We start from the raw sequence: 54,570 nt of genomic DNA on the forward strand, positions 1-54,570 counted from the left end.
GGGTGCTGATGTCCTCCGCGTCGACGGCGCCCCGCAGGACGGCCAGGTCGAAGGCGCCCGACCGCAGCCCCTCCACCAGCTGCGGCGTGAGCGTCTCGCCCCGCAGCTCCAGGGTGATCCGGGGCAGCCTCGCCCGGACCGTACGGGCGACCCGGGGCAGCACGTCGTAGGTGGCGGTGCCGATGAACCCGACCGAGACCCGCCCGGCGTGGCCGGTGGCCAGCTCCCGCATGTGGGCCAGCGCCCGTTCCTCCTCGGCCACCAGGGCGCGGGCGTGACCGACCAGGTGGTGGCCCGCCTCCGTGAGCTCCACGTGCCGGGTGGAGCGGTTGAAGAGGGACACACCCAGCTCCCGCTCCAGCTGCTTGACCAGCTGGGACAGCGCGGGCTGCGCCACGTGCAGGCGGGCCGCCGCCCGCCCGAAGTGGCACTCCTCGGCCAGGGCGAGGAAGTGGCGGAGCTGGCGCAGTTCCATGCGCCCAGTCTAACGACACTGATAAACACGGCTTATCAATCCATGCGCACTGGGTCTTGGACGCGAACAAGTGCCGGCTCGTACGGTGAGCAGGTGACCGAGAGCTATCTGTACGCAGCAGCCCGCACGCCCTTCGGCAAGTTCTCCGGGGCCCTCGCCGACGTCCGGCCCGACGACCTCGCCGCCGCGGCCGTCAAGGGCGTCCTCGCCAAGGCGCCCGAACTCGACCCCGCCGAGATCGGCGACGTCGTGTGGGGCAACGCCAACGGCGCGGGCGAGGACAACCGCAACGTCGGCAGGATGGCCGTCCTGCTGGCCGGCCTGCCCACCTCGGTGCCGGCCACCACGGTCAACCGGCTCTGCGGCTCCTCGCTGGACGCCGCGATCATCGGCTCCCGCGCCATCGAGACGGGCGACGCGGACATCGTGCTCACCGGCGGCGTGGAGTCCATGACCCGCGCGCCCTGGGTCATGCCCAAGCCCGGCCGCGCCTTCCCGGCCGGCAACGTCACCGCGGTGTCCACCACCCTCGGCTGGCGGCTGGTCAACGAGCGCATGCCGAAGGAGTGGACCATCTCCCTGGGCGAGGCCAACGAGCAGCTGGCCGACCGCTTCTCGATCTCCCGCGAGCGGCAGGACGAGTTCGCCGCCCGCTCCCACCTCCTCGCCGACGCGGCATGGAACGAGGGCTTCTACGACGACCAGGTGATCCCCGTCGTCGTCGACCGCAAGGGAACCGAGTTCACCCGGGACGAGGGCATCCGCCCCGGTTCCTCCGCCGAGAAGCTCGCCGGCCTCAAGCCTTCCTTCCGCCCCGACGGCGCCATCACGGCCGGCAACGCCTCGCCGCTCAGCGACGGCGCCTCCGCGGTCCTGCTCGGTTCCGGCGAGGCCGCCGACCGCATCGGGTCCGCCCCGCTCGCCCGCGTCGCCGGACGGGGCGTGTTCGCCCTGGATCCGCAGGAGTTCGGCTTCGCGCCCGTCGAGGCCGCGAACCGCGCGCTGAGGCGCGCGGGCATCTCCTGGGCGGACGTCACCGCCGTCGAGCTCAACGAGGCCTTCGCCGTGCAGTCGCTGGCCTGTGTGGACGCCTGGGGGATCGACCCGGACATCGTCAACACCAAGGGCGGCGCGATCGCCCTCGGCCACCCGCTCGGCGCGTCCGGCGGCCGCATCCTCGCCACGCTGGCCCGCCGGCTCGAGGTGTCCGGCGAGCGCTGGGGCGTCGCGGCCATCTGCATCGGCGTCGGGCAGGCCCTCGCCGTGGTCCTCGAGAACGTCACCGGGGGCACCCGATGACCGTCCGGCTGTGCGCACACGCCGACGAGGCGGTGGCCGGGATCGAGGACGGCTCCACCGTGCTCGTCGGAGGCTTCGGCATGGCCGGCATGCCGGTCGAGCTGATCGACGCCCTGATACGCCAGGGCGCCAAGGACCTCACCGTGGTCTCCAACAACGCCGGCAACGGCGACACCGGACTCGCGGCGCTGCTCGCCGAGGGCCGCGTCCGCAAGGTGATCTGCTCCTTCCCGCGCCAGACCGACTCGTGGGTCTTCGACGAGCTCTACCGGTCCGGGCGGATCGAGCTCGAGGTCGTCCCGCAGGGCAACCTCGCCGAGCGGATACGGGCCGCGGGAGCGGGCATCGGCGCCTTCTACTGCCCCACCGGCGCCGGCACCCTCCTCGCCGAGGGCAAGGAGACCCGGGAGATCGACGGCCGCACCTACGTCCTGGAGTACCCGATCAAGGGCGACGTGGCGCTGATCGGCGCCCACCGCGCCGACCGGATGGGCAACCTCGTCTACCGCAGGACCGCCCGCAACTTCGGACCGGTGATGGCCACGGCCGCCACCACGGTGATCGCCCAGGTCCGCGAGATCGTCGAGACCGGCAGCCTCGACCCCGAGGCCGTCGTCACCCCGAGCATCTACGTCGACCGCGTGGTGCAGGAGGCTCAGCGCGCATGAACGCCAACACCGTGAACGCCACGAGCACTGCGAACGCCACGAGCACTGCGAACGCCGCGATCGGGGCCGGCGCCCCGCTCGGCAAGCACGAGATGGCGGCCCTGGTGGCCCGCGACATCCCGCGGGGCGCCTTCGTCAACCTGGGCATCGGCCAGCCGACCCTGGTCGCCGACCACCTGCCCGCCGACTCCGGGGTGGTCCTCCACACCGAGAACGGCATGCTCAACATGGGGCCGGCCGCCAAGGAGGGCGAGATCGACCCCGACCTCACCAACGCCGGCAAGGTACCGGTCACCGAGCTGCCCGGCGCCGCCTACTTCCACCACGCGGACTCCTTCGCCATGATGCGCGGCGGGCACCTGGACATCTGCGTCCTCGGCGCCTTCCAGGTCTCCGGCCGGGGCGACCTGGCCAACTGGCACACCGGTGCGCCCGACGCCATCCCGGCCGTCGGCGGGGCGATGGACCTCGCCATCGGCGCCAAGAAGGTGTTCGTCATGATGACGCTCTTCGCCAAGGACGGCTCGCCGAAGCTGGTGCCCGAGTGCACCTACCCGCTCACCGGGCTGGGCTGCGTCGACCGCGTCTACACCGACCTCGCGGTCTTCGACGTCACCCCCGAGGGCGTGAAGGCCACCGCGACCTTCGGCGTCACCGTCGAGGAGCTCGCCGAGCGCCTCGAAGTGCCGCTGCTCACCGCCTGAGAGCGGGAGAAGGGCCGGAGCCGTCCCCCGGGGTGACCCCTCGCGGAACGGCTCCGTCCGGATAGCGGGCAGGCGACCGTAACAGCCCCCTTTCGTGTGACACTCCGGTCATGTTCTCGTCGTTCGGTGTCGTCAATCTCCCGACCTACCTGGCGGGCGTCCTGCTGATCGTCCTGCTCCCTGGTCCCAACTCCCTCTACGTGCTCTCCGTGGCCGCGCGGCGCGGCGTCCGCGCCGGCTACGCCGGGGCGGCCGGCGTGTTCTGCGGCGACACGGTGCTGATGACGCTGTCGGCGGCCGGCGTGGCCTCGCTGTTCCGGACCAACGCCATGCTCTTCGGGATCGTGAAGTACGTGGGCGCCGCCTACCTGGCGTGGGTGGCGATCGGCATGCTGCGGGCGGGCTGGGAGATGTGGCGCACCCGGCACGAGGCGGGCGGCACCGCCGAGACGGTCGCGGCCGCCGCGGCGGGGGAGTCGGGCGGCAAGGTGGAGCGTCCCTTCCGCCGCGCCTTCGTGGTCAGCCTGCTCAACCCCAAGGCGATCCTCTTCTTCATCTCCTTCTTCGTGCAGTTCGTCGACCCGACCTACGCCTACCCGGCGCTCTCGTTCCTGGTGCTGGGCGCCTTCGCCCAGATCGGCAGCGTCCTGTACCTGAGCGCGCTGATCTTCGGCGGGACCCGGCTCGCCGCCGCGTTCCGGCGCCGCAGGCGGCTGTCGGCCGGCGCCTCGTCCGCGGCGGGCGCGCTGTTCCTCGGCTTCGCGGCGAAGCTCTCCCTCGCCAGTGCCTGACCCGTTACGCCCCACCCTCACGCGAAGGCCCCGGCCGTGGAACGGCCGGGGCCTTCGCGCGGGCCCGACGCGGCCCGCGATCAGACGTCGGCCAGTCCGTCCCGGATCGCCCTGGCGGTCGCCGTCGGGTCGTACCCCTCGGGCACGCCCTCGACCAGGATGATGTCGCCGTCGATGTGGCGGGAGCGCAGCGGGACGATCTCCCGGTAGGCGGGGGAGTCCCACCAGGCCCTCGCCTCCTCGATCCCCGGGAAGCCGATCACCACCACACCGCCGGGCCAGCTCCCCTCCTTCACCTCGTGCGGGGTGGCGTGCACGAGGAAGCGGCCGCCGAAGGGCTCGAAGGTGGCCGTGACGCGCTCGATGTACTCGGCGATCTCCGGGTGGGGAGCCGCGTCCTGCAGGTGGGCGATGGCGTAGGCGGGCATGGGTTCTCCTGTCCTCGGGATCCGAACAGCCCGATCCTGGCACCCCGCGCGGGCCGCGGGCCACGGCATGTCCGTCGCACCGGGTGCGCTCCCGTCCCGCGTGGCCCCTCCGCTCGTCTCACCCCTCGGCCGGAGCGGGAGACAGGGTCTCCACGTCCCGCGGCGCGAGGTCCCGGGACTCCTCCGGCAGGGCCCTGGGCGCGGGGAAGGCGGGCCCGGCCGGTGCCTCCTGTCCGCCCCGCCGCTCCGGCAGCGGGTCCGTGAACCCCCAGCCGCCGGCGAGCAGGTCCTCCACCGCCGCCACCGCTTCCCTCAGACGGTGGGCCGGGGAGCCGCGCAGGACGCGGAAGGGCCGTCCCGTGCGCGTCAGTTCGGCCTCGAAGCGGGAGGTCATCCACGGGCGCAGGTGCTCGCCGTCGCGCAGGCCGTCGTCCTCGAAGGGGACGTCGGCGTGGTCGGTGAGCAGCCACAGGTGCTGGCGACGGCCCTCCTCCGCGATGCGGGCCACCTCCGGGTTCGCGGACCCCAAGTACCGCTCGTGCCAGATCGTCGTCGCGAACGCGTCCGTGTCGCAGAACAGCACGGGCGAGCCCTCCCGCGCCGCCCGATCCTCACGCGCCAGCTGCTCGGCGGCGATCAGCGGGAACTCCCGCGAGGCGAACGAGACGTCGGACCAGTGCCCGCCGGGGCCCAGCGCCTCCAGCTTCCGCTCGCTGAACTCCCGCCCGTACTCCGGAACCCAGCGGGTGTCCGCCCACACCCCGCCGCGCTCGCGGAAGTGCGCGGCGAGCGCCCGCGCCAGCGTCGTGGTGCCCGTCGACTCCGCGCCCAGGACGACGACACGCCGGGCGAGCGCGCCGCGCACCGGCGGCGCCAGGTACGGCCAGCACTCCACCGGATCCCTGCGGACGGCGGTGCCGGAGACGGGGTGCACCGTGCGGTCCGGGTCCACCAGGACGGAGACGGCGCCCAGCCGGCGGCCCAGTTCCTCGCCGTAGGCCTCGGAGGTGAAGACGGCGTCGATCCGCCCGGGGACGGCGGCGCGGAATATCTCCACGTGCGCCGCCCAGACGTCCGGATCCGTGTAGTCGACCGGGACCTCGTCCATCGTGCCCACGACCTCGCAGGCCGGATGCTCCTCCCGCATCCACGCCACGCGGTCCGCGAGGGACACCGACTCCACCGAGGAGGCGCACACCAGCACCGTCAGCCGGTCGCACTGCTCGGCGGCGGTGCGCACCAGGTGATGGTGCCCCGCGTGCGGGGGATAGAACTTGCCCAGCACCAGGCCGTGTCCGTACCTCATGCCGCCGCCACCACCTCGTGGCGCAGCGCGCGACGCCAGGAGCGCAGGCCCTGCACGCACAGGACCAGGAAACCGGCGTACAGCAGCGAGGTCAGGTAGAGGTCCTTGTGCGCGTACAGCGGGATGTAGACGAGGTCCGCCGCGATCCAGATCCACCACGACTCCACGCGCTTGCGGCACTGCCCGTAGGTCGCCATCAGCGACAGGGCGGTGGTCAGCGCGTCCCACTGCGGCACCGTCGAGTCTGTGCCGCGGTCCAGCAGCAGCCAGAGCCCGGCGAAGCCGACCGCGCCGGCCGCCAGCAGCCAGGCCCACTCACGGCGGCCGGTGCGCCGCACCCGCAGCCTCTCGCCGCCGCCACCGTTGAGCCAGGCCCACCAGCCGTAGCAGGCCAGCGCGATGAAGACCACCTGCAGCGCGGCGTCGGCGTACAGGCCGGAGTCGGTGAACAGCAGGATGAACAACAGGTTGTTGGCGATGCCGATGGGCCAGTTGGCGATGTGCTGCCGGGCGACGAGCCAGACGCACAGGGCGCCGCTGCCGAAGCCGAGCAGCTCCGTCCAGCTGACGGGGGTCCCCAGCCAGGTGAAGAGTGGTTCGCGTAGCGCGTTCAGCAGGTCCATGAAGCCTCTTTTCGTCTCAGCGACGATAAGCGGGGAGCTGCTGTGTGCGCAAAGGAAATGCGCGTGACGCGCACGACATCTGCGGCGGATCGAGCGGGGCCGGCACCGGGACCGAGGCCGCAGCCCCGGTCCCGGTCAGGGTTCCGTTCCGGTGACGGAACTACCGGTAGCGGATGTGCAGGTGGTTGTCGTGGTTGGCGTAGCTCGTCGTCAGGCCCTCCGCGATGAGCTGGGGGTCGTTGAAGAAGATGAGCTCCACCCGGCCAGGAGCCTTGGCGCGGATCTCCTGGACCAGGCGGCGGGTGGCCGCGCGGTCGTAGGCGGAGGACTGCCAGGTGATGCGGCCCGCGGTGCACTGGGCCGAGTCGGTACGGGCGGGCCACACGTCGATGTCCATGCCGACCTCGTGGCTGGCGTGGCCCGGGATGTCGCCGCCGTGCTCGAAGCCCGCGTCGCCGACCGGCAGCCTGCCGTTGCCGGTGGCGGCGAACGCGGCGGCGGCCGCCTCCAGTTGGGCGACGGCGCCGGCGGTGGCCCAGTGCGCGCCTGCGTTGCCGTCCGGGCTCTGGGCGCACATCGTGCCGGGGCCGAAGTCGATCCTCTCGTAGTGCCAGAGCAGGTTCTTCCAGGTGGCCGGGCCGACGACGCCGTCCACGCCCAGCCCGGCGTGCGACTGGAACGTGCGCACCGCGGAGGTGGTGGCCGGGCCGAAGTCCCCGTCCACCGTGAGCCCGGCGCCCCGCTTGGCGTTCAGTACGGACTGCAGGGCCTTCACCGCGGGGCCGTTGTCACCCTCTCGGACGGTGAGGACCAGCGCGCCCCAGGTGGCGGCGCCGACCACGCCGTCCGCGGCCAGGCCCTCGGACTGCTGGAAGGCGACGACGGCACTCCGGGTGCCCGAGCCGAAGACGCCGTCGGTGGCCACCGAACGCCCGTGCGCTGTCAGCAGGTGCTGCAGGGCGAGGACGTCGGTGCCCCGGCTCCCGCTCGCGGCCAGCGGGAAGGCGGCCTGGGCGAACGCCTGGGCGGGAACGCCCGCACCGAGCAGCAGCCCGGTGAGGGCGGCGAACAGGACGGCGAGGTGACGCAGTCGCCTCATGACTTCCCCTCTCCTGCGGCCCACGGACCCCGTGGACCTCGTCGACCTCGTCGACCTGGTTGACCTGGTTGACCTCGTTGATTTCGTGGGTCTGTCGTGTGCGGGGTGTCCCGCGTGTCCGGCGGAGGTGGTCACGGGGTCACGTCACCGCCCCGCCTGGAGGGCGCCCCAGGTGCCGGAGCCGACGACGCCGTCGACGGCCAGCCCGCGCGAGGACTGGTAGTCGCGCACCGCCTGGTCGGTGGCCGGGCCGAAGCTGCCGTCGATCCCCACCGTCCGGCCCAGCGCCGCGGTCAGCGCGCGCTGCAGCCGGGTCACCGGCTCACCCGTCGAACCGCTCCGCACGACGGTGGTCGCGCCGCGGGCGAGCAGTGCCGTCCAGGTCCTGGGGCCGACCACGCCGTCGGCGGTGAGGCCCTTGGCGCTCTGGAAGGTGCGGGCCGCGGTCGTCGTGGCCGGTCCGAAGACGCCGTCCGGGGTCCCCGCGTCGTAGCCGGCGGCGGTCAGCAGGCACTGGGCGGCCTTGACCAGTTCGCCGCTCGAGCCGCTCTGCACCGTGGCGTAGGCGGAGAAGTTCAGGTTGGCCCCGGAGCAGGTGGGCGTCGGCGGGGTGGAGCCGGTGCCCACGTCGAGGTAGTCGCGGTCGATGTTGATCGAGTAGCCGCCGTAGGACTCGGTGACCTCGCCGGCGTACTGGTGGATCCGCTGGTGGTTCGCCCAGTACGTGGACGGCACGTAGGTGCCCGTGTTGGTGTCGGCCGCGCCGTTCCACCAGGCGTAGAACAGATGGTCGACGCGGGTGTACGCGGAGTTGTTGTACTCCGCGGCGGCGTCCCTGATGCCGGACGCGGCGCTCGAGTAGAAGCCCGAGAGGTAGCCGCCGCTGTGCAGGCGCTCGGTCCAGCCGGAGAGGTAGGACAGCACCGCCGCCTTGCAGGAGGCCGTCGAGGTGTAGGCCTCGATGTCGCTGTAGATCGTGCTGCCCGCCGGGATGCCCAGGTTGGAGGCCGCGGTGATCGCGGTGGCCGCCGCGCTGACGCCCTGCGACCTGGCGGTGGCCGGGTCGGCGGACATGCGTAGGGAGAAGCTGGTGCACGGGGCCTGGCGGCCGACGTCGATGGGGAAGAGGCGCCAGCCGTTGGAGGTCTGGGAGGTCACCCAGCTCGCGGTCAGGTTGGGCTGCGAACAGCCGCGGAAGGAGCCGCTGATGTACACGCCGACGGCGCTGTACGGGGAGCTGGTCTGCCAGGCGTTCATGGCGGCCGTCGAGGGGGCGGCGCAGGCGTCGAAGCCCTTGCCGAGGTACGAGCCGGGCTGCGGTCCGACCGCCGCGAGCGGCGCCACCGTGGCCGGCTGCCCGGCGGCGCGCGGGAGTTCGGTGCGGCGGGCGGCGGAGGTGAGCTCCGCCGTCGCGAGGACGTCGCGCACCAGGTCCTCGGTGTCCGGGGTGTGGGCCGCGGTCACCAGGACGCCCGCGTCCTCCACGGCGATCCGGACGGTGTCGTCGCTGGAGACCGCCGACGGCACGGTGGCCCTGCCGCGCTGGGCGCGGGCCGTCGCGGCGGTGACCTGCCCCGCCGAGCGGGCGGTGATCGGCTCCACCACGATGCCGGCGGTGCGGCCGACCAGGTGGGCCGGGCAGTCGTTCTGCTCGCCGGGGGCGCCCAGGTAGACGGCGGGACGGTCGAAGCGGACGCAGGCGCGCGGGTTCTCGGTCAGGTCGACGACCTGCCAGTCGGCGGGGACGTCGATCCGGTACCCGTGGTAGGCGACGGTGCGGGAGCCGGCCGCGGTGTCCCGGACCTCGGAGGCCTGTGCCGGTCCGGTCAGGAAGGAGGCGCCGAGACCGGCGAGGGCCGCCAGCAGCGCGGTGGCCGAGCGGAGTCTTCGGCGGGGGGAACGGTGGTGGGGGGAGGGCTGGGGGGACATCGGGCACTCCTTGTCGGGTGGGGGTCGCGGCGGCCCGCCTATATGGCGAGCGCATGACAAGAGGTGGAGCGGGGTGCCGGGCGCGCCGAACGACGAGCGGCGGTCGGTGGGCGTCGTGCTATGCGCGTTGAACGGCCGGGCAGGGAGAGACTGGCGGCCGGATGAGGGCATGTCAACACCTCGCAGCCCCGGCCGGAGGACGGCACGGCCCGGCCCCGGAAACCGACAGAGGTCCAGGCCGCTGAAGGGGGGTGACGACGGACGCCCGCCGTCACCACTGCCCGTCACCGGGGCCGGCGCTCCGGGGGAGCGGACCGGGCCGGCCGACGTGGAACGCGGCGTCAGCCGGCGAAGGGGGCGCGGGGGCCGAACGCCAGGCGGGCGAAGTTCTCGGCGATGCGGCGGTGGCCCGCGGTGGAGGGGTGGATCCCGTCCGGCAGCGGGAGCTCGGCCTCGTCCTCCTCGCCGAACAGCGCGAGGCCGTCGAGCAGGTGCAGGTTCCCGTCCTCGGCCGCGCGCTCCTCGACGATCCGTGCCAGGACCTCACGGATCACGGTCAGCGTCAGCCGGCCGGCGGGCACCTCGGCCGGGTCGCCGGTGGCCTTGAAGCGCACCGAGCCGTCGGCGAAGTCCGGCATCAGCGGACCGGGCGTGTCCTCCTGCACCGGGCACAGGATCGGCGACACCACCAGCAGCGGGGTGTCGGGGTGTCCCTCGCGGACGGTGTCCAGGAAGCCGTGCAGCGCGGGTGCGAAGGCCCGCAGCCGCATGGCGTCGGCGTTGACGATGTTGATGCCGACCTTCACGCTGATCAGGTCCGCCGGGGTGTCCCGCACGGCGCGGGCGGTGAAGGGGTCGAGCATGGCGCTGCCGCCGAAGCCGAGGTTGACCAGTTCCACGCCGCCGGCCGCGGCGGCCAGGGCCGGCCAGATCTCCGTCGGGTGGGTGGCGTTGGACCCGTGGCTGATGGAGCTGCCGTGGTGCAGCCACACACGGCGGCCGCGCTCGCGGGCCGGCTCCACCGGGGCGTCGGTGCGCAGGGCGATCAGCTCGGTGATCTCGTTGTGCGGCAGCCAGATCTCGACGTCCTTCTCCCGCGCGGGCAGGCCGTCGAAGACCGCGGTGCCCGTGGCGCCCTCGCGCACCTCGACGGACCCGTCGGCCAGGTCCACGGTGCGCACCCGGCCGCCCGGGACCACGCTCCGGCCGGCGAGGACGCCGTCGACCAGCAGGTCGTAGGAGCCGTCCTGCGGGGCCGGCGCGCCCCGGTAGGCCCACCGGGTGGGCAGCGCGTCCAGCTCCACCCGGGTCGCCCGGGTGCGGAAGGCCAGCCGCACGCCCGAGGGCTGGGCCTCGGCCTGGGCCAGGTTGTCGTCGGGTATCTGCCGCCGTGCGCGGGCCGGCAACCGGTGCGGCAGCAGTCCGTGCGCGGTGCGCTCCACGTCCAGGGCTCCGCGCAGGAGCCCGGCGGTGACGGGCGTGGTGACCGTGGCGATGGCCGACGGGGTGACGGAGGCGGTGGTGGGGGCGTCGTCGGGCGTGGGGCTGTTCATCGGGTGCGACCTGGTTCCGTTGCGGTGGGGGGTGGCTGGTCATTCCTCGGAGGCCGGGGATGCCCGGTGGGCGCGCAACTGGGCGTCGAGGGAGTCGACGATCCAGTTCCACGACTCCTCGGGGTCGACGGGGGTGTGCGCGAAGCCGCCGCTCAGCTCCAGTTCCACGTAGCCGTGGAAGATCCCGCCGAGCATCCGCACGGCGTGCGTCCGGTCCGGCTCGGCCAGGTGGTAGCCGCGCAGGACGGCCCGCATCATGCGGGCGTGGCGCACCCCGGCACTGGCCGCCGCGGTGTCCGGGTCCAGCCGGTACCGGGCGGCGGCGTAGCGGCCGGGGTGGGCGCGGGCGTACGCGCGGTAGGCGTCCGCGAAGGCGGCCAGGGCCTCCTTGCCGGAACGGCCGGCGAGCGCGTCGGACACCCGGTCGGCCATCTCCTCCAGGGCGAGCAGGGCGATGCGGGTCTTCAGGTCGTGCGAGCTCCGCACGTGCGAGTAGAGGCTGGCGACCTTCACGCCGAAGCGGCGGGCCAGCTCCGAGACGGTGACCTGGTCGAACCCCACCTCGTCGGCGAGCTCGGCCCCGGCCTCGGTCAGGCGCTGCGGGGTCACTCCGGCACGTGCCATCCCCTGCTCCTCCCGCTCGTCGGCTGTATCCGGCGACATCCATTATGCAGCAACCTAAAGGCTTTAGGTAGCGGCGAGTTTCCGGGGATCCAGGCCATCTGGACGGTGCGCCGACATGTCTGCCACCCTGACGGACGGGCCGGCCGGACGACCACGCCGGCCGGCTGCCGCCGCGGCGGCAGCCGGAACCCCGTCGTTCGCCACGGCCGTCACGGCCGACGGCTCCTGGATCTTCTGCGGAGGGCACGTGGGCAAGGTCTGGTTCATCACCGGGGCGTCACGCGGATTCGGACGCTGCTGGGCGCAGGCCGCGGTGGCCCGCGGCGACCGGGTCGCCGTGGCCGCCCGCAGCGAAGCGGCCCTGCGGGCCTTCGCGGACGAGCACGGCGACGCCGTGCTCCCCCTCCCGCTGGACATCACCGACCGGGCCGCCGTCTTCGCCGCCGTACAGCGCGCCCACGCCCACTTCGGACGCCTGGACGTCGTCGTGAACAACGCGGGCGTCGGCCTCATCGGCTGCGTGGAGGAGGTCACGGAGGACGAGGTCCGAGCCGTCGTCGACGCCAACATCCTCGGCACCCTGGCCGTCACCCAGGCCGCGCTCCCGCTGATGCGCGGTCAGGGAGGCGGCCACCTGATCCAGGTGTCGAGCAGCGGCGGGATCGAGGCGTACCCCGGCATGGGCCTGTACTGCGCCACGAAGTGGGCCGTGGAGGGCATGTCGGAGGCGCTGGCCGACGAGGTGGCGCCGTTCGGCATCAAGGTCACCGTGCTCGAACCGGGCGGATACGCGACCGACTGGTTCTCCGCCGCGCCGCGTTCCGCCCCGCACCCCGCGTACGGCCCCCTGCACGACCTGCTCGACCCGACCCTGACACCCGAGACCCTGCCGCCTCCCGAAGCGACCGTGCCCGCCGTGCTCGCCCTCGTGGACAGTGCCGACCCGCCCCGACGGCTCCCGCTGGGGAGCTACGCGCTCCGCGCGGCCGCGGAGGCCGGGCAGCGGCGGCTCGACGGCCTGGCCGCATGGGACGCCGTCATCCGGGCCGCCGACGGCGTCCCCGCCACGGACGCGACCCCGCCGTCGCAGGAGGAGTCCCTGGCGTAGAGGAGAAGTGGAGGGGCGGAGAGGCCGAAGCCGGGCGGGCGGCCAGGCGTCGCCGCGGACGCCGGGGCCGCCGGCCGTGGCGGGACCGGGCACGGGGGTCAGCGGAGCGCGCTGCTGGCCTTCCACCGGGCCCACGGCACGTTCCACGCGCCGAAGCCGTTGCCCGGTGCGACGACACCCTTGGTGTCCCTGCCCTTGATCTCGAACGGGTCGCCCGGGCGGACCTGGTCGTAGAACCAGGCGGCGTTCGCGTCGCTCATGCCGATGCAGCCGGAGCTCATGTTCGCCTTGCCGAAAAACCTGTCGTTCCACGGCGCGGCATGGGCGTACATCCCGGACCAGGTCAGCCGCATCGACTTGTCGACCATCTTGTCGTAGGCGTCGGCGAGCCCGACCGTCTCGGAGTTCATGTTGATCGTGCCCTCCTTCGCCATCAGCACCGCCGTGCCGCGCCAGGAGCGCTTGTCGCCGCCCGGGGTACCGCCGGAGACCGGGATCGTGCGGACCGCCTTCCCGTCCCGCTCCAGGGTGAGCTGCTTCCTGTCGAGGTCGACCTTGACGACCTGGCCCGCCCCGACGGTGAAGCGGGTGGTGTAGTCGCGGACGAACCAGCCGCCGTCCCCGGAGTCCGTGCCGTTCAGCTCGGCCTCGAGGGTGACCTCGGTGCCGGGCTTCCAGTAGCGCCTGGGGCGCCAGTCGATCCGGTCGCGGCCGGAGTGGTCCTCCAGCCAGGCCCAGGAGCCCTCGGTGCCGTTCGAGGTGCGCACCTTCAACTGCCGCTCGACGGCGGCCTTGTCGGTGACCGGATGGTCGAAGACGAGGGAGACCGGCTGGGCGATGCCGACGGTGGTGTCCGCGCCGGGCCGCCAGTCCACCTTGTTGACCTTGTCGGCCGCGGCCGTGGTGAACACGGACGTGGCGGTGGCCCTCGTGCCGGCCTTCGTCGTGGTCACGGCGGTCACCGTGTACGAGGCGCCGGGGACCGCCCTGCGCCGCGAGGCCCACTTGGTGCCGTCGGCGGCGACCTCGCCGACGAGTTCGCGGCCCTCGCCGTCGGTCACCCTGACCGAGGTGAGCGTGCCGCCCGCCACAGTGACCCGCACCGCGCCACCGGCCCGTACACCGTCGCCCTTCGGCGTCACCGTCACCCTCGCGGGGCGGTCCTCCGCCGCCCGGGAGCCGCCCTTGGCGTCCCCCGCCGCGTCGCTCGGGCCCGCTCCGGCGGAACAGGCGGTGAGCGGCGCCAACAGCACCGCCACCGCCGCGATGTGCACACGTATCTGGCTCAACGGAGCCTCCGTCCATGGTGGTTCGGGGTGGAATACGGCGACTGTAGGGCCGAGGACCCGCAGGTGAGCGGTGGTGCGGGCCATGTGACGGCGATTGCGGAACAACGGTCATGGTCCGGTCACATTCGCCGCGCGCGGCGGTCACGGGCGGCTGTGAGCATTGTCCGCATTCCCACAGAGAGGCTCACACCGTGTCAGCGATGCTCGCGACGGCCGCCCGCGGCCGGGAAACACCGCTGGGTCCCGTCACCGCCGAGACCCACCGTTCGTTCCTCGCCTCCGACACCGGCTCGGCACTGGGCGCCGGGTTCCTGCAGTGCCCGTCCTGGGCGCAGGTCAAGACCGGTTGGCACGCCCGGACGTTCGGCTGGGGGCCCGACCCGGCGGCCGGCCGGCTGTCCGGAGTCGCTCTCGTCCTGCTGCGGCCCCTGCCGGGCACCCGCAAGTACTTCGCCTACCTCCCGGAAGGACCCGTCGCCGACTGGGCCGACCCGGACATCGACGGCTGGCTCGGCCCCCTGCTGAGGCAGCTGCGCGCGTCGGGGGTGTTCGCGGTACGGATCGGCCCCTCGCCCGCGTACCGCCGCTGGAGCGCGGCGCGCCTCAAGTCGGCGACCGGGCCGGGCCGCAGGCTCTCCGACGTGCTCGCGAACGAGGTGGACCCGCTGGGCACCGCCGTCGCCGAGCGGCTGCGGGCCCGCGGCTGGAACCGGTGCGGCGGCGAGGACGGCGGGGACGCGCAGCCGCGCCACGTCTTCCGCGTACCGCTCGCCGGACGCACCCAGGACGACCTGTGGTCCGGGCTCAACCAGGAGTGGCGGCGCAACGTCCGCCGGGCGCAGAGGTCGGGCGTCGAGGTGGTCGTCGGCAGCGCGGCCGACCTCCCGGAGTTCCACCGGCTGCTGCGCGTCACCGAGGAGCGCGACGGGTTCCGCCTCGGACGGGACCTGCGGTACTACGAGCGGCAGTACGCGGCCCTCAACGACGAGGAGCCCGGCCGCATGCGGCTCTACCTGGCGCGGCACGAAGGGGAGATCCTCGCCGCGCACACCATGATCCGCGTCGGCCGCCGGGTCTGGTACCAGACCGGTGCCTCCGCCGACCACCGCCGCGAGGTCCGGCCCTCCAACCTGCTGCAGTGGCGCATGCTGCTCGACGCCCACGCCCACGGCGCCGACGTCTACGACATGCGCGGGGTGCCCGCCACCCTCGACCCCGGTGACCGTCCGTACGGGCTGCTGCGCTGGAAGCTCGGCACCGGCGGCGAGGTCGTCGAGACCCTGGGGGAGTGGGAGAGACCGATGGACGGCACGGCCAACCACGCGCTGTACCGCGCCTTCCGGGCCCATCTGGCGCGCCGGTGAGCGCCACCGCCACGGCCGGCGCCGTGCGCCGGCCGGAACCGTGGAACCCTCGGCGATCGTGAAGCTTCCAGAACCCGTCCACCTCCGACCCCCCAGGGATACCCCGCACATGCCCCGCGTGCTCCTGATCGAAGACGACCCCTCCGTGCGCGAGGGCGTCGAGCTGGGACTGCGCCGCCGCGGCCACGAGGTCCGCACGGCCGCCACCGGGGAGGCCGGCCTGGCCGCGCTCCGCGAGTTCCGTCCCGACCTGCTCCTGCTGGATTTGATGCTGCCCGGGATGAACGGGGTCCAGGTCTGCCGCCGGGTGCGGGAGGACAGCCAGCTGCCCATCATCATGCTCACCGCACGCGGCGACGACTTCGACGTCGTCGTCGGCCTCGAGGCCGGCGCCGACGACTACATCGTCAAACCGGCCCGCACTGAGGTGATCGACGCCCGCATCCGGGCCGTGCTGCGCAGGATCGAGCCCCCGGGCAGCGGCCGGCCCGCCGTCGAGTTCCACGGAGACCTCGCCGTCGACCGCGCCGGCCTCACCGTCACCAAGGCCGGGGTACGCCTCGCCCTCGCCCCCTCCGAGATGAAGCTGCTGCTCCACCTGACCGCCGCGCCGGGGCAGGTGTTCAGCCGGCAGCAACTGCTCGAGCACGTATGGGAGCACAGCTACCACGGCGACGCCCGCCTCGTCGACGCCTGTGTCCGCAGGCTGCGCAACAAGATCGAGGACACCCCCGGCAGCCCTCGCTACATACAGACCCTGCGGGGCTTCGGCTACCGGTTCGGCCCCCTGTGACGGCCGCCCGCACCCGCCTGCGGCGGATCGCCCCCTCCGGGCTGCGCACCCGGCTCGTCCTGGCGTTCCTGCTGGTCGCCGCCGTCAGCGCGGGGACGACCGCGGCCCTCACCTACCGCGAGGCGCGCAACGCCGTCCTCGTCAGCGCCCAGGACACCGCCGTCGCCTCCTTCCGCGAACAGGTGGGGACGCTCGCGCCCGCACTGCCCGTCGACCCGGAGACGCTGCGCGAACAGCTGTACGTCATCGCGAGCAAGGCGAAACCGCACCCGTGGATCGTCTTCGCCGAGTACGGCTCGCTGCGGGTCTCCTCGAGCACCCGCCCCACCTCCTCCGTCATCACGGCCGACCTGCGCCGCGCCGCCCTGACGACGTCGCACAGCAGCTTCGAGAGGGTGGTGAAGGACGACGTCCCCTACCTCACGATCGCGGTGCCCGTCCTGACGAGGGACGGAGCGGGCGGCAGCATGCCGACCGGGCTGGTCCTCTTCGCCGTGATGCCGATGCACGACGAACAGGCCGGAGTCGAGGCCCTGGTCGGCGCCGCCCGTGACGGCGCCCTGCCCGGTCTCGCCGTCGCCCTCGTCCCCGCGCTGATCGCCGCCCGCGGCGTGCTGCGCCCGGTCCGGGAGCTGCGCGAGGCCGCCCGCTCCATGGGCAGCGGCCGGCTCGACGCGCGGATCAAGGTCTCCGGGAGGGACGAACTGGCGGACCTGGCCCGCACGTTCAACGAGTCGGCGGCGGAGCTGGAGAGGTCGGTCGGCGAACTGCGGCAGGCAGAGGCCCGCGCCCGCCGGTTCGCCTCCGACGTCTCGCACGAACTGCGCACCCCGCTCGCCGGGATGCTCGCCGTCACCGAGGTCCTCGACGAGGACGCGGACGGCCTCGACCCGGACACCGCCCGGGCCGTACGGCTGGTCAGCGCGGAGACCGGCAAACTGGCGGTACTGGTGGAGGACCTGATGGAGATCTCCCGCTTCGACGCCCGCGCGGCCGAGCTGAACACGGACGAGGTCGACGCCGCGGAGACGATCCGCAGGACGCTGCTGCACCGGAACTGGACCGACCGCGTGCGCACCGAGCTGCCCGACGGGATCCGGGCCCGTCTGGACCCGCGCCGCTTCGACGTCGTGGTCGCCAACCTCGTCGGCAACGCGCTGCGGCACGGCTCCGAGCCGGTCACCGTGCGCCTGGGCACCCGGACGGCCGCCGACGGGGCGGGCACGCTGGTCGTCGAGGTCGCCGACAGCGGGCCCGGCATCCGGCCGGACGTGCTCCCGCACGTCTTCGACCGCTTCTACAAGGCCGACGCGGCCCGCACCCGGTCGGCGGGCAGCGGCCTCGGTCTCGCGATCACCCGGGAGAACGTCCGGCTGCACGGCGGCACCGTGCGCGCCGGGAACGGACCGGCGGGCGGCGCCGTCCTCACGGTCGAGATCCCGCTCGGCGGGCCCACCGGCCCGGACGGATCCGGCGCGGACGAATGCGGGACGGACGGATCCGGACCGGACGGATCCGGGACGGACCGTGGCGCGCACGGGTCCGGCGCGGACGCGGCGGCAGCGCGGACGGGGCAGGCGCCCGGCGACACGAAAGGGGCCACGGCATGAGGGCGCGGCTGCGCGCGGCCACCGCGCTCGCGGCGCTGCTCCCGCTCACCGCGTGCGGCATCCAGGAGACGGACGTCATCGAGGCGGGCGGCGGCGCGACGGTCGACGTGCTTCCCGCCCGTCAGGTCAGGATGCTCCTGTTCTTCCTGTCCCCGGACGGTCAGCCGATCCCCTCGCCCCGGATCCTCGACGGCGACGCGGAAGCCGGCGGGCAGCGCGTCCCGGCCGGCTCCACGGAGGCCACCCCGCCCTCCGTCGAGGACACCGTCGCCGCGCTGCTGAGCGGGCCGATCCCGCCGGAGAGGCACGCGGGACTGGGCAACGACCCGTCGCTGCCCGGCCCGAGGACGCCCGTGACCGTGACGGTGTCCGACGGCACGCTGGTGCTCGACCTGGCGGCGTCCGTCGACAAGCTCACCGAACGCGCCGAACGGCAGCTCGTCTGCACGGCGGCGTACGCGCAGAGCGCCGCCGGCGGCGCGCCGGTGACGCTCCGGGGCACCGACGGCACGCGCGCACCCGCCCGCTGCGACCTCCGGCCGGGGCCGGAACCCGCCACCACCGGGACGGCCCCGCGCTGAAGCGGCACCCGGCGCGGGTGTCGACCCGCACCGCGCGGGTCGTCCCCGGCGCCCCTACCCCGCGCCGTACAGCCGTACGGGCAGGCGCTGGTGCCCGTTGCTGATGAGGGAGGGCACCGGACGCAGCTCCTCCGCCGGGACGGCCAGGGTCATGTCCGGGAACCGTTCGAACAACAGCCGCAGCGCGGTGGCGACCTCCATACGGGCCAGGGGAGCGCCCAGGCAGAAGTGCACGCCGTGGCCGAAGGCCAGGTGCTCCTTGCCGGCCCGGGCGACGTCGAACGCGTCCGGGTCGGGGTGCCAGGAGGGGTGGCGGTTGGCGGCGGCGTACGAGGCGAGGACCGGCGCCCCCTTGGGGATCACCCGCCCGTCGGGGAGGGGGACGTCGACGACGGCGTAACGGAGCGGCAGGTGCTTCACCGCCGGTTCGAGGCGCAGGGTCTCCTCGACCACGTCGTTCCAGCCGACCCGGCCCTCGCGGACGTGGGCGAGCTGGTCGGGGTGGGTGAGCAGCAGGGTGACCGCCTGGTCGACGGCGTTGCCGGTGGTCTCGTACCCGGCGCTGATCATCAGCAGGAGCGTGTCGCGCAGTTCGGCGTCGCTGAGGCCGCGCGCGTCGCCCTCCTCGTCGCGGGCGGCGATCAGGAAGGAGGTCATGTCGTCGGCCGGCGCGACCCGTTTCCTCGCGATCAGCTCGTCGAGCAGCCGGTAGAGCGAGACGGCGTTCGCGGTGGCCTCCTCGCTGCTGAGCGTGGTGGTGAACACGCCGTCGACCAGGCGGCGGAAGCCGGCGCGCTGGTCCTCCGGGACCCCCACGAGCTGGGCGATCACCGCGATCGGCAGGGGGAAGGCCAGCTTCTCCCGCAGGTCGACGACCTCGTCACCGGTTTCCGCGATGTCGTCCAGGAGGCGCGTGACGAGGGCCTCGACGGTGGGGGCGAGCGCGCCGACGGGGCGGGCGCCGAAGGCGGGGGAGATCATCCGGCGCAGGCGCCGGTGATCGCCGCCGTAGGCCGTGAACATGTTCCGCACCGACACCCACAGCGCCAGCGGCCAGGTGGGCGCGACAGCGGCGAAGTCGGGCCAGTGGGCGCGGGGGTCCTTGGAGACGTCCTTGCCCACCAGCAGCCTCTTCAGGAGGTGGGGATCGGAGACGGCCCAGGCTTGCACGCCGAGGAGGTCGACGAGTGTGGCCGGGCCGCGGGCGTGCAGCGCCCGGTGTTCGGCGTGCGCGTCCGAGCCGGTGGGATCCAGGACGAGTAACGAGTCGTCGGGCCGCATGCGGGTCCTTTCGGGGGCGGTGGCGGGAAGGAACACAGGGAGGCTTTCCAGCGCGTGGGCGAAAGGACCGGGCCGGCGGCGCTTTTCTCGACGGACCGGGCGACGCCTCAGTGCGGGAACCGGCGGGGCGGCCGCGTGATCACCGTGTCCGCCACGGGGTATCGGCTCCGCCGCCCGGTGGTCCTCCCGCCGCCTCAGCTTTCCCGCTCACGGGCGCCGGCCCGCTCCTCCTCCCAGGCGCTGCTGCGCAGGAAATGCGTGTCGTACCGCTCCTGGACGTCCAGCAGGCTCTCGGGGGAGGCCTCGCCGAGGGCGATGCGCTGCAGGTGGCGGAAGTAGTCGAAGCGTTCCACCCCGGGCGTGATGACGACGAGGATGTCGGCGTCGTGCCCGGGCGGTGCGGCGAAGGCGTGCGGCAGGCCGGGCGGGACGACGACGAGGTCGCCGGGCCCGGCGGTGACGACCTCCTCGCCGGACAGCAGCCGGGCCGTCCCGGACAGCATGAAGAACATCTCCGCCGAGTTGTCGTGGCGGTGCGGCCGGGCGCCGTCGGCCCCGCCGGTCAGGGTGGCGCGCACGACGGACAGCGCTCCGCCGGTCGCGCTGCTGTCGGCCAGCAGCCGGATGGCCGTGGGCAGCCGCCCGGTGACCTCGGCGTCCGCGGCGCGGACCACCACGGACTCGGAGAAGTCGGGCGGGATCAGCGACATCCGGGTCTCCCTGTGCTCGTGTGCGGGTGCCTCGCCGGGTGGGGCCGGGGGCCCGGGTGTCACCGACGGTGCGCAACGGGCCGTCGGGCCGGCCCGGGGGCCGCCCGGCCGGCGGCGCGGTCCCGGGGCCGAGTATGCCGAAGGAGCCGGCTCACCGCCGCACGAACGCCAGCACGCTCAGGCCGAACATGGCCACGCCCAGGGGGAGATGGACGGACGGCACGTGCGCGACGCCGAGCACCACCTGGGCCGAGGCGAGGACCAGGAAGCCCGTCGCCTGCCACACCGGCCGGAGCGGGCCGCCCCCCGGCCTCCACGCCAGCACCGCCGCGAGCAGGTACAGCATCGACGCCCCGTACATCACCCGCGCCCCCACGCTGTGCAGCGTCTCCCCGTACGGCTCGGTCAGCAGCAGCCCCGCGGACACCGCCTGGAGGAAGATCGTGGACGTCTGCAGCGCGATCGCGGCCCGCAGGAACGAGGAGCCCCGTCCCGCGGTCGCCGTCACCTCAGTGGCCATGTCACAGTCCCCTTTTCCGCCCCTCGGGCAGCACGTCGATATGGTCTCGACAGCTCGACGACACGGGCCTGCGAAAGGTAAGGCGGGGGGGGCGGACGCGGCATGGGGACAGCGGGGGCCGGGGCGGACGGGGTGACCGGCGAGCGGCGCAGACTGATCAACGTCGCCTACCGGCTGCTCGGATCGGTGGCCGAGGCCGAGGACGCGGTGCAGGAGGCCTACGCGCGCTGGTTCGCGCTGCCGCCCGGCAGACGGCGGGAGATCCGCGTCCCCGGCGCGTGGCTGACGACGGTGACCGGCCGGATCTGCCTGGACCTGCTGGGCTCGGCGCGGGCCCGCCGCGAGCGCTACGTCGGCGCGTGGCTGCCCGAGCCGCTGCCCGACCGGACCGAGTGGGAGCGCGCGGGCGGCACCCTCCTCCCCGCCGACCCCGCCGACCAGATCGTCCTGGACGAGTCGGTGTCGATGGCCTTCCTGGTCGTGCTGGACGCGATGACGCCGGCCGAGCGGGTGGCGTTCGTCCTGCACGACGTCTTCCGGTACCCGTTCGTCGAGATCGCCGACGTGCTCGGCCGGACCCCGGCCGCCTGCAAGCAGCTGGCCTCGTCGGCCCGGCGGCGGCTGGGCGGTACGCGCGCTCCGGAGCCGGAGCCGGAGCCGGAGCCGGACGCCCGGGCGGACGTGGTGCGGCGCGTCAAGGAGGCGTGGGAGAGCAAGGACATCGAGACGCTGATCGGTCTGCTCGACCCGGCCGCCGTGATGACCGCGGACGGCGGCGGCATGGTCGGCACCGTGCCGCACCCGGTGGAGGGGGGAGCGCGCATCGCCCGGTACATGGCCGCGATCGCCGACCGGGCCCCGGGGCTCGAGCTCGTCGAGCGGTCCGTCGGCGGGGTGCCCGGCCTGGTGGCCAGGCGGGCCGGGGTGGTGGAGACGGTCGCCTCGTTCGACGTCTCCGGCGGGCGCGTGGCCCGGGTGTGGGTGGTCCGCAACCCGGAGAAACTGCGCCCGTGGCTCCGGGACGGCTGACGGCCGGGCTCCCGGGGGCGGCAGCGGTGCGGCATCCGCGGCGTCCGGCCGCCCGAGGGCAGTGGTGCGGCACCCGCGGTGGCGGCAGCGGTGCGGCATCCGCGGCGGCGGCCTCACGAGCGCGGGCCGGGGGTGCCGGCACCGGTCCGCGTACGGCACGGCACGGCGACGTCGAACGGCGCTGCGGCGCGGCACAGCGCCGCGACCCGCCCGGAGCGGGCGCACGAGGCGGGCGCACGACGCGGGCGCACGACGCGAAAGGCCGGCCCGGGGTGATCCGGGCCGGCCTCGTGCCGTGCGGGCGTCCGCGACGGGTCAGTCCGTGCCGGCCTCCATGGCCGCGCGGTCGAGCAGCTCGTCGTCCTCGGAGACCTCGCCGCGGGAGGCGATGGCCTCCGCGCCGCCCTCGGGCATGGTGCCGATGAGGCCGGTGACCTGGGCGGCGCCCAGCGCCGGGCTCGCGCCGGTGCCGAGCAGGCCGAGGCCGGCGTACTGCTCCAGCTTGGAGCGGGAGTCGGCGATGTCCAGGTTGCGCATGGTCAGCTGGCCGATGCGGTCCACCGGGCCGAACGCCGAGTCCTCGGTGCGCTCCATGGAGAGCTTGTCCGGGTGGTAGCTGAACGCCGGGCCCGTGGTGTCGAGGATCGAGTAGTCCTCGCCCCGGCGCAGCCGCAGGGTGACCTCGCCGGTGACCGCCGCGCCGACCCAGCGCTGCAGCGACTCGCGGATCATCAGTGCCTGCGGGTCCAGCCAGCGGCCCTCGTACATCAGGCGGCCCAGGCGGCGGCCCTCGCTGTGGTACTGGGCCAGGGTGTCCTCGTTGTGGATCGCGTTGACCAGGCGCTCGTAGGCCGCGTGCAGCAGGGCCATGCCCGGGGCCTCGTAGATGCCCCGGCTCTTGGCCTCGATGATCCGGTTCTCGATCTGGTCGGACATGCCCAGCCCGTGGCGGCCGCCGATGGCGTTGGCCTCCATCACCAGGTCGACGGCGGAGGCGAAGTCCTTGCCGTTGATCGTCACCGGACGGCCCTGCTCGAAGCCGATGGTGACGTCCTCGGCGGCGATCTCGATCGACGGGTCCCAGAACTTGACGCCCATGATCGGCTCGACCGTCTCGATGCCGTTGTCCAGGTGCTCGAGGGTCTTCGCCTCGTGCGTGGCGCCCCAGATGTTGGCGTCGGTGGAGTACGCCTTCTCCGTGCTGTCCCGGTAGGGCAGGCCGTGCGCGACCAGCCACTCCGACATCTCCTTGCGGCCGCCGAGCTCGGTCACGAAGTCCGCGTCCAGCCAGGGCTTGTAGATCCGCAGGTTCGGGTTGGCGAGCAGGCCGTAGCGGTAGAACCGCTCGATGTCGTTGCCCTTGTAGGTCGAGCCGTCGCCCCAGATCTGGACGTCGTCCTCGAGCATGGCCCGCACCAGCAGGGTGCCGGTGACCGCGCGGCCCAGCGGCGTGGTGTTGAAGTACGCCCGCCCGCCGGAACGGATGTGGAACGCCCCGCAGGTGAGCGCGGCCAGGCCCTCCTCGACGAGCGCGGCACGGCAGTCGACCAGGCGCGCGATCTCGGCGCCGTAGGCCGTGGCGCGGCCGGGCACCGAGGCGATGTCGGGCTCGTCGTACTGGCCGATGTCGGCGGTGTAGGTGCACGGGACGGCGCCCTTGTCGCGCATCCACGCGACCGCGACGGAGGTGTCGAGGCCGCCCGAGAAGGCGATGCCGACGCGTTCGCCGACGGGGAGGGAGGTGAGGACCTTGGACATGGGAAGATTATGCATCAACCCGTATGGTCATGCAAAGCGGGTTCCTCGGAGGGCTTCACGGAGGACTTCACGGAGGGCCTCGCGGAGGACTCGGCGGAGGGCTCCGCAGGGGGTTCCGCGGTGTCCGCCGTCCCGCGCGCTTCCTCCGGTGCGATGTCCAGGCGCCGCAGGTGCCGCTCGCCCGCGCGGGCCGCCGGGTGGATCGCCACGGCGGCTGTGAGGATGACCGCGGCGATCACCGCCCAGCCCGCGGCGCCCCAGGACATGGCCAGGTAGGTGTACGCGGCCGGCGCCCAGACCGACCCCAGGTTGTAGCCGAGGCCCACCACGCCCTCGTACTCGCCGCGCCGCTCGGGGTCGGCCAGCTCCGCGACCAGTCCCCACTGTCCCGCCGACTGGTACAGCTCCGCCCCGGTCACCGTGACGTGTCCGACCCACATCAGCGCGATCGTCACCCAGCCCGCCGTGTCGTGGGTGACGGCGATGATGCCGCAGGAGACCAGGAAGCAGAGCGCGCCGCGGCGCTGTGCGCGGAGCGAGTCGGTCACCGTGGCGACCCCTCGGGCGGCGGCCACCTGCAGGGCCACCGCCATCACGGTGTTGGTGCCGTACAGCCAGGCCAGCACCACCTTCGGCGCGTCGGTCTCGGCCACCAGCCACAGTGGGATGACCGTCATCAGCAGCACCTGGTGGGTGCCCAGCACGCCGTTCAGGAAGGTCATCAGCACGAAGGGACGGTTGCGCAGCGCGGCGCGCGGATCGCGGCGGCGGCCCGGGCGGGCCGCGCTCTCCGCCACGGCCACGGCGGGCACCACCGGCTCGGGCCGGGGAGGTTCGGGGAGCCGGGTCACCCAGTAGGCGTTGGCCAGCAGCACCACCGAGGTGAACAGGGGCACGGCATGGACCAGGGTGAGGCTGTCCAGGGCGAGGGCCAGGCCGCCGGCCAGGGCGCCCACGGAGTACCCGGCGTTGCGGGCGGCGCGCAGGTAGGCCCGCGCGTACACCCGCTTCTCCCGCGGGAAGACCTGCGTCTGGTAGGCGCTGCGCCCGGTGCGCACCCAGGTGTTCGCCAGGCTCAGCGGGATCAGGACGGCCAGCGCCGTGACGAAGGAGTCGGCGAGGAACCAGGAGGCGAAGAACACGGCCTCCAGGGCGGAGCCCACGATCCAGCTGCGCCGGGTTCCCACCCGGTCGGCCAGGCGGCCCAGCGGCACCGAGAACACGAACGCCGCCGCGAGGGAGAGGGTCAGCATCAGGCCGACCTGGGCGGGACTCAGTCCGACGACCTGGGTGAAGTACACCGCCTCCCCGGTGATGAAGGCGCCCTCGGCGAACGCCGAGAGGACCGACTGGGCCGACATCGCCCTGACGAGGCGGTCTTGGGGGAGTAGGCGGGACAGCGGCGAGGGCATGCGGCGGCTCCTGGAATTCGACCAGGGGCAGTCTTCGCCGCGTAATTCTTGACGTCAAGATAATTATCGCGGGCCGGAGGGGCGGAGGGCCGTCACCCCCGGTGGCGTGACGGCCCCTCAGGTGGGATCCGTGTCAGGACGGGCACCCCGCGTCGGAGATCACGAAGTGGCCCGCCGAGATCTCCTCCAGCGTGTGGCTGTAGAAGGTGTTGTACAGCCCCATGTTCTGGCCCGACCCCAGGGCGTAGGCGTAGCCGCCGCTCTGACGGGCCCGGCCTGCCTGCACGTGCGCGTAGTTGGAGGCCGTGAAGCAACGGTGCTCGAAGCCTCCGCCGCCGCCGCTCGTGGTCGCGGTGACGGACGCGGAGCGGGCGCCGGCCGCGCCGGAGGAGTCCACGGCGGCCACCGAATAGGTGTACGCCGTGCCCGGGGACAGGCCGGTGTCGGTGTACGAGACGCCGGTGGCGGTGCCGATCCGGGAGCCGCCGCGGTAGATCTCGTACGATGCCGCCCCGCTCACCGCGTTCCACGACAGCGTCACGCCGCTGTCGGTGACGGCGCCGGCCGCGAGCCCGGTGGGCGCCGGCAGGGCGCCGGGGCCGCCGGGGTCGACGGCGCCCCCGTCCAGGCCCCAGAAGAGGGCGGTGTAGTAGCTGGAGCAGATGGTGTCCAGGTAGTAGGCGCCCGCGGTGCCGCACTGCGAGGTGCCCGTGCCGGGGTCGACGGCCGTTCCGTGGCCCATGCCGGAGACGGTGAACGTGGTGACCGCGGGGACGCCCCGGGCGTCGGTGTACACGGCCTGTGTGGTGTTACCGGGGAGCGAGGCGGTGGAGGCGGGGGTCTGGCCCAGGCCCCAGACGTTCGTCCACTGGTCGCGCGACTGGGTGGCGTTGGCGGGCACCACGGTCGTGTCGGACGTGCCGTGCCAGACGGCGACCCGCGGCCAGGGACCGGTCCAGCCGCCCGACGCCGAGCGCACCGCGTCGCCCCACTGCTTGGGGGTCTTCGCCGTCGCGTTGTACATGCAGGTGTAGGCGTTGGCGACGGAGGTGGCGCAGCCGGCGGGGATGCCGGAGGCGATGGAGCCGCCCGCGAAGACGTCCGGGTAGGCGGCGAGCAGCGCGGCGGTCATCGCCCCGCCCGCCGACAGCCCGGTGACGAACACCCGGTCGCGGTCGCTGCCGTAGCGGCCGGTCGCGTGGTCGACCATCTGCTTGACGGAGAGTGCCTCTCCCTGGCCCCGGGCCGTGTCGGAGGACTGGAACCAGTTGAAGCAGGAGTTGGCGTTGTTGGCGCTCGACGTGTGCGGGTACACGACGGCGAACCGGTACAGGTCCGCGTACTTGGCCCACCCGGCGTGGGAGTGGTAGTCCGCGGCGCTCTGCGTGCAGCCGTGCAGGGCGACGACCAGCGGCGCGCCGGCCGGGAGCCCGTCGGGCACGTAGGCGTACATCTGGAGGTTGCCCGGATTGGTGCCGAACCCGGTGACCTGGGTCAGCGAGGCGGCGGAGGCGGGCGCCGGGGCGGCGAACAGGGCCAGCAGCAGGGCGAGTACAGCGGTCAGGCCGAACGCGCGGGCTCGTGCCCCGGGTCGGGAGCGGTCGGGAACCGGCATGGGGTCCTCCCGGAAGGGATCGGTGCGGGGGCGCGTGTGGGGGTCACGCGCTCCGACCGTACGAACGGGCCGGACACCTGCCAGTGGAGTGACAGCACATAGGAGCGGGGTGCGCCTATGTGGGAGCAGGCAGGCGGGCCTCAGGCCTCCCGGGCCACGCGCTCCAGGCGGTCGCGGTGGGCCCGCCACCAGGCCGCGTCCCCCTCCGCCAGTGCCGTGTTGTCCTCGCGCATGCCCACCGCCCCGTCGATCAGCTCACGGACGATGTCCGCGTGTCCCGCGTGGCGCTGGGCGTCGGCGATCACCCGCACCACGGCGTGGTGCAGTGTGATCGTCCGGCGCTCCGCCGGCCACCAGGGCACCGTGCCCACCGCCTCCAGGGGCAGCGCCTCCAGGGTCGCGTCCGCGTGCGCCCAGGCCTGCCGGTACATGCCGACCACGAACGCGCGCGACTCCCCGGCGGTGGCCCACATGTCCGCGTTGGTCTCCGCGCCCTCCGCCACCCACGGCAGGGGGATGCCGGACGGACGGCCGAACACCTCGCCCAGGTAGCCGAGTTCGACGGTCGCCAGGTGCTTCACCAGACCCAGCAGATTGGTCCCGGTCCCGGTGAGCGGCCGGCGGACGTCGTACTCGGAGAGACCCTCCAGCTTCCACAGCAGCGCATCGCGCGCGTCCTGGAGGTAACGGCGGAGGTCGGCCTTGGTGTCGGCGGCGGTCGTCGTCATACGGACAGTCTGGCAGTCCACCAAGGACTTCGAAACTTTCAACTGAGAGCGCTCTCAGAGTACTTGACGTTCCAAAAGCAACAGGATTTCATCAGAACCGAACACGCCACTCCGGGGCGGGTCCGCACACGGTGACCACGTCGTGCGGGCCCTGCCCACCTGCCTGATCACCCCCCACCATCCCGGGCGCGTGCCCTCGTGGCGCCGCACCGGGACGATCTCAGGAGGAACACGTGGTTTCCCGACGGTCCTTCATGGTCGCGGGCGCGGCCGCCACGCTCGGAGCGCCCGCCTGGCTCCTGACCAGGCCGCAGCGCGCGACGGCCGGTGAGTCCCCGGCCGCCGCGGCGTCGCTGCCGATCACCCTGCGCAACACCTCCGGCAGCGGCACCGTGTACGCCTACATCAGCGGCGCCGACGAGTCCGGATGGCCCGGCTTCGTCACCGCCGACGGAACCTTCCGGCGGCTGCCCAGCCCCTCCTCGGTCCTCACACCCGTGGCCGACCACTCCATCCCCCTGGGCCCCTCGGGCTCGTCCGGGGTGCGGGTGCCGCTGCACCAGTACGTCATCAGCGGCCGGGTCTGGTTCTCCGTCGGCGCGAAGCTCCAGTTCTTCGTCAACCCGGCGAACGGCGGGGGAGCACCGGGCATGGTCCAGCCCGCGCTCACCGCGAGCGACCCCAACTGGCGCACCCACTGGACCTTCTGCGAGTTCACGTACAACAGCGCCAACCTCTACGCCAACATCAGCTACGTGGACATGGTGGCGCTCCCCGTCGCGATGTCCAGCACCGGGCAGGCCGGGCCCCAGTCGGTACCGCCCCTGCCCGCCGGGGCGCTCGGGCGGATCGCGGAGGGCCTGCGGGCCCAGCACGCCGCCGACGGCGCGCCCTGGGACCGGCTGGTCGCCACCGACGACGCGGGCAGGGTCGTCAGGGTGATGGCGCCGGCCCACTCGCCGGCCGGCTTCGGCGACTACTGGCAGCCCTACCTGGACGAGGTCTGGCGCCGCTACGAGACCACCGGGCTGACCGTGAACGGGCAGGGCTCCGTCGGGAAGTACACCGGACGGGTCTCCGGCGGCGTGCTGACCTTCGCCGGGCTGAACGACAACGGCGTGCCGTTCACCAAACCCAGCGCCGTGGACATCTTCGGCTGTGCGAGCGGCCCGCTCTACAACTCCGGCGGCGACGCCCGCGGCGCGGTGGCCGCCCGTCTGGCGGCGGCGCTCAACCGCAGTTCGCTGCTGGTGCCCGGCGGCGACAACCAGCCCGACGGCGTGCCGGCCGACCGCTACTACGAGCACGCGATCACCAACCACTACGCCCGGCTGGTGCACGAGCACGCCACCATCGGCTACGCCTTCCCCTACGACGACGTCGGCCCCACGGGTGCGCCCGCGGTCGACGGTCACCTCCAGGACGGTGCTCCGACGTCCTGGACGATCGAGGTCGGCGCCGGCGCCTGACCGCGCCGCGCGTCCCCGCACCATCCCTCTCCCTCCCCCCATTCCGCCTCCCCGCCCGCCGCGCACCCGTCGGCCGGCCGGGAGAGCGCTCTCAGAGATCCCTGGTTCCACCGACCCCTGCCGGAACGAACCGAAAGGCACCCCCCCCATGAGACGCAACGCCCTCACCCGCGGCGCACTCGCCGCCCTGTTCGTCGTCGGAACGTGGGCCACCGCGGCCGCCCCCACCGCCTCGGCCGACGACGGCTCCGCCTCCGCCGCGTCGCAGGCGCCCGCCTCCGACGGGCTGCTGCGGGCCATGCGGCAGGACCTCGGCCTCACCGCGGCCGAGGCCGAGGACCGCCTCGCCGACGAGAAGAGCGCGACCGCGCTCGAGCCCACGGCACGCCGCGCCGCGGGCGACTCCTACGGCGGTTCCTGGTTCGACGCCGAGACCGGCCGGCTCACCGTCGCCGTCACCGCGGACGCCCCCGACAGCACGCGCCGTGCCGTGAAGGCCACCGGTGCGCACATCCGCACGGTCCGGCACGACGCGCGGGAACTGGCCGCCGCCCAGCGGCGCATCGACCGGCTCGACGCCCCGGAGGGAGTGACCGGCTGGCACGTCGACCCCCGGGCCAACACCGTCGTCGTGAACGTCGCCGACGGCAGCCGCTCCGACGACGCCGTCGCGCGGTTCCTGGACCGGGCCCGCGCGGCCGGTCCGGTGACCGTCGAGAGCGTTCCGGGCGCGCCGCGCACCCTGGCGGCGGGCACGGTCGGCGGTGACCCCTTCTACACCGGCAACGTGCGCTGCTCCATAGGGTTCTCGGTGGTCGGAGGCTTCGTCACCGCCGGGCACTGCGGCGGCGTCGGCCAGTCGGTCAGCGGCTGGGACCGCAGCTACATCGGCAACATCCAGGGCTCGTCGTTCCCCGAGAACGACTACGCCTGGGTGAACGTCGGCAGCGGCTGGTGGACCGTGCCGGTGGTGCTCGGCTGGGGCACCGTCTCCGACCAGCTGGTGCGCGGCTCCAACGAGGCGCCGGTCGGCGCGTCGATCTGCCGCTCCGGCTCGACCACCCACTGGCACTGCGGCACCGTGCTGGCCAAGAACGAGACGGTCAACTACAGCCAGGGCGCGGTGCGTCAGATGACCAAGACCAGCGTGTGCGCCGAAGGCGGCGACTCCGGCGGCTCGTTCATCAGCGGTGACCAGGCGCAGGGCGTCACCTCCGGCGGCTGGGGCAACTGCTCGACCGGCGGCCAGACCTGGTTCCAGCCGGTGAACGAGATCCTCGGCCGGTACGGCCTCACCCTCGTGACGGCCTGAGACACCGGCGGGCCGGGGCGCGAGCACCCGGCCCGCCGCCACCGCCCCACGGGTGGCCCCGGGGACCGCTCCCCGGGGCCACCCGCGCGGTCAGCGCAGCTCCAGCAGACCGGCCAGGCGGCGCCAGCCCTCCCGCGGGTGCCGGTCGGGGGCGCCGTCGAGGACCTGGACCGCCACGTGGTCGGCGCCCGCGTCGTGGAACTCCGCCAGACGCGCGCGGATCGTGTCGTCGTCGCCCCAGACCACCACCGAGTCGATGAGCCGGTCGCTGCCGCCGTCCGCGAAGTCCTTCTCCTCGAAGCCCATGCGGAGCCAGTTGTCGGTGTAGTTGGGGAGCCGGGTGTACATGTCGACCGTCTCCCGCCCGATCCGGCGCGCCTCGGCCGGGTCGGCGCTCAGCACCACCTTGACCTCCGGCGCCAGCAGTGGACCCGCGCCCAGCGTCTCCCGGGCCCGCGCCACGAACTGCGCGTCGACCAGGTACGGGTGGGCGCCCGCGGTGCGCTCGGCGGCCAGCCGCAGCATCCGGGGACCCAGCGCCGCGAGAGCCCTGGACTCCTTCGGCAGCGGTGCGGACGCCGAGTCCAGCGCGTCGAGGTAGTCGACCATCGCCGAGTACGGCTTGCGGTAGTCCTTGGCCAGTGGCGCGTGGCTGACGCCGAGTCCCAGCAGGAGACGCCCCGGGTGCCGGTCCTCCACGGCCGCCGCCTGCTCGGCGACCATCGCCGCGTCGTACTGCCAGATGCTGAGGATGCCCGTGGCCACCGCGATGCGCGAGGACGCCGCCAGCAGTTCGCCCGCCGCCGGCACCGAGGCCATGCCGAACCACACGGCCCCGAAACCCAGCCGGTCCAGCTCCTCGACGGCCTCCACCGCCTCGCCCCCGCCCTCCCGGAGCTTGCTGCTCCAGATGCCGAAGCGTCCGACGTCCACCATGGGGTACATCCTTTCCGGTCAGCTGCATGACATGGTCCCCACGGTCCAGCGACCGGGGCACTGCATGCATTCCCCATTCACCCGTTCGGAGTCGGCGCGGGCGCGCCGGTGACCGAAAGTCGGTTGAACGCCGGGAGGCGACACCGACAGAGTCACCGTCACGACGGCGTGCAGCTCAGTCGGCCAGAGCGCCAGGCCTGAGACCTGGAGGGCGCGGGGGCGGAACCCGCCGCGTCGGCCGTGAACGAGAATGCTGGACAGCAGCGCACCACGACGATCCTCACCACCCACAACCTGGCGACCCTGGTCGCCAGGGCACGGGTCGCGCCCCGCGAGGGCTGGGCGGGCCCGGCGGCCGGGCGGGACGTGGAGGCCGACGGAGGACGCCGGTTCCTCGGCTGGACGGTGGGCCCCCACCGGCTGCTGGAGGGGATGCCGCGGCCGGCACGGCGCTGACCCGGGGAGCCGGGCGTCCGCGGCGGGCGGCGGACGTGGGCCGTGCGGGGGAAGGAGGGACCGCCGGTAGGCGTGTTACGGGCGGGTGGTCCCAGGTCGCCCGGTTTGAGTAGGTGTACTCAGGCAGCCGGGGCGTCGCGAGCCGAGCATGGTGGAGGGCCCCGGTGCGTGGGCCGCGACGAAGGAGGTCACCATGGACAGACCGGACGAGGCGCCCGGTCCCGCCGCCCCGGCGGGGGAGCAGGAGACCCGCGTCCACCGGCCCGCGGCCCTGCCGCTGCCCGAACCCGAACACGTGCCGTGGCGATGGGCGGAGGAGTTCCACGCCAACGCGTGCGCCGGACCGGGCGCCCGGCTGCGCCTGCGGGCCCGGCTAACCGCCGCGTCCTGGTTCGGTGACGTGGAGACCGCGAGCCAGGCCCTGGACGCCCTCGTCCGCGGCACCATCCGCGAGGACCGGCTCGCCCGCGACGAGCGGCTCACCGTCCGGGCGTTCATCCTGCCCACCAACGAACTGGTCCTGGAGACCGAGTCCCGCGACCACGCCGCGGCCGACCCGGTCCGTCGGCAGCTGGTCCTGCCCCCGCTGCGCTCCGGACCTCTCTGACGCCCGCCAGTATCCGTGGCCTACCAGGGGTCCTGACGCCGGCGCAGCCACCGCAGCGCCGCCTCGCCCTGCGCCCGCTGGAAGGCCCGCAGGGTCGGCAGCCCGGGCGGCGGCGCCTGCAGGCCGGAGTGCAGGAAGTAGCCGGCGACCGCGACGAGCACGGTGGTGACGTCCCCGGGATCGGCGCCCCGGCCGACCAGGTGCCGGTCGAGGCGGGCCACCGCGTCCTCCGGGTCGTCCGACTGCATGACGACGCTCGGCCCCATGGCCACCACGTCGAACCACGGGGCGCCGATCGCGGCCCACGGCCAGTCGACGAACACCACGCGGTCGGCGGTCAGCAGGATGTTGTCCGCCCGCAGGTCACCGTGGACCAGGGCGGTGCCGGCCGCGGCCGCCGCCCACCCGGCCTCACGCGCGGCGAGCTGCTCCAGGTGCCGGCGCGCCCACGGATCGAGCCGCGCCCCCGGGTCCGCGCCCGCGTGCCCGGCGGTCTCGGCGAGTGCGCGGAATCCCCCGGCCGGGAGGGCGGCCGTGACCCGGGCCTCGGCCCGGTGGAGGCCGGGGGTGTCGGGATTCGGGTCGGGGCCCACCGCCTTGACGAAGAACCGCCCGCCGTCCGCGAGGCGGACCCGGGCGGCCACGCAGGGGGAGAAGCCGCCCGGCTGGGTCACCGCGCCCTCCACCGGGGAGCCCAGAGCGGCCTCCACCCGGCCGCGCACACGGCGCGGAACGTCCCACCACGAGCACCGCACCCCCGCGGCGGGCGGGGGTGCGGTGGCGGTGCTGCTCGGTCGGCTCCCCATGGCGCCATGCTTCAGCGTGGGCCGCCCGGGGAGCAACCGGTTTCTCAGGCGGCGCCGTCGCCCTCGGCCGCGGCGCCTGTCAGGACCTCGGCTCCGGTGCGTCCGCGTGCCTCCAGGCGCACGACGATGCCCTTGGAGGTCGGGGTGTTGCTGATGTCGGCCACGCTGTCCAGCGGGACCAGGACGTTGGTCTCCGGGTAGTAGGCCGCGGCGCACCCGCGCGAGGTGGGATAGGGCACGACGCGGAAGTCCTCGGCGCGCCGCTCCACGCCGTCGCGCCATACCCCGACCAGGTCGACGGCCGCCCCCTCCTCCAGGCCCAGGTCGCGCACGTCCGCGGGGTTGACGAAGACCACCCGGCGCGAGCCGTGGATGCCGCGGTAGCGGTCGTTGTCCGTGTAGGGGACGGTGTTCCACTGGTCGTGGGAGCGCAGCGTCTGGAGGATCAGGTGACCCTGCGGGGCGCTCAGCGCCTCGAACTCGTTGCAGCTGAACACCGCCTTGCCGCTCTCGGTCGGGAAGTGGCCGTGGTTGACGGGGTTGGGCAGGGCGAAGCCGCCGGGGCGCGAGACACGGGCGTTGAAGTCCTCGAAGCCGGGGACCACGCGCGCGATGTGGTCGCGGACGCAGCCGTAGTCCGCCTCGAACCGCTCCCAGCGCGCGCCCGGGACCTTGTCGCCCAGCGTGTCGCGGGCCAGCCGGCTCAGGATGGCGACCTCGCTCAGCAGGTGCTTCGAGGCCGGCTCCAGCACGCCGCGCGAGGCGTGCACCTGGCTCATCGAGTCCTCGACGGTGACGAACTGCTCCCCGCCGGCCTGCGTGTCGCGTTCGGTGCGGCCCAGCGTCGGGAGGATCAGCGCGGTCTCGCCGCAGACGGCGTGCGAACGGTTCAGCTTGGTGGAGATGTGCGCGGTCAGGCGGCAGCGCCGCATCGCGGCCTCGGTGACCTCGCTGTCCGGACTGGCGCGCACGAAGTTGCCCGCCAGCCCGAGGAACACCTTGACCTTCCCGTCGCGCATCGCGCGGATGGCGTTCACCGAGTCCAGGCCGTGCTCGTGCGGCGGCTCGAAGCCGAACTCCTCGCGCAGGGCGTCGAGGAAGGCGTCCGGCATGCGCTCCCAGATGCCCATCGTGCGGTCGCCCTGCACGTTGGAGTGGCCGCGCACCGGGCAGGCGCCGGCGCCGGGACGGCCGACGTTCCCGCGCAGCAGGAGGAAGTTGACCATCTCGCGGATGGTGGGCACGCCGTGCTTCTGCTGGGTGATCCCCATCGCCCAGCAGACGATGACCCGCCTGCTCTCCAGCACCATGTCGCGTACCTCCTCGATCTGCGCGCGGGTCAGGCCGGTGGCCTCCTCGACGCGCGGCCAGGAGAAGGAGGAGCGCAGGTGCCGCGCGAACTCCTCGAAGCCCGTGGTGTGGGTCTCGATGAACTCGTGGGCCAGCACGGTGCCGGGGGCGGCCTCCTCCGCCTCCAGCAGCAGCACGTTGAGCGCCTGGAACAGCGCCAGGTCGCCGCCGACCTTGATGTGCAGGAAGCGGTCGGCGATCTGCGTGCCGCGCCCGACCACGCCGCGCGGCTTCTGCGGGTTCTTGAAGCGGGCCAGTCCGGCCTCCGGCAGCGGGTTGACGGCGACGATCCGGCCGCCCCGCCGCTTGGTCTCCTCCAGCGCCGACAGCATCCGGGGATGGTTGGTGCCCGGGTTCTGGCCGACCGTGAGGATGAGGTCCGCGTGGTGGATGTCGGACAGGCTGACGGTGCCCTTGCCGGTGCCCAGGGTCTCGCTCAGGGCCGAACCGCTCGACTCGTGGCACATGTTGGAGCAGTCGGGCAGGTTGTTGGTGCCGAAGGCGCGGGCGAACAGCTGCAGGACGAACGCGGCCTCGTTGCTCGCGCGGCCCGAGGTGTAGAAGACGGCCTCGTCGGGGGAGTCCAGGGACTTCAGCTCGTCGGCGATCAGTTCGAGGGCGGAGCTCCAGCTGATCGGCTCGTAGTGGTCCGAGCCGGGCCGCTTGACCATCGGCTGGGTCAGCCGCCCCTGCTGGTTGAGCCACCGGTCCGACTTCCCGGCCAGCTCGTCGACCGAGTACCGGGCGAAGAACTCCGGCGTCACCCGGCGCGACGTCGCCTCGTCGTTGGTGTGCTTGGCGCCGTTCTCGCAGTACTCGTTCATCGGGCGCTTCCCCGGGGCGGGGTCGGGCCACGCGCAGCCGGGGCAGTCGAAGCCCGGCTCCTGGTTGAGGTTGAGCAGGGTGAGGCCGGTCCGGCGGGGCGACGTCTGGGAGAGGGAGTACTCCATCGCGTGCAACACCGCCGGGACGCCCGCCGCCCAGGTCTTGGGGGGCGTCACCTCGAGGCGGTCGTCGCTGTTCTCCTCGCTCGACGGCTTCTGCACGTGTTCTCTCCTCAACTCGGTCGGTCAGCCGATCGGCCAGGTCGGTACCTGGGGCTTGTGGTGGTGGGTGCCCGGGCGCACGTGGCTCCCGCTGATCTCGCCGCGCCAGTGGCCGGTCTCGCGGCCCTGACCCTCGACGAACTCCTTGAAGCAGCGCAGCGAGCCGTCCGCCCAGCGGGTCACCAGGCCGAGTGCCGCGCCCACCCGCTCCCGCAGCCGGGGCGTGCCCTCGGCCTCGAGGCGCAGGGTCACCCGGCAGCGGTCGTCGCCCAGCGACTCGAAGGAGACGGTGCCGGTGTGCCGCGGCGGATCCAGGGCCTCCCAGCGCAGCAGCCGGTCGGGCACCTGCTCGACGATCTCCGCGTCGAACTCCACGGTCCGCCCGCCGATGCGCGTCACCCAGTGCGTCAGCGCCGCCTGGGTCTGCTCGACGCGCTTCACCCCGTCCATGAAGCGGGGGAAGGTCTTGAACTGGGTCCACTGGTTGTACGCCACGTGGACCGGGACCTCGACATCGATCGACTGTTCGACAGTGTTCATGGCCTCGCCGTCTTCTCCGCTGAGCCGGAGGGACCGGGTCCCCCGAGAACGCGGTCCCATGCCGAACCGTGTTTCGGGCCGCGCGCCCAGGGACACCCGCGCGCGAGGAGGAGGGAGATGAGTGATGACCCCGGAGGACGGGGCCGGCGGCGGGGCCGGTCCCGACCTGGCCGTGCTGGTCGGGCTGCAGGCGTCCGGCAAGTCGACCTTCTGCCGGCGCCGCCTGGCCGGCCGCCACGTCCTGGTCGGCAAGGACCTCTTCCCGCGCCGGGCCCGCGGGAAGCAGCGGCGGCAGATGCGCCTGGTCGAGGAGGCGCTGGCGGCCGGGCTCCCGGTGGCCGTGGACAACACCAACCCCACGCCCGACGAGTAGGCCCCGCTGATCGAGGCGGGCCGGGCGCACGGGGCCACCGTGACCGCCTACTGGTTCCCGCCCGACCTGGACGGCTCGCTGCGGCGCAACGCCGGCCGCCCGGACGCCGAGCGGGTGCCGGAGGTCGGCGTCCGGGCCACCTTCCGCAAGCTCCGCCGTCCCACGACCGCGGACGGCTTCGACGCGGTGATCGAGGTCCGCCTCGACGGCCGGGGCGACTTCGAGACGCGGCCGGCGCGCCCCGCGGAAGGTGCTCGTCCCTGAACGGGCAGCGGGCAGCGGGCACCGGTGCCCGCGCGGGCACGCGCCTCAGAGGAAGCGGCGGATGGGGGTGACCGAGGCCTCCTTCAGGCGCTGCACCGCCGCCCGGCGGCGCCACCGCTTGCGGTCGATGGCGACGCTGCGCTCCAGGTCGGCGTCGAAGTCCGCGTCGAGCGTGGCGGTGAAGTCCCGGTCCAGCACCGCGAGCATGACCTCCTCGTCGTGCTCCAGCGAACGGCGGTTGAAGTTGGTGGAGCCCACCAGGGACGCCACCCCGTCCACGGTCACGATCTTGGTGTGCAGCATGGTCGGCTGGTACTGGTGGACCGACACGCCGCAGTCCAGCAGCCGCGTGTAGTAGCCCTGGCCGGCGAGCTGGCAGGCCCGCTGGTCGGTGTACGGGCCGGGCAGCAGTATCTCCACCTGCACGCCGCGCCGGGCGGTCGCGCAGAGCAGCTCGACGAAGTACGAGTCGGGGGCGAAGTACGCGGTGGCCAGCCGGAAGCGGCGCTGGGCGGAGGTGAGCATCACCCGCAGCAGCGTCTGCATGTCCTGCCAGCCGATCGACGCCGACCCCCGGACCACCTGCACCACGGCGGTGCCGTGCTGGGCCTGGGCGGGGAAGCGGTCCCGGTCGTCGAACAGTTCGTCGTGCGCCTCGGCCCAGTTCTGCGCGAACGCCGCAGCCAGGCCGTCCACCGCGGGACCGCGGAGCCGGACGTGCGTGTCACGCCACTCCTCGGGTCCGCGCGCGTCGCCGGCCCACTCCTCGGCGATGCCGACGCCGCCGCTGTACGCGACGGTCTCGTCGACCAGCAGCACCTTGCGGTGACAGCGGTGGTTCTGCTTGAACGGCGACAACCACAGCGGCTTGCGGAACCAGGCCACCTGGACGCCCGCGTCGTCCATGGTCTCCAGCAGGTCCTTCTCGATCCTGCTGGCACCGAAGCCGTCCAGGAGCAGCCGTACGCGCAGACCGGCCCGGGCCCGCTCGCTGAGCGCGGCCGCGAAGTCCCGGGCGATCTGCCCCCGCCAGTAGACGAAGGTCATCATGTCGATGGTGTGCTCGGCGGTGCGGATGGACTCGAGCATGGCGGGGAAGATCTCGTCGCCGTTGCGGAGGGCGACCAGTTCGTTCCCCTCCGTCGCCGCCACGCCGAGCAGCCGCTCCAGTCGTCGCCGCAGGCGCACGATCTCCGGGTCGTCGGCCGCGTCCGCGGCTCTGGCAGGGGGCTGGGGTATCGGGGCGGGGCTCACCGACGGACCTCCGTGATGCTGGGACGGCCGCACGGCGCTGGGCGTCGCGGGAGACCCGGGAGGACGGAAGGGCCCGGGTCCGGAAGCCACACTTGCCCCTGCGTCTCTTCACCAAACCTGACGCCTTCCGGCCACCGGGCCGCCGGCCGGCCCTGCCCGGCGCCGCCGTGACCCGGTGCCGTCGTGCCCCGGGTCCGCACGCACGCGGGCCGCCCCACGCGAGGCGGCGTGGGGCGGCCGTGGCCCGGCGGCGGACCGGAGGACGCGGAGGGCGGATGCGGTGCGGACGGCGGACGCGGAGTGAGGTGACGTGTGCCCGGTCAGTACTGGTTCTGGTTCTCGCTCTGGATGCGCTTCATCTCCTGGATCTGCTGGGACTGGGTGTCGACGATCGACTGGGCCGCGTCCTTGGCCGGCTGGTACTCGCCCTGCTCGGTCTCGGTGCGGGCGAGTTCGACGGAGCCCTCGTGGTGCTTGATCATCAGGGTGAGGAACTGCTGGTCGAAGTCGGCGCCGGTGGCGTCACGGAGGGAGTCCAGCTCCTCCTGGGTGGCCATGCCGGGCATGTTCCCGCCGCTGGAGCTGGGGCTGGGGCTGCCGGTCGGGCTCCCGGTACCGGTGGGACTTCCCGTGCCGGTGGGACTTCCGGTGCCGGTCGGGCTCTGCGTCCCGGTCGGGCTTCCGGTGCCCGTCGGGCTCCCGGTCCCGGTCGGGCTCTGCGTGCCGGTGGGGCTCGCGGTGCCCGTCGGGCTGGCCTCGGGCACCGGCTCCCCCCAGGAGGTGAGCCACTGGGTCATCTGGTCGACCTGGGTCTGGTCCTCCTGCTTGATGTCCTGCGCCAGGGACTTGACGTCCTGGGACTCCGCCCGCGTCTCGGCGAGGTCCGCCATCTCGATCGCCTGGCGGTGGTACTGGATCATGCCCTGCGCGAACGACACGTCCTGGGCGTCGTGCGCCTGGCCGGTGCCGGTGGGCGAGGCGGAGGCGGTCGGACTGCCGGTCGGGGTGGTACCCGAGGACGAGGCGGTGTCGGTGCCGCAGGACGCCAGCGACAGGGCGGCGACGACGGCGACGGCCACGGCGCCGGACGCGCGGGCCGGAGAACGGTACGTGCTCATGGTGGTGCGGCTCCTTGGACGGCCCCGGTTCGGGGCGCGGGGACGGGGCGGCCGGCCGGGCGGCATCAGCGTAAGCAGCGGCCCTCCGCCCCGGCCCGTCCTGGTACGCCACCCGTGTCGCCCCCGCCCGGCCCCGCACCACCGCGCTCCCGCCGGGCCTGCGCCCCCGGGTGGGTCAGCCGCGGGACGCCTCCAGCTCGTAGGCGACCTCCAGCAGCGTGCGCTCCTCGCCGTCGCGGCCGGAGAGCATCACGCCCACCGGAAGGCCGTCCGGCGTCCGGGCCGGACCCGGCAGCGAGATCGCCGGGCTGCCGCACACGTTGTTGATCGGCGTGAACGCCACGTACGTCCTCAGCCGGGTGATCAGCTCCGGGAACGGCACCGACGGCGACAGGTGCCCCAGTCGCGGCGTGGTGTGCGCCAGGACGGGGGAGAGCACCACGTCGTACCGCGCGGCGGAGTCCTCGTAGGCCTCCCGGGCCGCGCGGCGCAGGCGCCGCAGCACGGCCGGCGTCGTGTGCCACTGCCGCAGGTACCGCTCCCGCAGGCCGCGGCTGAGACCGTCCATCCGGCGGCGGTCGAAGCGCCGGTCCATCAGCAGCTTGCCGGTCGCGCCCGCGAGGAAGGCCAGCAGACCCCAGTAGGTGACGAAGTCCTCCTCGAAGCGGGCGTCCAGCGGCATCCGGTACTCCTCCACCCGGTGCCCGAGACCCTCGAGCACCGTGGCGGTCGCGGTCACCGCGGCGCGGGTCGCGTCGTCGGTGACCGTGCCGGTGGGGGAGTCCAGGAGCAGGCCCACGCGCAGCCGCCGCTCCCCGGGGCCCTCGACCCGGCCCACGGGCGGCAGCTTCGCAGCGCGCCGGGCCTGCTCGGCGGCGGCGAGGAAGGCCGCCGTGTCGCGCACGCTGCGGGTGACCGCCCCGTCCACCACCACGTCGATCGGCAGGCCGCGGCCCGTCTCGTTGGCGGCCATGCGGCCCCGGGTCGGCTTCAGCCCGACCAGGCCGCAGCAGGCGGCCGGGATGCGGATCGAGCCGCCCCCGTCGTTGGCGTGCGCGATCGGCACCGCGCCGGCCGCCACCAGCGCCGCGCTGCCGCCGGACGAACCGCCCGCGGAGAACGCGGTGTTCCACGGGTTGCGGACCGGCTCGGCGTCCTCGAACTCGGTGCTGGCGTTGAACCCGAACTCCGGCAGCCGCGTCTTGCCGAGCACGGTCATCCCGGTGGCGGTGAACTGGCGGGTGAACGGGGCGTGCCGGGTGGCCGGACCGGGGGCGGCGGCGGCCGTGCCGTTGCCGGTGGGCAGTCCCGCGTAGGTGGTGTTGTCCTTCACCAGCGTGGGAATGCCGGCCAGCGGCCCCCGCGTGCCCGCCCGCGCGGAGGCGATCCCGGCCTCGAAGACGGCCGTCTGCATGGCGTTGAGCCGGCCGTCCACGGCGCGTATCCGCTCCGCCGCGGCCCGCGCCAGCTCCTCCGCGCTCACCTCGCCGGCCTTCAGCCGGGCGAGCAGGCCCACCACGTCGTCGGCGCCGAGCGCGTCGTCGCGGAAGGCGAGCACGGGGGCGGGCGCGCCGTCCTCCGCCGGGCTCACCGACGTGTCCGCTGCGGTCATGGGGGTCTCCCTCGGTCGGACGGCAGGACCCCTGGCTCCGGGGCAGGGCGAGCGTACTCGGATCATGAGAACCCCCGGAAGACCTGGCCGGCGCCCCGAAGCCCTCGCGCCCGCGGACCGGGAACCACCGAACCCGCTCCCGCGGTCTGGTCCGGCATGCGTGTGACGATGATCCTCCCGGCACTGACCGAGGCGACCAGCCCGCTGTTCCGGCCCGTCAAGTACTCGCTCTTCCCTCCCCTGGGGCTCGCCACCCTGGCCGGTCACCTGGACCCCGACGACGAGGTCACCCTGCTCGACGAGCACGTCGAGCGGATCGACCTGGAGACACTGGAGAGTCCGGACCTCCTGGTGGTCCAGCCCTACATCACCTCCGCGCGGCGTGCCTACGAGATCGCCGACCACTTCCGGGCCCGCGGCGTCCACGTCGCCATGGGCGGCCTGCACGTCACCTCGCTGCCCGAGGAGGCGGCCGCGCACGCGGACACGGTGTTCACCGGACCGGGGGAGGACACCTGGCCCGCGTTCCTCGCGGACTTCCGCGCGGGTGCGCCCGCCCGCCGCTACGACTCCCGGCTGCGCACCCTGGAGGGGCTGCCGCCCGTCCGCCGGGACCTCATCAAGCGCCAGCTGTACCTGGTCCCCAACTCCCTGGTGGTGACCCGCGGTTGCCCCCACCACTGCGACTTCTGCTACAAGGACGCCTTCTTCGAGGGCGGCAGGTCCTTCTACACGCAGGCGGTGGACGACGCGCTGGCGGAGATCGACCGGCTGCCCGGCCGCCACCTCTACTTCCTCGACGACCACCTCTTCGGCAACCGCCGCTTCGCCGAGGCCCTGTTCGACGGGATGGCCGGTACCGGGCGGCTGTGGCAGGCCGCCGCCACCGTCAACTCGGTGCTCAGGCCCGGCCTGCTGGAGAAGGCCGTGGACGCCGGGCTGCGCTCCCTGTTCGTCGGGTTCGAGACCGTCAACGAGGCGAACCTCGCCGAGCGGCGCAAGAACCAGAACATCGGAGCCGACTACGCGGCGGCGGTCCGGCGGCTGCACGACGCCGGAGTGATGGTGAACGCGAGCTTCGTCTTCGGCCTGGACCAGGACGGGCCGGACGTCTTCGACCGCACGGTCGCCTGGGCCGTCGAGCAGGGAATCGAGACGGCCACCTTTCACATCATGACCCCCTACCCGTCCACCGGGCTGTGGCGGCAGCTGGAGGGCGAGGGACGCCTCCTGCACCGGGACTGGGACCTGTACGACACCCGGCACGTGGTGTACGAGCCGCGGGGCATGACCGCCCGGCAGCTGGAGGACGGGTACTGGAGGGCCTACCGGGAGTTCTACCGCTGGTCGAACATCTGGCGCGGCGCGGCCGCTCAGCCGGGACGTCCGGAGCGGCTGCGGCACCTCGCCTACGCGGGAGGCTGGAAGAAGTTCGAGCCCGCCTGGGACCTGCTGATCCGCTCCCGCCGGGTGGTCCGCGCGCTCCCCGCGCTGGAGCGCACGCTGAGCGCCTTCGGCGGGAGACCGCCCACCGGGGGCGGTTCGCGGGACGGCCGGGCGACGGCGCGGCCCGTCCACCCGGCCGTGCCGGGCCGCGCGGACGGAAGGTAGGTTCCGAGCACCCGGCACCGGCCGGGCGAACCGAGGAAGGGGCGCGGATGACGAAGGTCGACCTGGTCGAGGACGAGGGCCGCTGGACGCTGACACTGGACGACCCGGACCGCCGGAACTGTCTCGACGAGACCATGTGCCGGGAACTGGGGGAGGCCGTCGCCACGGTGGCGCACGCCCCGGACGCCCGGACCCTGGTGGTCACCGGCGCCGGATCCGCGTTCTGTGCCGGGGCCGACCTGCCCGCGCTGTTCGGGGACGCGGGGCGCCCGGTCGCCGAGGTGCGCGAGCACCTGCACCGCGTGTACGAGAGCTTCCTGAGCCTGCGGGCGCTGCGGATCCCGACCGTCGCCGCGGTGCAGGGGCCCGCCGTGGGCGCCGGCTTCAACCTGGCGATGGCCTGCGACGTCCGGGTGGCCGGCCCGGACGCCCGGTTCGCGGCGACGTTCACCCGGATCGGACTCCACCCCGGCGGCGGCTGCACCTGGTTCCTGGTCGACGCGCTGGGGGCGCAGAAGGCGCTCGCCCTGCTGCTGGACGGCGGCACGCTCGACGCGGAGGCGGCGGTGCGCGAAGGGGTGGCGCTGCGCGTCGCCGAGGACCCGGTCGCCGCCGCCCACGACATGGCCGGCCGCTGGGCCGCCGTCGACCCGGCGCTGGTGCGGGACATCAAGCGGGCGGTGGGCATCGCCAGGACCGGTGACTTCGGCGCGACGCTGGAGTTCGAGTCCTGGGCCCAGGCGTCCACCGCCACCGGTGAGGAGATCCAGCGGGCGGTGGAGCGGTTCCGCAAGCACTGACGCGGGCGCCCGAGGCACGGCGGGCTGTGCGGCCCGTCGTGCCCCGGGCGGTGGTGATGGGCGGCGGCACAGTCCTCCCGGGGGCGCCCTTGCCGCCCGTCCCGGCGGCTCGGGACGGTGGCGGACGAACACCTTCCCCGAGCCCCGTGCGAGAGGTGGACCACCGTGTCACCCAGCCCCGAGACCTCCGGCGCCGCGTCACCGGACGCCGCGCCCCCCGAGCGCCGAGCCGCGTCCCCCGAGCCCCGAGCGGCGTTACCCAAGCCTCCAGCGGCGTCCCCCGAACCCCGGGCGACGTCCGCCGCCGCCTCGCGCGGGGGGATCCGACGGATCGTCACCCTGCTGTGCGCGCTGCTCGTGCTCTGCGCCCTTCCGGCGCCCGCCCTGGCCGGTGACCACCGGGCCGGGGACACCGCGACCCTCCGGCCGGTGATCTTCGTGCACGGGTCGAGCGGTTCCGGCGGGCAGTTCGAGACCCAGGCCCGGCGGCTGACGGGCAACGGGTTCCCGGCCCAGCTGATCGAGACCCACGAGTACGACTCGACCTTCGCCACCACCACCCCCGACGCCGTGTACGCCGCCCTGGACCGGCGGATCGACGCGCTGCTGGAGCGCAGCGGCGCCGACCGGGTCGACCTGCTCGCCCACTCGCTGGGCACCCTGCTGATGCAGGCCTACCTGCGCAGCTCGCCGGAACGCGCCGCCAAGGTCGCCCACTACGTCAACCTCGACGGCCGGACCTCCGCCGACCTGCCCGGCGGCGTTCCCACCCTCGCCGTGTGGGGGGAGGGCGACCCGGCCCGCGCCGTCGGCGGGGCGCGCAACGTGTACCTCCCCGGTCAGGCCCACACCGAGACGGTCACCTCCGAGGAGACCTTCGCCGAGTTCTACCGGTTCTTCCACGGCGAGGAGCCGCGCACCACCCGGGTCCTGCCGGAGCTGTCCATCACCCTGTCGGGCCGCGCCCAGATCTTCCCCACCAACGTGCCGGTCGCGGGCGTGCGGCTGGAGATCCACCGGATCGACCCGCTCACCGGGGCGCGGATCGGCAGCAGGCCGGAAGCCGTGCAGACGCTGGGGGCGGACGGCGCCTGGGGACCCGTGCGGGCGTGGGGCCAGGCCCACTACGAGTTCGCGCTGGTGTGGGACGAGAAGCACACCCACCACCTGTACTTCCCGCCGTTCCAGCGCTCCGACCACCTCGTCCGGCTGCTCACCAGCCGTCCGGGGGAGGGCATCTCGGGACAGGTCGAGACGGGTGACGGCCACTCGGCGCTCACCGTCACCCGCCAGAAGGAGTGGTGGGGCGACCAGGGCGCGTCGGGGGACACGCTGTCCGTCGAGGGCGTCCAGGTGCTGAACGCGGCGAACGCGCCGCGCGTCAGGCGCACCATCGGGATGTTCCTCTTCGACGCGGGGTCGGACAAGGTCACCGATCTCTCCGCGCCGCTGCAGCCCTTCTTCCAGACCCCGTTCCTCACCGGGATGGACGTCTACCTCCCGGCCACCTCACGGCGGGACCGGCCGCTCACCCTGGTGTCGCGCCCGCGCGGCGAGGGCGGCCGCGTCGACGTGCTGAGGGTGCCGGCCTGGCCGTCGAGCACCGACCGGGTCTCCGTGCAGTTCGACGACCACTGATCCGGCGCCCCGCGCGGCACGGAAGCGCCGGTCGGACGCGCGTCGTCGCACGGTCCGGCAACTCGGCACCGTCCCGTCCGGCGGCGTGACCGGCGTTCACCCGGCCGCGCCGCCGCGCGTCCAGTGTTCGGCGAGCGGACCGACCGACAGGCGGGCGGCGCGGCACGCGGCGACGATCTCGGGCAGGGCGGCGAGTGCCGCGCGCCAGCAGCCGGGGGCGGCCGTGCGGTCGGTGTCGTGCAGGAGTACGGTCCCCCCGCCGTGCAGGTCGGCCCGGACCTGCGCGGACACCGACGCTCCGGTGGCCGACGGCGTCCAGTCCCGGCCCCAGGCCGTCCACAGGACGGTCCTGAGGCCGGCCGTACGCGCGGCGGCCAGGCGCCCGGAGGTCAGGATGCCGTAGGGCGGCCGGTACCAGCGGGGGCGACGGCCCGTCAGGGTGTGGATCGCGCCGGCCGTACGGAGCAGGCCGCGCCGGTCGGCCGCCGGGGCGGGCAGCCAGGGGCGCTCGTGTCCCCAGCCGTGCACCCCCAGTTCGTGTCCCCGGCCGACGGTCTCGGCCACCAGGGAGGGATGCCGTACGACGCCGTCCCCCAGGACGAAGAAGGTCGCCCGCACCCCGAGCTCGTCCAGGGCGTCGAGGAAGAGCGGGGTGGACAGCGGATCCGGTCCGTCGTCGAAGGTCAGGGCCACGTGGTCGGGGCGGCCGACACCGGCCAGACGGGGGAAGCAGGCACGGCGCACCGAGGGCAGCCAGGTGGCGGCCGGGGAGATGTGCGCCGCGGCGCAGGCGAGTGCGGGAACCAGCACCGCCGCCGTGGTCCTGACGGCCGACGGGCCCGGGGACGCGTTCACAGATCGTGCTCCTCACGGTCGGTGGGTCCGCCGGTGTCCGGGCCGCCCCGGTGACGGGGGCCGGCGGCCGGCGCCCCCTCCCGCTCCCGTGTCCCAGCTTCCGGCCGCGGGGATGGCCCGCGCCAGTCCGACACTGCCGGCGCCCATCAGCAGCACGCCGATCAGCGCGGGCACCAGGCGGGCGCCCAGCGCGATCCGCTCGCCGAACAGCACCCACCCCAGGGCCACGCTCGTCAGGGCGTCGCCCAGGGTCAGGGCGGGCTGGGAGGCGGCCAGCGTCCCGGCCCGCAACGCGTACTGGAGCAGCAGGAAGGCCGCGGCTCCGACGACGATCGTCGCGTACGCGGGCCAGGTCGACACCAGGGCGCCGAGCCCTTGTGCGAACGCTCCGGTGGTCTCCTTCAGCAGCGCCGCGGTCGCGGCGAAGCACACGGCCGACGCCAGTCCCAGCAGGGCGGCGCGCGGAGCTCCCCGCACCGCGCGGGCGGTCAGCGCCAGACCGGTCGTGACCACCGCGACCGCCAGTGCGGCCGGCAGCCACCGCCCGGCGTGGGCCGTCATCCGCCCGGCGGTGGGAGCGGCCGCCGTCAGGAACAGCGCGAGCCCGGCGGCCAGAGCGAGGAACGCCAGGCAGGTCCTGGGCGCCGGACGCCGCCGGAAGACCACGGCGCCGACCGCCAGCGTGAAGAGCAGCTCGGTGGCCAGCAGCGGCTGGACGAGGGCCAGACTGCCCAGGCTCAGGGCCCAGGCCTGGAAGACGGTGGACAGGGCGAGCAGGCCGGCGCCGGCCAGCCAGACGGGGCGCCGCAGCACGCGGAGCAGCCACCGCGAGGTCTGCCGCGGCCCGGTGCCACCCTCCGGCTCGTCCGCCGCCGCCCGCCGCTGGAGCACCGAGGCCGAGGCGTTCGACAGCGCGGCGAGCAGGGCGAGGACGACCGTGAGCACCCCTGACCGCCGGTCACCCGAAGACGGAGGACAAGCGCCGGAACAGGGCCGGTGCGGCTCCGTGCACCCGAGCCGGAAGACGCAGCCAACCCGGGACGTAGATCTCGTCCCGCCCCCGGGAGACCGCCGTCCACACGGCGTCCGCGACCCGCTCGGGCGGAACCGGCCGGGGCGCGGAGCGGCGGTAGGGGGCCCCTCGCCGTTCGAAGAAGGGCGTGTCGACGACGCCCGGCACCACGTGGCTGAGCCCGACCCCCGTGCCGCGCAGCTCGTACCGCAAGGCCTCGGAGAACACGCCCAGCGCCCCCTTCGCCGCCGAGTACACGGCCTCCGCCCGTACCCCGACCACGCCCGCCAGGGAGCCGACCAGCACGACGCGCCCACGGCCCTCACGCACCATGTGGGGCACGACCTGCCGCACCAGACGCAGCGTGGCCAGCAGGTCCGTCTCGATGACCTCCTCCAGGGCCGAGGCGGGCATCGTGACGAAGTCCCCGGCCCAGCCGATGCCGGCGCCGGCCACCAGCACGTCCACGCGCCCCGCCCGGTCGAGGGCGAAGCCGGTCAGCCGCTTCTCCGCCCCGGGCGTGGTGAGGTCGGCCGGGAGGTACGACGCCCGGGTTCCGCGCGCGACCTCGTGCAGGCGGGCCGCGTCGCGCCCGTTGAGGACGAGGTCCCAGCCTTCGGCCGACAGGCGGCGCGCCACCGCGGCGCCGATCCCGGAGGAAGCGCCGGTCACCACCGCCGTGCGCGCCCGTTCGCCGGGGGCCGGACGCCCGGCCGAGGAGCGCGGCCACGAGCCGCGCACCGGGGTGGACGCGACGTCGCCGGTGCCTACCTGGGGCGCGTGGGACATGGCTGGACCTCTGTGGTGGGAAGGATGCCCGAGGGGTGGCGGGGCGCATCGGCGATCGGACGCAAGGCGATCTCCAAGTGACCTGGACCTGGACCTGGATCTTCTTCGCACAACGTAGCCCAAGTGTCGCATGTGTGTGAATCCGGGCATTCTGCTTCTCGTGCGCACACCACATCCTTCGCCGCGCCAACCCGCGCCGCAGCGTGAGGCGCTGCGGATGCTGATCCTCAGCGCGGGCATGGGCGCCGGTCACGACACCGTCGCGCGCGAGCTCGCCCGTCGCGCCCGCGAACAGGGACACCACGTCCAGATCCTCGACCTGCTGCGGCTGTTGCCGCTCGGGACGGGGACCGTGCTCCGCGTCTCCTACCAGGCGGCGGTGCGGCACTTCCCCTGGCTCTACGCCGGCCTTTACCGCGTGTTCCTGCGCCCCGGACCGGGGCGCCGCCCCAGCGGCGTTCCCCTCGCCCGTCTGGCCGCCGACCGGCTGACGGACGTCGTCCGGCGGACGGGCGCCGACGTGATCGTGCCCGTCTTCCATCTGGCGGCCCAGCTGACGGGTCACCTCAGGGAGCGGAACGGGCTGTCCTGCCCCAGCGTGGTCGTCCTCGTCGACTTCGCCGTCCACCGGCAGTGGCTGCACCCCGGCAACGACCTGTACCTCTGCCTCACCGAGCGGGCCGCGCGGGAGGTGCGCCGGAGCGTCGACGTGCCCGTTCGGGTGACCGGTCCCGTCGTGGCGCCCGATTTCCGCACGCCGGCCGCCGGCAGCGCGCTCTGGCGCCGGCGCTTCGAGGACCACGCTCCCGGACGCCCGCCCGTCCTGCTGTCGGCCGGAGCCTGGGGCGCCGCCGAGGGCATGGAGGCGACCGCACGGCGGCTGGCCTCCGCCGGGTTCCTGCCGGTCGTCCTGTGCGGACGCAACGAACGGCTGCGGGCGCGCACGGCCCGCGTGCCCGGCGCACTGGTCCTCGACTGGGTGACGGACATGCCCGGGCTGATGGGGGCGGTCCGGGTGCTGGTCGACAACGCCGCGGGCCAGACCGCCGTGCAGGCCCTGGCCGCCGGACTGCCGGTGGTGGCTCACCGCCCCCTGCCCGGTCACGGCGAGGCGGGTGTGCGGCACATGGCCCGGTTCGGCGCGTCGATCCACGCGCCCGACGGCGCGGCCCTGCTGCGCGCGGTCGAGCGGCTGTCGCGGGACGGCGCCGAGCGGGACCGCCTCGTCGCACGGGGCCGTGAGCTGTTCCGCGAGGACGCCCTGGTGCGGGTGGTGTCGGCGGCCCGCGCCCTCCCCGCCTGAACGCCCCCTCGCCGGGCGCCCCTTGCGCGTCGGTCAAGGACACGCCCGGACCGGCGACCGGCGACCGGAGCCCGAACCGCCCGGCCCGGCCTTCGCACCGCCCGGCCCGCCCCAAGAATGCTCGGCCTTCGCACCGCCCGGCCCGCCCCAGGAGTGCCCGGCCTCCGAATCGCCAGGCCCACCCCCGGCGGACCCGGCCCGGGACACGGCGCGGGGGCCGGTCCGCCCTGCGGCGGTCCGGCCCCCGGCACCGGGAACCACGGCGGTCAGCCGCGCTTGCGGCGCACGACCATCCAGACGAGGGCGGCACCGGCACCGGCCATGACGGCGGTGCGGTAGCGGCCCACGAGCATCGCGGTGCGCACCGCGGTGACCGCCTGGGTGGCGCCCGTGCGCACCGGGGCGGGCACGGACTGGCCCACCTTGCCGGTGACGTCGGCCGCACGGTTCTTCAGCTCGCCCGCGCGGGCGGAGATCTGCGGCGCGACCTCGGCGGCCTTCTCCCGCGCCTTGGCCGTGGTGCCCGAGAGGACGGCCGTGGCGCGCGCGGTCGACGCCTGGGCCGTGCGGCCCAGCTTCTTCCCGCTCTCACCGGCCTGCCCGCCCAGGCCCTTGAGCCCGGAAGTGAGACGTTCCTTCTGCTGCAACCTGCTCACGAGCGGCACTCCGATCCATGTGGGTGGGTGATCCGGGGAGACCGGCGGCCGCAACCGACGGCACCCCCTTCCTCCCCTGATGGCCGCGATCGCCGTCCTCACACCCGTCAGGACCGGACACGTCCGCTCAGTACCGCGGCAGCGCGGGCGCCCTGCGGTGGGCGAGCACGTCCGCGCGCGCCGCCATGAGCTGCGCGCCGAACTCGTCGTTCAGCAGGTAGAACTCGCCCCTGGCGGACTGCTCGAAGAAGATCCGGGCCGCCTCCAGCGGGTCCATGGCGGTGGCGTTCAGCTGCAGCATCTGGGCCCGGTGACCCTCCGCCGCGGCGACGTCGCCACCGTCCTCGGCGCCGCCCGCCGCCTGGAAGATGTTGGACGCGACGGCCCCGGGCAGCACCGCCTGGACGTGCACGTGGTCCCCGTGGCCCGCCGCCTGGACCTCCAGGTGCAGGCACTCGGTCAGCGCCAGCACCGCGTGCTTGCTGACGATGTAGGGCGCCTGCAGCGGCGCGGCGCCCACACCGCCGACCGAGGAGAGGTTCCAGACCCACGACCGGCCGGGCTCGGCCAGCAGATGGGGCAGGAAGGCGCGGACACCGTGGAAGGCCCCGTCCACGTTGACGGACATGACGCGCCGCCAGTTCTCGACCGGGGTGTCCCACAGGTAGCCGAACTGCTCGACGCCCGCGTTGTTGACCAGCAGCCGCACCGGGCCCGCCTCCGCCAGCGTCCGCTCCGCCAGCCGGGCGACCGCGTCGGCGTCCCGGACGTCGCACGCGACGTCGATCGCCCGGGCCCCGCCCGCCACCAGCTCCTCACGCAGCGCGGCCACGGCGCCCGCGTCGACGTCGGCCAGGACCACGGTCATCCCCAGCTCGGTGGCGGCGTAGCGGGCCAGCCCCGCGCCGATCCCCGAACCGGCCCCCGTGATCACGGCCACCCCGCCGCCGAACAGCTCCTGAGCGCTCATGCTTCCTCCCCTTCTCCGGTGTTCCGGTTCTCCGGTGTTCCGGATCCCCGGTCTCCGCCCGCCCGCGTCCGGCGGACCCCGAGTCCACCACGGCCACCTCGGCCACCTCGGCGCGGGCGAGCACGCGCCCGAACTGTAGATCATGGAAATCAGCCGTCCGCCGGACGGGTGAACCCGGGGCGCGGCCGGGCTGCTCCGGGTGCGGCCGGGTAGTCGGCTCCGCGTGCAGACCTTCCTCCCGTACCGGGACTTCCGGCGGTCCGCGCTGGTGCTCGACCGGCGCCGGCTCGGCAAGCAGCGGGTCGAGGCCCTCCAGGTCTTCCGGGCCCTGACGGTGCCCGGCTACGGCTGGCAGAGCCACCCCGCGGTGCGCATGTGGGCGGGCTACGAGGAGGCCCTGGTCCGCTACGGGCTCGAGGTCTGCCGGGTCTGGCAGGAGCAGGGCCGGCCCGACACCTGCGCCGACTCCCTGACCGCCGAGTACGCCGCGTTCCGCCCCGACGCCCCGCAGGCCCGGGTCCAGAAGGCGCTCGCCGAGGCGGCCGAACTCCCGCCCTGGCTGGGCAACGCGGCGTTCCACCGCAGTCATCGCTCGGCACTGCTGCGCAAGGACCCGCAGGAGTACGCGGAGCGCTTCCCCGGCGTCCCCGACGACATCCCGTACCTGTGGCCCGGATCCGACCGCGACCCGAAGCGGAATGGATCAACAGGCCCTTGACAAACGGGTGTTGACGCCGTCGCGAGTCCAACCACCGCTCGGTGCGATCTTGTTGTGATGTGCGCTACCCGGCTGCTACGTCCTCGTATGCCCTGAGGTGGGGGCCTTGTGGAGATAGTTGGCACCTCCATCTACTGCTAGGGTGACAGCTCCCTCACAGGTTGACGGTGCGTCAAGCGGAATGTGCCGTGCGGCCGCAGGACCGCTGTCAGGAACGCGACGTGAAGAGAGTCCGATGACGTCTTTGCTCCGGGATCCACTCCTGTGGATCCTGCTGGTGGTGCTCGGAGCCGCCGTCGCCGCGGTCACCCGGGCGCGGCGGACCAACATGGCGCTCCGCGTCCAGGAGGACGCCCTCCGGCGGGAGCTCGGGGCGGAGAAGGCCGGGCGGGCGCTGCTGCGCGAGGAGACCGCCGCGCTCGAACAGCGTCACCGCGAGGCGCTCGCCGAGGTCCGCCAGGAGGCCGAGGAGGAGACCAAGGCCGTCCTCAAGGCCGCGATGCGCACCCTGCAGGTGCTGGCCGACGAGCAGCAGCTGATCATCGACCGCACGCAGAAGAACTACGGGGACGACCCGGGCGTGGTGGCCGACCTGATGGAGATCGACCACGCCAACAGCCAGTTCAACCGCCGCGCCCAGGGCATCGCGGTGCTCTGCGGCGGCTGGCTGGGACGCCGTGAGCACCCGGCCTCCGTCTTCGACGTGGCGCGCAGCGCCCAGGGCCGCATCCGCCACTTCGACCGGGTGGAGATCAACGCCCAGGTGAACGTCACGGTCGTCAGCAGGGCCGTCGAGCCCCTGGCGGTGGTGCTCGCCGAGCTGCTGGCCAACGCCACCAACTACAGCGCCCCCGAGATGCCGGTCGTGGTCGGCATCCAGGCGGTGCCCAACGGGGTCTGCCTGATCGTCGACGACTACGGCGTCGGCATGAGCCAGGAGGAGAAGGACCGTGCCGCCGCACTGCTCTCCCCGCAGGGGCCGGTGGACCTGCTCGCGCTGGGCAACCCGCCGAAATTCGGCTTCGCCGTCTCCGGGGTGCTCGCCGCCCGCTACGGCTTCCGCGTCTCCGTCGACACGCCCTCCCCGTACGGCGGGGTGCGCGCGGTCGTCCTGCTGCCGGGGGACCTCCTGACCGCCGACGCGGACGCCGACGCCCCGGCCGGCCGGGCCGGCGCGGGAGCCCCGGCGGCCGGCGCACGGATCCGCGACCTCGCCCCCGCCGCCCCCGCCGTCGTCCCGACCGCGGCCACCCGCGCGGTGGGCACCACCGCCGGAGGACTGCCCAAGCGGCGCCGCGTCGCGGCGGAGCGGACGCCGGCGCGCACGCCCCGGCCCGACTCCGGCGGGCCCGAGCTGCCGGAGCGGCACGACCACCCGGCCGGCGACGACAGCGAGACCACCGCCTCACGGCTCGGGGCCTTCGCCCGGGGCACCGCGCGCGGACGGGACACGACCATCTCGGAAGGATCGGAAGAGCAGTGAACGACCAGCTTTCCTGGGTGCTGGACGACGTGCTGACGGTACGCGGGGCCCGGCACGCGATCCTCGTCTCCGCCGACGGACTCCTGATGGAACGGTCGGCCGGCATCGAGCGGGACGACGCGGAGAAGAACGCGGCAGCCATGAGCAGCATGCAGTCCCTCAGCCGCGCCGTCGCGCCCTTCGTCGGCGGCGGCGACGGGACCTGGAAGCAGACGCTGATCGAGTACGACGGCGGCTGGATCTTCCTCATCGCGGCCGGCAGCGGCGCCTACCTCGCCGCCTCCGCCGCGCTCGACGTGGACATGGAGACCATGTCCTTCCGGATGCAGAAGCAGGTCGCCGCCCTGGGGAAGGCCATGACCTCGCCGGTGCGCCACGACGCCGGTGCCGACGCATGACGAGGCCCTCCGAGGACGACCTGGTGACCGGTGACTTCGTCCGGTCCTACGTCATCACCGGTGGGCGGCGGCTGCCGTCCCCGACGGACCTGTCGCTCCACACGCTGGTCACCCTGGCGCCCGACCGGGAGCCGCCCCGGCGGGCCAGCCCCGAGGTCCGCGCCATCTGGGACATCTGCGCGGGCGGCTACCTCTCCGTGGCGGAGGTGGCCGCCCACCTGGGCCTGCCGACCGCCGTCGCCCGGCTGCTGCTGACCGATCTCGCCGAACAAGGGCATCTGCTGCGCCGTGCCGCACCGCCGCCGGCCCAAGCCGTTGACCGAGGGACCCTCGAAGAGGTGCTGCATGGACTCCACGCGCTTTTCGGCTGACCGGCCGGCCGCGACGTACCTCCCGGCCGGTGTCCGGAGAGCCGTCAAGATCGTCGTCGTGGGGCACTTCGGTGTCGGCAAGACGACCTTCATCGGCAGCCTCTCCGAGATCGAACCGCTGCGCACCGAGGAGAGGATGACCGCGGCCTCGGCCCCCGTCGACGACCTCAGCGGGGCGGGCTCCAAGGAGACCACCACCGTCGCCCTGGACTTCGGCCGCATCACCCTCAGCGACGAACTGGTCCTCTACCTGTTCGGCACCCCCGGCCAGCAGCGGTTCGTGCAGCTGTGGGAGGACATGACGGTCGGCGCCCTGGGAGCGCTCCTGCTGGTCGATCCGGCGCGACTGGAGGCCACCTTCCCGGTCATCGACCTGGTGGAGAGCTTCGGCCTGGAGTACGCGGTCGCGGTCAACAGCTTCGACCCGTCGGTCCGTTACGAGGCGAGCGAGATCAGGGAGGCGCTCGACCTGCTCCCCGACACGCCCGTCGTCCACTGCGACGCCCGGGACGTCGCCTCCTCCGCCGAGGCGCTCATGGAACTCGTCCGACACCTGCTCAGCCGCACGGGCTGAGCGGGAGCACCCGTTCTTCCCCGTCCCGCCCCAGGTCCGGTCCGCGAGGACGCCGGGCCGCCGAAGGAACGCAACCCATGGACTTCACGCCCGCCGCCGACGGCGGCACCACCGCCCGCTGCCCCATGCACGGCGCGGACTTCGCGGCCGCCCCGCACGACGTCTACGACCGGCTGCGCGCCACCGGCCCGGCCGGACCGGTGGAACTCGCCCCCGGGGTGGAGGCCACCCTGGTCGTCGGCCACGAGGCGGCGCTGCGGGTGCTGCAGAACGACACGCTCTTCGCCCGCGACTCCCGCCGCTGGGGCGCCCTGCGCGAGGGGCGGATCGCCCTGGACAGTCCCGTGCTGCCGATGATGATGTTCCGGCCCAACTGCCTGTTCACCGACGGGGCGGAGCACCTGCGGCTGCGCAAGGCGGTCACCGACAGCCTCGACGCGATCGACGTCCGGCAACTGGCGCGCGACGTCCGGCAGATGGGCGACTTCCTGATCGACCGCTTCAGCGAGCGCGGCCGCGCCGACCTGATCGACGAGTACGCCAAGGTGCTGCCGCTGCTGGTCTTCAACAAGCTGTTCGGCTGCTCCGCGGACATCGGCGACCGGCTCACCACGTCGATGGCGGCCATCTTCGAGGGCCGGGACGCGATCCGCGCCGACCAGGAACTGACGGCGTGCCTGATGGAGCTGGTGGCGCTCAAGCGCCGCGAACCGGGCGACGACCTCACCAGCCGCCTGGTGCGGCACCCGGCGGGGCTCACCGACACCGAGCTCAAGGACCAGCTGGTGATGCTGATGGGCGCCGGGGTCGAGCCCGAACGCAACCTCATCGGCAACACCGTGCTGCTGATGCTCTCCCCGCAGGGCTCCGGCCTGCTGATCGAGGAGGCGATGGAACACGTCCTGTGGGACAACCCGCCCATCGCCAACTACGCCACCCACTTCCCCAAGCA

54 protein-coding genes and 1 tRNA gene (2 of these 55 only partly in view) are annotated in these 54,570 nt (G+C 73.9%); 27 read left to right on the forward strand and 28 right to left on the reverse strand.

The annotated features are described in order from the left end of the window. Positions 1–475, reverse strand: partial view of a LysR family transcriptional regulator gene (locus Sfr03f_RS08225; protein WP_108952989.1) — the 5' portion only. Its footprint begins 410 nt before the window's first position; the window shows 475 of its 885 coding nt (coding positions 1–475); it begins with the start codon at positions 473–475; its stop codon lies beyond the left edge, outside the window. Between the two features lie 93 nt (positions 476–568). Between Sfr03f_RS08225 and Sfr03f_RS08230 the strand changes: the two genes are divergently transcribed. The 4 genes from Sfr03f_RS08230 to leuE all read left to right on the forward strand — a co-directional run bounded on the left by Sfr03f_RS08230 (position 569) and on the right by leuE (position 3,937). After that, on the forward strand, positions 569–1,774 hold the full coding sequence (locus Sfr03f_RS08230) for a thiolase family protein (RefSeq protein ID WP_108952990.1): 1,206 nt from the start codon (positions 569–571) through the stop codon (positions 1,772–1,774). Then, positions 1,771–2,442: a 3-oxoacid CoA-transferase subunit A gene (locus tag Sfr03f_RS08235; protein WP_108952991.1), complete on the forward strand. Its 672-nt coding sequence runs from the start codon at positions 1,771–1,773 to the stop codon at positions 2,440–2,442. Before Sfr03f_RS08230 ends, Sfr03f_RS08235 begins: the two co-directional genes overlap by 4 nt. Before the next feature lie 92 nt (positions 2,443–2,534). Next, positions 2,535–3,146, forward strand: a complete 612-nt coding sequence (locus tag Sfr03f_RS08240; RefSeq protein ID WP_245967510.1) for a 3-oxoacid CoA-transferase subunit B — start codon at positions 2,535–2,537, stop codon at positions 3,144–3,146. A 110-nt stretch (positions 3,147–3,256) separates the two neighbouring features. Next, entirely contained in the window at positions 3,257–3,937 is a 681-nt protein-coding gene (gene leuE / locus Sfr03f_RS08245; protein ID WP_108952993.1) for a leucine efflux protein LeuE, read from the forward strand. A gap of 80 nt (positions 3,938–4,017) precedes the next feature. Here leuE and Sfr03f_RS08250 read toward each other — a convergent pair whose 3' ends face one another. From Sfr03f_RS08250 to Sfr03f_RS08285, 7 genes are all read right to left on the reverse strand, one after another. Continuing rightward, positions 4,018–4,365: a DUF1330 domain-containing protein gene (locus Sfr03f_RS08250; protein WP_108952994.1), complete on the reverse strand. Its 348-nt coding sequence runs from the start codon at positions 4,363–4,365 to the stop codon at positions 4,018–4,020. Between the two features lie 118 nt (positions 4,366–4,483). Further along, complete coding sequence (locus Sfr03f_RS08255) at positions 4,484–5,671, reverse strand: AAA family ATPase (RefSeq protein ID WP_108952995.1); 1,188 nt, start codon at positions 5,669–5,671, stop codon at positions 4,484–4,486. Next, positions 5,668–6,294, reverse strand: a complete 627-nt coding sequence (gene pnuC / locus Sfr03f_RS08260) for a nicotinamide riboside transporter PnuC (RefSeq protein ID WP_108952996.1) — start codon at positions 6,292–6,294, stop codon at positions 5,668–5,670. Before pnuC ends, Sfr03f_RS08255 begins: the two co-directional genes overlap by 4 nt. Before the next feature lie 160 nt (positions 6,295–6,454). After that, a complete protein-coding gene (locus tag Sfr03f_RS08265; RefSeq protein ID WP_108952997.1) occupies positions 6,455–7,393 on the reverse strand; it encodes a penicillin-insensitive murein endopeptidase in 939 nt (312 codons plus the stop codon). 144 nt (positions 7,394–7,537) lie between these two features. Further along, positions 7,538–9,322 (reverse strand): glycoside hydrolase domain-containing protein, encoded by a 1,785-nt coding sequence (locus tag Sfr03f_RS08275; protein ID WP_108952999.1) that lies wholly within the window; start codon positions 9,320–9,322, stop codon positions 7,538–7,540. Positions 9,323–9,663: 341 nt separating this feature from the next. Beyond that, positions 9,664–10,875: a GDSL-type esterase/lipase family protein gene (locus Sfr03f_RS08280; protein ID WP_108953000.1), complete on the reverse strand. Its 1,212-nt coding sequence runs from the start codon at positions 10,873–10,875 to the stop codon at positions 9,664–9,666. 39 nt (positions 10,876–10,914) lie between these two features. Beyond that, positions 10,915–11,499, reverse strand: coding sequence for a TetR/AcrR family transcriptional regulator (locus Sfr03f_RS08285; protein WP_108953001.1), 585 nt, complete (start codon positions 11,497–11,499; stop codon positions 10,915–10,917). A gap of 115 nt (positions 11,500–11,614) precedes the next feature. On the opposite strand from Sfr03f_RS08285, the gene Sfr03f_RS08290 reads away from it, so the two are divergent. After that, positions 11,615–12,607, forward strand: coding sequence for an SDR family NAD(P)-dependent oxidoreductase (locus Sfr03f_RS08290; RefSeq protein WP_245967454.1), 993 nt, complete (start codon positions 11,615–11,617; stop codon positions 12,605–12,607). A gap of 98 nt (positions 12,608–12,705) precedes the next feature. Here the strand turns inward: Sfr03f_RS08290 and Sfr03f_RS08295 are convergent, their stop codons facing one another. Continuing rightward, positions 12,706–13,896 (reverse strand): L,D-transpeptidase, encoded by a 1,191-nt coding sequence (locus Sfr03f_RS08295; RefSeq protein ID WP_245967455.1) that lies wholly within the window; start codon positions 13,894–13,896, stop codon positions 12,706–12,708. 191 nt (positions 13,897–14,087) lie between these two features. Here Sfr03f_RS08295 and Sfr03f_RS08300 point away from each other — a divergent pair, with 191 nt between their 5' ends. From Sfr03f_RS08300 to Sfr03f_RS08315, 4 genes are all read left to right on the forward strand, one after another. Next, complete coding sequence (locus Sfr03f_RS08300; protein ID WP_372514267.1) at positions 14,088–15,260, forward strand: lipid II:glycine glycyltransferase FemX; 1,173 nt, start codon at positions 14,088–14,090, stop codon at positions 15,258–15,260. A 109-nt stretch (positions 15,261–15,369) separates the two neighbouring features. Further along, a complete protein-coding gene (locus Sfr03f_RS08305; protein WP_108953004.1) occupies positions 15,370–16,053 on the forward strand; it encodes a response regulator in 684 nt (227 codons plus the stop codon). Continuing rightward, complete coding sequence (locus Sfr03f_RS08310; RefSeq protein WP_245967456.1) at positions 16,050–17,663, forward strand: sensor histidine kinase; 1,614 nt, start codon at positions 16,050–16,052, stop codon at positions 17,661–17,663. Before Sfr03f_RS08305 ends, Sfr03f_RS08310 begins: the two co-directional genes overlap by 4 nt. Further along, complete coding sequence (locus Sfr03f_RS08315; RefSeq protein WP_108953005.1) at positions 17,660–18,244, forward strand: hypothetical protein; 585 nt, start codon at positions 17,660–17,662, stop codon at positions 18,242–18,244. Before Sfr03f_RS08310 ends, Sfr03f_RS08315 begins: the two co-directional genes overlap by 4 nt. 54 nt (positions 18,245–18,298) lie before the next feature. Here the strand turns inward: Sfr03f_RS08315 and Sfr03f_RS08320 are convergent, their stop codons facing one another. From Sfr03f_RS08320 to Sfr03f_RS08330, 3 genes are all read right to left on the reverse strand, one after another. Next, positions 18,299–19,525 carry a cytochrome P450 family protein gene (locus tag Sfr03f_RS08320; protein ID WP_108953534.1) on the reverse strand — a complete coding sequence of 409 codons (1,227 nt, stop codon included), beginning with the start codon at positions 19,523–19,525 and terminating at the stop codon, positions 18,299–18,301. A gap of 194 nt (positions 19,526–19,719) precedes the next feature. After that, a complete protein-coding gene (locus Sfr03f_RS08325) occupies positions 19,720–20,235 on the reverse strand; it encodes a cupin domain-containing protein (RefSeq protein ID WP_108953006.1) in 516 nt (171 codons plus the stop codon). A 151-nt stretch (positions 20,236–20,386) separates the two neighbouring features. Then, positions 20,387–20,755: a hypothetical protein gene (locus Sfr03f_RS08330; RefSeq protein ID WP_108953007.1), complete on the reverse strand. Its 369-nt coding sequence runs from the start codon at positions 20,753–20,755 to the stop codon at positions 20,387–20,389. 102 nt (positions 20,756–20,857) lie between these two features. Between Sfr03f_RS08330 and sigJ the strand changes: the two genes are divergently transcribed. Then, positions 20,858–21,784 carry an RNA polymerase sigma factor SigJ gene (sigJ, locus tag Sfr03f_RS08335; RefSeq protein ID WP_108953008.1) on the forward strand — a complete coding sequence of 309 codons (927 nt, stop codon included), beginning with the start codon at positions 20,858–20,860 and terminating at the stop codon, positions 21,782–21,784. A 315-nt stretch (positions 21,785–22,099) separates the two neighbouring features. Here sigJ and argG read toward each other — a convergent pair whose 3' ends face one another. From argG to Sfr03f_RS08355, 4 genes are all read right to left on the reverse strand, one after another. Continuing rightward, complete coding sequence (argG, locus tag Sfr03f_RS08340) at positions 22,100–23,542, reverse strand: argininosuccinate synthase (protein WP_108953009.1); 1,443 nt, start codon at positions 23,540–23,542, stop codon at positions 22,100–22,102. A 14-nt stretch (positions 23,543–23,556) separates the two neighbouring features. Further along, positions 23,557–24,954, reverse strand: a complete 1,398-nt coding sequence (locus Sfr03f_RS08345; protein ID WP_108953010.1) for an MFS transporter — start codon at positions 24,952–24,954, stop codon at positions 23,557–23,559. Between the two features lie 133 nt (positions 24,955–25,087). Beyond that, positions 25,088–26,569, reverse strand: a complete 1,482-nt coding sequence (locus Sfr03f_RS08350; protein ID WP_108953011.1) for an extracellular catalytic domain type 1 short-chain-length polyhydroxyalkanoate depolymerase — start codon at positions 26,567–26,569, stop codon at positions 25,088–25,090. Between the two features lie 140 nt (positions 26,570–26,709). Beyond that, complete coding sequence (locus tag Sfr03f_RS08355) at positions 26,710–27,297, reverse strand: DinB family protein (RefSeq protein WP_108953012.1); 588 nt, start codon at positions 27,295–27,297, stop codon at positions 26,710–26,712. 233 nt (positions 27,298–27,530) lie between these two features. Here Sfr03f_RS08355 and Sfr03f_RS08360 point away from each other — a divergent pair, with 233 nt between their 5' ends. Together Sfr03f_RS08360 and Sfr03f_RS08365 are read left to right on the forward strand one after the other, a co-directional pair. Further along, entirely contained in the window at positions 27,531–28,766 is a 1,236-nt protein-coding gene (locus tag Sfr03f_RS08360; protein ID WP_170145043.1) for a beta-1,3-glucanase family protein, read from the forward strand. A 148-nt stretch (positions 28,767–28,914) separates the two neighbouring features. Then, positions 28,915–30,078, forward strand: a complete 1,164-nt coding sequence (locus tag Sfr03f_RS08365) for a S1 family peptidase (RefSeq protein ID WP_108953014.1) — start codon at positions 28,915–28,917, stop codon at positions 30,076–30,078. A gap of 90 nt (positions 30,079–30,168) precedes the next feature. Here the strand turns inward: Sfr03f_RS08365 and Sfr03f_RS08370 are convergent, their stop codons facing one another. Beyond that, positions 30,169–31,014 carry an LLM class F420-dependent oxidoreductase gene (locus Sfr03f_RS08370; RefSeq protein ID WP_170145044.1) on the reverse strand — a complete coding sequence of 282 codons (846 nt, stop codon included), beginning with the start codon at positions 31,012–31,014 and terminating at the stop codon, positions 30,169–30,171. Between the two features lie 164 nt (positions 31,015–31,178). Between Sfr03f_RS08370 and Sfr03f_RS08375 the strand changes: the two genes are divergently transcribed. The 3 genes from Sfr03f_RS08375 to Sfr03f_RS08385 all read left to right on the forward strand — a co-directional run bounded on the left by Sfr03f_RS08375 (position 31,179) and on the right by Sfr03f_RS08385 (position 32,077). Next, a tRNA-Ser gene (locus Sfr03f_RS08375) sits at positions 31,179–31,252 on the forward strand. Positions 31,253–31,254: 2 nt separating this feature from the next. Continuing rightward, positions 31,255–31,470, forward strand: coding sequence for a hypothetical protein (locus Sfr03f_RS08380; RefSeq protein ID WP_108953015.1), 216 nt, complete (start codon positions 31,255–31,257; stop codon positions 31,468–31,470). 193 nt (positions 31,471–31,663) lie between these two features. After that, the gene (locus Sfr03f_RS08385; RefSeq protein WP_159105590.1) at positions 31,664–32,077 is read left to right on the forward strand and encodes a hypothetical protein; all 414 of its coding nucleotides are present in this window, start codon (positions 31,664–31,666) and stop codon (positions 32,075–32,077) included. Between the two features lie 20 nt (positions 32,078–32,097). On the opposite strand, the gene Sfr03f_RS08390 is transcribed toward Sfr03f_RS08385, so the two are convergent. The 3 genes from Sfr03f_RS08390 to Sfr03f_RS08400 are packed head-to-tail and all read right to left on the reverse strand — an operon-like array spanning position 32,098 to position 35,819. Next, a complete protein-coding gene (locus Sfr03f_RS08390; RefSeq protein WP_108953017.1) occupies positions 32,098–32,883 on the reverse strand; it encodes a phosphotransferase family protein in 786 nt (261 codons plus the stop codon). Positions 32,884–32,927: 44 nt separating this feature from the next. Then, positions 32,928–35,279: an FdhF/YdeP family oxidoreductase gene (locus Sfr03f_RS08395; RefSeq protein ID WP_281262825.1), complete on the reverse strand. Its 2,352-nt coding sequence runs from the start codon at positions 35,277–35,279 to the stop codon at positions 32,928–32,930. Between the two features lie 24 nt (positions 35,280–35,303). Next, positions 35,304–35,819 carry an SRPBCC family protein gene (locus Sfr03f_RS08400; protein WP_108953018.1) on the reverse strand — a complete coding sequence of 172 codons (516 nt, stop codon included), beginning with the start codon at positions 35,817–35,819 and terminating at the stop codon, positions 35,304–35,306. Positions 35,820–35,943: 124 nt separating this feature from the next. Here Sfr03f_RS08400 and Sfr03f_RS31140 point away from each other — a divergent pair, with 124 nt between their 5' ends. After that, complete coding sequence (locus Sfr03f_RS31140; protein WP_245967457.1) at positions 35,944–36,192, forward strand: AAA family ATPase; 249 nt, start codon at positions 35,944–35,946, stop codon at positions 36,190–36,192. A 39-nt stretch (positions 36,193–36,231) separates the two neighbouring features. Then, complete coding sequence (locus Sfr03f_RS31145) at positions 36,232–36,456, forward strand: hypothetical protein (RefSeq protein WP_245967458.1); 225 nt, start codon at positions 36,232–36,234, stop codon at positions 36,454–36,456. A 45-nt stretch (positions 36,457–36,501) separates the two neighbouring features. Here the strand turns inward: Sfr03f_RS31145 and Sfr03f_RS08410 are convergent, their stop codons facing one another. From Sfr03f_RS08410 to Sfr03f_RS08420, 3 genes are all read right to left on the reverse strand, one after another. Beyond that, entirely contained in the window at positions 36,502–37,695 is a 1,194-nt protein-coding gene (locus Sfr03f_RS08410) for a phospholipase D-like domain-containing protein (RefSeq protein WP_245967512.1), read from the reverse strand. Positions 37,696–38,030: 335 nt separating this feature from the next. After that, positions 38,031–38,828 (reverse strand): DUF305 domain-containing protein, encoded by a 798-nt coding sequence (locus Sfr03f_RS08415; RefSeq protein WP_159105591.1) that lies wholly within the window; start codon positions 38,826–38,828, stop codon positions 38,031–38,033. Between the two features lie 175 nt (positions 38,829–39,003). Then, positions 39,004–40,440: an amidase gene (locus Sfr03f_RS08420; protein WP_108953020.1), complete on the reverse strand. Its 1,437-nt coding sequence runs from the start codon at positions 40,438–40,440 to the stop codon at positions 39,004–39,006. A 168-nt stretch (positions 40,441–40,608) separates the two neighbouring features. Between Sfr03f_RS08420 and Sfr03f_RS08425 the strand changes: the two genes are divergently transcribed. The 3 genes from Sfr03f_RS08425 to Sfr03f_RS08435 all read left to right on the forward strand — a co-directional run bounded on the left by Sfr03f_RS08425 (position 40,609) and on the right by Sfr03f_RS08435 (position 44,489). Next, the gene (locus tag Sfr03f_RS08425; protein ID WP_245967459.1) at positions 40,609–42,051 is read left to right on the forward strand and encodes a B12-binding domain-containing radical SAM protein; all 1,443 of its coding nucleotides are present in this window, start codon (positions 40,609–40,611) and stop codon (positions 42,049–42,051) included. Positions 42,052–42,098: 47 nt separating this feature from the next. After that, a complete protein-coding gene (locus tag Sfr03f_RS08430) occupies positions 42,099–42,851 on the forward strand; it encodes an enoyl-CoA hydratase (RefSeq protein WP_108953022.1) in 753 nt (250 codons plus the stop codon). 165 nt (positions 42,852–43,016) lie between these two features. Further along, positions 43,017–44,489: an alpha/beta fold hydrolase gene (locus tag Sfr03f_RS08435; protein WP_218028135.1), complete on the forward strand. Its 1,473-nt coding sequence runs from the start codon at positions 43,017–43,019 to the stop codon at positions 44,487–44,489. 96 nt (positions 44,490–44,585) lie between these two features. On the opposite strand, the gene Sfr03f_RS08440 is transcribed toward Sfr03f_RS08435, so the two are convergent. Genes Sfr03f_RS08440 through Sfr03f_RS08450 form a run of 3 tightly spaced genes read right to left on the reverse strand, consistent with a single transcriptional unit; the run spans position 44,586 to position 47,145 of the window. After that, positions 44,586–45,344: a polysaccharide deacetylase family protein gene (locus Sfr03f_RS08440; protein WP_245967460.1), complete on the reverse strand. Its 759-nt coding sequence runs from the start codon at positions 45,342–45,344 to the stop codon at positions 44,586–44,588. 12 nt (positions 45,345–45,356) lie between these two features. Next, positions 45,357–46,289, reverse strand: coding sequence for a DMT family transporter (locus Sfr03f_RS08445; protein ID WP_108953023.1), 933 nt, complete (start codon positions 46,287–46,289; stop codon positions 45,357–45,359). A 13-nt stretch (positions 46,290–46,302) separates the two neighbouring features. Then, positions 46,303–47,145, reverse strand: coding sequence for an SDR family NAD(P)-dependent oxidoreductase (locus Sfr03f_RS08450; RefSeq protein WP_108953024.1), 843 nt, complete (start codon positions 47,143–47,145; stop codon positions 46,303–46,305). 217 nt (positions 47,146–47,362) lie between these two features. Between Sfr03f_RS08450 and Sfr03f_RS08455 the strand changes: the two genes are divergently transcribed. Further along, complete coding sequence (locus tag Sfr03f_RS08455; protein ID WP_245967461.1) at positions 47,363–48,448, forward strand: MGDG synthase family glycosyltransferase; 1,086 nt, start codon at positions 47,363–47,365, stop codon at positions 48,446–48,448. A 266-nt stretch (positions 48,449–48,714) separates the two neighbouring features. Here the strand turns inward: Sfr03f_RS08455 and Sfr03f_RS08465 are convergent, their stop codons facing one another. Then, positions 48,715–49,104, reverse strand: a complete 390-nt coding sequence (locus tag Sfr03f_RS08465; RefSeq protein WP_159105592.1) for a hypothetical protein — start codon at positions 49,102–49,104, stop codon at positions 48,715–48,717. A gap of 127 nt (positions 49,105–49,231) precedes the next feature. Next, a complete protein-coding gene (locus tag Sfr03f_RS08470) occupies positions 49,232–50,074 on the reverse strand; it encodes an SDR family NAD(P)-dependent oxidoreductase (protein ID WP_108953026.1) in 843 nt (280 codons plus the stop codon). Positions 50,075–50,297: 223 nt separating this feature from the next. On the opposite strand from Sfr03f_RS08470, the gene Sfr03f_RS08475 reads away from it, so the two are divergent. The 6 genes from Sfr03f_RS08475 to Sfr03f_RS08500 all read left to right on the forward strand — a co-directional run. Next, entirely contained in the window at positions 50,298–50,792 is a 495-nt protein-coding gene (locus tag Sfr03f_RS08475) for an MSMEG_6728 family protein (RefSeq protein ID WP_108953027.1), read from the forward strand. 235 nt (positions 50,793–51,027) lie between these two features. Further along, positions 51,028–52,275, forward strand: coding sequence for an ATP-binding protein (locus Sfr03f_RS08480; protein WP_108953028.1), 1,248 nt, complete (start codon positions 51,028–51,030; stop codon positions 52,273–52,275). Next, positions 52,272–52,673, forward strand: coding sequence for a roadblock/LC7 domain-containing protein (locus Sfr03f_RS08485; protein WP_108953029.1), 402 nt, complete (start codon positions 52,272–52,274; stop codon positions 52,671–52,673). The genes Sfr03f_RS08480 and Sfr03f_RS08485 overlap by 4 nt, the downstream gene beginning before the upstream one ends. After that, positions 52,670–53,044 carry a DUF742 domain-containing protein gene (locus Sfr03f_RS08490; RefSeq protein ID WP_108953030.1) on the forward strand — a complete coding sequence of 125 codons (375 nt, stop codon included), beginning with the start codon at positions 52,670–52,672 and terminating at the stop codon, positions 53,042–53,044. Before Sfr03f_RS08485 ends, Sfr03f_RS08490 begins: the two co-directional genes overlap by 4 nt. Continuing rightward, on the forward strand, positions 53,019–53,618 hold the full coding sequence (locus Sfr03f_RS08495) for a GTP-binding protein (protein WP_108953031.1): 600 nt from the start codon (positions 53,019–53,021) through the stop codon (positions 53,616–53,618). Before Sfr03f_RS08490 ends, Sfr03f_RS08495 begins: the two co-directional genes overlap by 26 nt. Before the next feature lie 77 nt (positions 53,619–53,695). Continuing rightward, positions 53,696–54,570 carry the 5' portion of a cytochrome P450 family protein gene (locus tag Sfr03f_RS08500; RefSeq protein ID WP_245967462.1) on the forward strand. The gene runs 472 nt beyond the window's last position, so 875 of the gene's 1,347 nt are visible here — the first part of the coding sequence; its start codon is at positions 53,696–53,698; its stop codon lies off the right edge, out of view.

It is taken from the genome of Streptomyces fragilis (genome assembly GCF_003112515.1).
In the GTDB taxonomy this organism is placed as follows: Bacteria; Actinomycetota; Actinomycetes; order Streptomycetales; family Streptomycetaceae; genus Streptomyces; species Streptomyces fragilis.

Coding starts and splice junctions, on each gene's coding strand:
- Sfr03f_RS08320 (WP_108953534.1), bottom strand. CDS start 19,525: ATGCGGCCCGACGACTCGTTACTCGTCCTGGATCCCACCGGCTCGGAC.
- Sfr03f_RS08495 (WP_108953031.1), top strand. CDS start 53,019: ATGGACTCCACGCGCTTTTCGGCTGACCGGCCGGCCGCGACGTACCTC.
- Sfr03f_RS08420 (WP_108953020.1), bottom strand. CDS start 40,440: ATGACCGCAGCGGACACGTCGGTGAGCCCGGCGGAGGACGGCGCGCCC.
- Sfr03f_RS08455 (WP_245967461.1), top strand. CDS start 47,363: ATGCTGATCCTCAGCGCGGGCATGGGCGCCGGTCACGACACCGTCGCG.
- Sfr03f_RS08275 (WP_108952999.1), bottom strand. CDS start 9,322: ATGTCCCCCCAGCCCTCCCCCCACCACCGTTCCCCCCGCCGAAGACTC.
- Sfr03f_RS08430 (WP_108953022.1), top strand. CDS start 42,099: ATGACGAAGGTCGACCTGGTCGAGGACGAGGGCCGCTGGACGCTGACA.
- Sfr03f_RS08315 (WP_108953005.1), top strand. CDS start 17,660: ATGAGGGCGCGGCTGCGCGCGGCCACCGCGCTCGCGGCGCTGCTCCCG.
- Sfr03f_RS08255 (WP_108952995.1), bottom strand. CDS start 5,671: ATGAGGTACGGACACGGCCTGGTGCTGGGCAAGTTCTATCCCCCGCAC.
- Sfr03f_RS08290 (WP_245967454.1), top strand. CDS start 11,615: ATGTCTGCCACCCTGACGGACGGGCCGGCCGGACGACCACGCCGGCCG.
- sigJ (WP_108953008.1), top strand. CDS start 20,858: ATGGGGACAGCGGGGGCCGGGGCGGACGGGGTGACCGGCGAGCGGCGC.
- Sfr03f_RS08345 (WP_108953010.1), bottom strand. CDS start 24,954: ATGCCCTCGCCGCTGTCCCGCCTACTCCCCCAAGACCGCCTCGTCAGG.
- Sfr03f_RS08250 (WP_108952994.1), bottom strand. CDS start 4,365: ATGCCCGCCTACGCCATCGCCCACCTGCAGGACGCGGCTCCCCACCCG.
- Sfr03f_RS08305 (WP_108953004.1), top strand. CDS start 15,370: ATGCCCCGCGTGCTCCTGATCGAAGACGACCCCTCCGTGCGCGAGGGC.
- Sfr03f_RS08390 (WP_108953017.1), bottom strand. CDS start 32,883: ATGGGGAGCCGACCGAGCAGCACCGCCACCGCACCCCCGCCCGCCGCG.
- Sfr03f_RS08350 (WP_108953011.1), bottom strand. CDS start 26,569: ATGCCGGTTCCCGACCGCTCCCGACCCGGGGCACGAGCCCGCGCGTTC.
- Sfr03f_RS08325 (WP_108953006.1), bottom strand. CDS start 20,235: ATGTCGCTGATCCCGCCCGACTTCTCCGAGTCCGTGGTGGTCCGCGCC.
- Sfr03f_RS08370 (WP_170145044.1), bottom strand. CDS start 31,014: ATGGTGGACGTCGGACGCTTCGGCATCTGGAGCAGCAAGCTCCGGGAG.
- argG (WP_108953009.1), bottom strand. CDS start 23,542: ATGTCCAAGGTCCTCACCTCCCTCCCCGTCGGCGAACGCGTCGGCATC.
- Sfr03f_RS08490 (WP_108953030.1), top strand. CDS start 52,670: ATGACGAGGCCCTCCGAGGACGACCTGGTGACCGGTGACTTCGTCCGG.
- Sfr03f_RS08365 (WP_108953014.1), top strand. CDS start 28,915: ATGAGACGCAACGCCCTCACCCGCGGCGCACTCGCCGCCCTGTTCGTC.
- Sfr03f_RS08240 (WP_245967510.1), top strand. CDS start 2,535: ATGGCGGCCCTGGTGGCCCGCGACATCCCGCGGGGCGCCTTCGTCAAC.
- Sfr03f_RS08280 (WP_108953000.1), bottom strand. CDS start 10,875: ATGAACAGCCCCACGCCCGACGACGCCCCCACCACCGCCTCCGTCACC.
- Sfr03f_RS08415 (WP_159105591.1), bottom strand. CDS start 38,828: ATGAGCACGTACCGTTCTCCGGCCCGCGCGTCCGGCGCCGTGGCCGTC.
- Sfr03f_RS08450 (WP_108953024.1), bottom strand. CDS start 47,145: ATGTCCCACGCGCCCCAGGTAGGCACCGGCGACGTCGCGTCCACCCCG.
- Sfr03f_RS08480 (WP_108953028.1), top strand. CDS start 51,028: ATGACGTCTTTGCTCCGGGATCCACTCCTGTGGATCCTGCTGGTGGTG.
- Sfr03f_RS08385 (WP_159105590.1), top strand. CDS start 31,664: ATGGACAGACCGGACGAGGCGCCCGGTCCCGCCGCCCCGGCGGGGGAG.
- Sfr03f_RS08400 (WP_108953018.1), bottom strand. CDS start 35,819: ATGAACACTGTCGAACAGTCGATCGATGTCGAGGTCCCGGTCCACGTG.
- Sfr03f_RS08425 (WP_245967459.1), top strand. CDS start 40,609: ATGATCCTCCCGGCACTGACCGAGGCGACCAGCCCGCTGTTCCGGCCC.
- Sfr03f_RS08470 (WP_108953026.1), bottom strand. CDS start 50,074: ATGAGCGCTCAGGAGCTGTTCGGCGGCGGGGTGGCCGTGATCACGGGG.
- Sfr03f_RS08330 (WP_108953007.1), bottom strand. CDS start 20,755: ATGGCCACTGAGGTGACGGCGACCGCGGGACGGGGCTCCTCGTTCCTG.
- pnuC (WP_108952996.1), bottom strand. CDS start 6,294: ATGGACCTGCTGAACGCGCTACGCGAACCACTCTTCACCTGGCTGGGG.
- Sfr03f_RS31140 (WP_245967457.1), top strand. CDS start 35,944: ATGACCCCGGAGGACGGGGCCGGCGGCGGGGCCGGTCCCGACCTGGCC.
- Sfr03f_RS08285 (WP_108953001.1), bottom strand. CDS start 11,499: ATGGCACGTGCCGGAGTGACCCCGCAGCGCCTGACCGAGGCCGGGGCC.
- leuE (WP_108952993.1), top strand. CDS start 3,257: ATGTTCTCGTCGTTCGGTGTCGTCAATCTCCCGACCTACCTGGCGGGC.
- Sfr03f_RS08265 (WP_108952997.1), bottom strand. CDS start 7,393: ATGAGGCGACTGCGTCACCTCGCCGTCCTGTTCGCCGCCCTCACCGGG.
- Sfr03f_RS08355 (WP_108953012.1), bottom strand. CDS start 27,297: ATGACGACGACCGCCGCCGACACCAAGGCCGACCTCCGCCGTTACCTC.
- Sfr03f_RS08235 (WP_108952991.1), top strand. CDS start 1,771: ATGACCGTCCGGCTGTGCGCACACGCCGACGAGGCGGTGGCCGGGATC.